The organism is Veillonella sp. (assembly GCF_015058545.1).
Classification (GTDB): domain Bacteria; phylum Bacillota; class Negativicutes; order Veillonellales; family Veillonellaceae; genus Veillonella_A.
The window spans coordinates 1-57,671 of record NZ_SVCB01000041.1 but is presented as its reverse complement, the minus strand read 5'-3'; the positions used below and the strand labels follow the sequence as shown (position 1 = coordinate 57,671).

Annotated in this window: 53 protein-coding genes, 2 tRNA genes and 2 pseudogenes (1 of these 57 running past the window's edge); 40 read left to right on the top strand and 17 right to left on the bottom strand. The window is 41.9% G+C overall.

Annotated elements, in window-relative coordinates; translation table 11 throughout:
* The 4 genes from E7204_RS02675 to E7204_RS02660 all read left to right on the top strand — a co-directional run.
* A protein-coding gene (locus tag E7204_RS02675; RefSeq protein WP_295181296.1) for a magnesium transporter CorA family protein crosses the window boundary here: on the top strand, positions 1 to 731 show its 3' portion. Its footprint begins 226 nt before the window's first position; 731 of the gene's 957 nt are visible here — the last part of the coding sequence; its start codon lies off the left edge, out of view; the stop codon is at positions 729 to 731.
* 71 nt (positions 732 to 802) lie between these two features.
* Entirely contained in the window at positions 803 to 1,357 is a 555-nt protein-coding gene (locus tag E7204_RS02670) for a LemA family protein (protein ID WP_295181294.1), read from the top strand.
* A gap of 80 nt (positions 1,358 to 1,437) precedes the next feature.
* Positions 1,438 to 2,238 (top strand): YgcG family protein, encoded by an 801-nt coding sequence (locus E7204_RS02665; protein ID WP_295181292.1) that lies wholly within the window; start codon positions 1,438 to 1,440, stop codon positions 2,236 to 2,238.
* 126 nt (positions 2,239 to 2,364) lie between these two features.
* Positions 2,365 to 2,517: a hypothetical protein gene (locus E7204_RS02660; RefSeq protein ID WP_295181290.1), complete on the top strand. Its 153-nt coding sequence runs from the start codon at positions 2,365 to 2,367 to the stop codon at positions 2,515 to 2,517.
* 181 nt (positions 2,518 to 2,698) lie between these two features.
* Here E7204_RS02660 and E7204_RS02655 read toward each other — a convergent pair.
* Positions 2,699 to 2,772: transfer RNA gene (locus E7204_RS02655), tRNA-Thr, on the bottom strand.
* Positions 2,773 to 2,904: 132 nt separating this feature from the next.
* On the opposite strand from E7204_RS02655, the gene E7204_RS02650 reads away from it, so the two are divergent.
* Both E7204_RS02650 and E7204_RS02645 read left to right on the top strand, forming a co-directional pair.
* Positions 2,905 to 3,243, top strand: coding sequence for a hypothetical protein (locus tag E7204_RS02650; protein WP_295181288.1), 339 nt, complete (start codon positions 2,905 to 2,907; stop codon positions 3,241 to 3,243).
* A gap of 1,762 nt (positions 3,244 to 5,005) precedes the next feature.
* On the top strand, positions 5,006 to 6,376 hold the full coding sequence (locus E7204_RS02645) for a site-specific integrase (protein ID WP_295181286.1): 1,371 nt from the start codon (positions 5,006 to 5,008) through the stop codon (positions 6,374 to 6,376).
* Between the two features lie 323 nt (positions 6,377 to 6,699).
* Here E7204_RS02645 and E7204_RS02640 read toward each other — a convergent pair.
* The 3 genes from E7204_RS02640 to E7204_RS02630 form a co-directional block, all read right to left on the bottom strand.
* Positions 6,700 to 6,775: transfer RNA gene (locus E7204_RS02640), tRNA-Thr, on the bottom strand.
* Positions 6,776 to 6,949: 174 nt separating this feature from the next.
* Entirely contained in the window at positions 6,950 to 8,074 is a 1,125-nt protein-coding gene (locus E7204_RS02635) for a metallophosphoesterase (protein ID WP_295181284.1), read from the bottom strand.
* A gap of 70 nt (positions 8,075 to 8,144) precedes the next feature.
* On the bottom strand, positions 8,145 to 8,591 hold the full coding sequence (locus E7204_RS02630) for a MarR family transcriptional regulator (protein ID WP_295181282.1): 447 nt from the start codon (positions 8,589 to 8,591) through the stop codon (positions 8,145 to 8,147).
* Positions 8,592 to 8,985: 394 nt separating this feature from the next.
* Here E7204_RS02630 and E7204_RS02625 point away from each other — a divergent pair, with 394 nt between their 5' ends.
* From E7204_RS02625 to E7204_RS02575, 11 genes and pseudogenes are all read left to right on the top strand, one after another.
* Positions 8,986 to 9,657, top strand: a complete 672-nt coding sequence (locus E7204_RS02625) for an NAD(P)H-binding protein (RefSeq protein WP_295181280.1) — start codon at positions 8,986 to 8,988, stop codon at positions 9,655 to 9,657.
* A gap of 197 nt (positions 9,658 to 9,854) precedes the next feature.
* Positions 9,855 to 11,333 (top strand): FAD-dependent oxidoreductase, encoded by a 1,479-nt coding sequence (locus tag E7204_RS02620; protein ID WP_295181278.1) that lies wholly within the window; start codon positions 9,855 to 9,857, stop codon positions 11,331 to 11,333.
* Positions 11,334 to 11,390: 57 nt separating this feature from the next.
* A complete protein-coding gene (locus E7204_RS02615; protein ID WP_021840286.1) occupies positions 11,391 to 11,528 on the top strand; it encodes a rubredoxin in 138 nt (45 codons plus the stop codon).
* A 378-nt stretch (positions 11,529 to 11,906) separates the two neighbouring features.
* The gene (locus E7204_RS02610; RefSeq protein WP_295181275.1) at positions 11,907 to 14,864 is read left to right on the top strand and encodes a DUF3427 domain-containing protein; all 2,958 of its coding nucleotides are present in this window, start codon (positions 11,907 to 11,909) and stop codon (positions 14,862 to 14,864) included.
* Between the two features lie 26 nt (positions 14,865 to 14,890).
* Complete coding sequence (locus E7204_RS02605; RefSeq protein WP_295181273.1) at positions 14,891 to 15,280, top strand: (deoxy)nucleoside triphosphate pyrophosphohydrolase; 390 nt, start codon at positions 14,891 to 14,893, stop codon at positions 15,278 to 15,280.
* 235 nt (positions 15,281 to 15,515) lie between these two features.
* Positions 15,516 to 16,421 carry a DNA adenine methylase gene (locus E7204_RS02600; protein WP_295181271.1) on the top strand — a complete coding sequence of 302 codons (906 nt, stop codon included), beginning with the start codon at positions 15,516 to 15,518 and terminating at the stop codon, positions 16,419 to 16,421.
* A 104-nt stretch (positions 16,422 to 16,525) separates the two neighbouring features.
* Positions 16,526 to 17,386 carry a type II restriction endonuclease gene (locus E7204_RS02595; RefSeq protein WP_295181269.1) on the top strand — a complete coding sequence of 287 codons (861 nt, stop codon included), beginning with the start codon at positions 16,526 to 16,528 and terminating at the stop codon, positions 17,384 to 17,386.
* A gap of 19 nt (positions 17,387 to 17,405) precedes the next feature.
* On the top strand, positions 17,406 to 18,155 hold the full coding sequence (locus tag E7204_RS02590; protein ID WP_295181267.1) for a DNA methyltransferase: 750 nt from the start codon (positions 17,406 to 17,408) through the stop codon (positions 18,153 to 18,155).
* A 149-nt stretch (positions 18,156 to 18,304) separates the two neighbouring features.
* Positions 18,305 to 18,490: a type II toxin-antitoxin system HicA family toxin gene (locus E7204_RS02585; RefSeq protein WP_295181265.1), complete on the top strand. Its 186-nt coding sequence runs from the start codon at positions 18,305 to 18,307 to the stop codon at positions 18,488 to 18,490.
* Between the two features lie 63 nt (positions 18,491 to 18,553).
* Positions 18,554 to 18,952: a type II toxin-antitoxin system HicB family antitoxin gene (locus tag E7204_RS02580; RefSeq protein WP_295181263.1), complete on the top strand. Its 399-nt coding sequence runs from the start codon at positions 18,554 to 18,556 to the stop codon at positions 18,950 to 18,952.
* 150 nt (positions 18,953 to 19,102) lie between these two features.
* Positions 19,103 to 20,344 (top strand): annotated as a pseudogene (locus E7204_RS02575) (PTS transporter subunit EIIC).
* Positions 20,345 to 20,579: 235 nt separating this feature from the next.
* Here E7204_RS02575 and E7204_RS02570 read toward each other — a convergent pair.
* Positions 20,580 to 21,947, bottom strand: coding sequence for an NCS2 family permease (locus E7204_RS02570; protein ID WP_006555944.1), 1,368 nt, complete (start codon positions 21,945 to 21,947; stop codon positions 20,580 to 20,582).
* 252 nt (positions 21,948 to 22,199) lie between these two features.
* Between E7204_RS02570 and E7204_RS02565 the strand changes: the two genes are divergently transcribed.
* The 5 genes from E7204_RS02565 (at position 22,200) to ygiD (ending at position 27,233) form a co-directional block, all read left to right on the top strand.
* On the top strand, positions 22,200 to 22,724 hold the full coding sequence (locus E7204_RS02565; RefSeq protein ID WP_295181260.1) for an Rrf2 family transcriptional regulator: 525 nt from the start codon (positions 22,200 to 22,202) through the stop codon (positions 22,722 to 22,724).
* A gap of 332 nt (positions 22,725 to 23,056) precedes the next feature.
* Complete coding sequence (locus E7204_RS02560) at positions 23,057 to 23,512, top strand: MarR family transcriptional regulator (protein WP_295181258.1); 456 nt, start codon at positions 23,057 to 23,059, stop codon at positions 23,510 to 23,512.
* Between the two features lie 162 nt (positions 23,513 to 23,674).
* Entirely contained in the window at positions 23,675 to 24,877 is a 1,203-nt protein-coding gene (locus E7204_RS02555; protein ID WP_021840367.1) for an MFS transporter, read from the top strand.
* Positions 24,878 to 25,101: 224 nt separating this feature from the next.
* Positions 25,102 to 26,076, top strand: a complete 975-nt coding sequence (gene msrA, locus E7204_RS02550; protein ID WP_295181255.1) for a peptide-methionine (S)-S-oxide reductase MsrA — start codon at positions 25,102 to 25,104, stop codon at positions 26,074 to 26,076.
* Positions 26,077 to 26,408: 332 nt separating this feature from the next.
* Entirely contained in the window at positions 26,409 to 27,233 is an 825-nt protein-coding gene (gene ygiD, locus E7204_RS02545; RefSeq protein WP_295181253.1) for a 4,5-DOPA dioxygenase extradiol, read from the top strand.
* On the opposite strand, the gene E7204_RS02540 is transcribed toward ygiD, so the two are convergent.
* The 7 genes from E7204_RS02540 to E7204_RS02510 form a co-directional block, all read right to left on the bottom strand.
* A complete protein-coding gene (locus tag E7204_RS02540; RefSeq protein ID WP_295181251.1) occupies positions 27,234 to 27,797 on the bottom strand; it encodes a biotin transporter BioY in 564 nt (187 codons plus the stop codon).
* Positions 27,798 to 27,989: 192 nt separating this feature from the next.
* On the bottom strand, positions 27,990 to 28,916 hold the full coding sequence (argF, locus tag E7204_RS02535; protein WP_295181249.1) for an ornithine carbamoyltransferase: 927 nt from the start codon (positions 28,914 to 28,916) through the stop codon (positions 27,990 to 27,992).
* A gap of 110 nt (positions 28,917 to 29,026) precedes the next feature.
* On the bottom strand, positions 29,027 to 30,223 hold the full coding sequence (locus E7204_RS02530) for an acetylornithine transaminase (protein ID WP_295181247.1): 1,197 nt from the start codon (positions 30,221 to 30,223) through the stop codon (positions 29,027 to 29,029).
* Between the two features lie 109 nt (positions 30,224 to 30,332).
* A complete protein-coding gene (argB, locus tag E7204_RS02525; protein ID WP_295181245.1) occupies positions 30,333 to 31,286 on the bottom strand; it encodes an acetylglutamate kinase in 954 nt (317 codons plus the stop codon).
* Between the two features lie 98 nt (positions 31,287 to 31,384).
* Positions 31,385 to 32,605, bottom strand: a complete 1,221-nt coding sequence (gene argJ / locus E7204_RS02520; protein WP_295181243.1) for a bifunctional glutamate N-acetyltransferase/amino-acid acetyltransferase ArgJ — start codon at positions 32,603 to 32,605, stop codon at positions 31,385 to 31,387.
* A 16-nt stretch (positions 32,606 to 32,621) separates the two neighbouring features.
* Entirely contained in the window at positions 32,622 to 33,659 is a 1,038-nt protein-coding gene (gene argC / locus E7204_RS02515) for an N-acetyl-gamma-glutamyl-phosphate reductase (RefSeq protein WP_295181241.1), read from the bottom strand.
* Between the two features lie 405 nt (positions 33,660 to 34,064).
* Positions 34,065 to 35,042, bottom strand: coding sequence for an AEC family transporter (locus E7204_RS02510; RefSeq protein WP_295181239.1), 978 nt, complete (start codon positions 35,040 to 35,042; stop codon positions 34,065 to 34,067).
* Between the two features lie 331 nt (positions 35,043 to 35,373).
* Between E7204_RS02510 and modA the strand changes: the two genes are divergently transcribed.
* The 3 genes from modA to E7204_RS02495 all read left to right on the top strand — a co-directional run bounded on the left by modA (position 35,374) and on the right by E7204_RS02495 (position 37,580).
* Entirely contained in the window at positions 35,374 to 36,177 is an 804-nt protein-coding gene (gene modA / locus E7204_RS02505) for a molybdate ABC transporter substrate-binding protein (protein WP_295181237.1), read from the top strand.
* A gap of 102 nt (positions 36,178 to 36,279) precedes the next feature.
* Positions 36,280 to 36,948 carry a molybdate ABC transporter permease subunit gene (gene modB, locus E7204_RS02500; RefSeq protein ID WP_295181235.1) on the top strand — a complete coding sequence of 223 codons (669 nt, stop codon included), beginning with the start codon at positions 36,280 to 36,282 and terminating at the stop codon, positions 36,946 to 36,948.
* Positions 36,949 to 36,956: 8 nt separating this feature from the next.
* Complete coding sequence (locus tag E7204_RS02495) at positions 36,957 to 37,580, top strand: ATP-binding cassette domain-containing protein (RefSeq protein ID WP_295181233.1); 624 nt, start codon at positions 36,957 to 36,959, stop codon at positions 37,578 to 37,580.
* 429 nt (positions 37,581 to 38,009) lie between these two features.
* On the opposite strand, the gene rbr is transcribed toward E7204_RS02495, so the two are convergent.
* Positions 38,010 to 38,558, bottom strand: a complete 549-nt coding sequence (gene rbr, locus E7204_RS02490; protein WP_295181231.1) for a rubrerythrin — start codon at positions 38,556 to 38,558, stop codon at positions 38,010 to 38,012.
* Between the two features lie 610 nt (positions 38,559 to 39,168).
* Here rbr and E7204_RS02485 point away from each other — a divergent pair.
* The 4 genes and pseudogenes from E7204_RS02485 to E7204_RS02470 all read left to right on the top strand — a co-directional run.
* Positions 39,169 to 39,348 (top strand): annotated as a pseudogene (locus tag E7204_RS02485) (DUF951 domain-containing protein); the annotation flags it as partial.
* Positions 39,349 to 39,472: 124 nt separating this feature from the next.
* Entirely contained in the window at positions 39,473 to 40,501 is a 1,029-nt protein-coding gene (gene selD, locus E7204_RS02480; protein WP_295181229.1) for a selenide, water dikinase SelD, read from the top strand.
* Positions 40,502 to 40,535: 34 nt separating this feature from the next.
* Complete coding sequence (gene yedF, locus E7204_RS02475; RefSeq protein WP_295181302.1) at positions 40,536 to 41,240, top strand: sulfurtransferase-like selenium metabolism protein YedF; 705 nt, start codon at positions 40,536 to 40,538, stop codon at positions 41,238 to 41,240.
* A gap of 33 nt (positions 41,241 to 41,273) precedes the next feature.
* Positions 41,274 to 41,534 carry a DUF3343 domain-containing protein gene (locus tag E7204_RS02470; protein ID WP_295181227.1) on the top strand — a complete coding sequence of 87 codons (261 nt, stop codon included), beginning with the start codon at positions 41,274 to 41,276 and terminating at the stop codon, positions 41,532 to 41,534.
* Positions 41,535 to 41,697: 163 nt separating this feature from the next.
* Here the strand turns inward: E7204_RS02470 and E7204_RS02465 are convergent, their stop codons facing one another.
* A complete protein-coding gene (locus E7204_RS02465; RefSeq protein WP_295181225.1) occupies positions 41,698 to 42,651 on the bottom strand; it encodes a biosynthetic peptidoglycan transglycosylase in 954 nt (317 codons plus the stop codon).
* A gap of 109 nt (positions 42,652 to 42,760) precedes the next feature.
* Between E7204_RS02465 and E7204_RS02460 the strand changes: the two genes are divergently transcribed.
* The 6 genes from E7204_RS02460 to E7204_RS02435 all read left to right on the top strand — a co-directional run bounded on the left by E7204_RS02460 (position 42,761) and on the right by E7204_RS02435 (position 50,383).
* Positions 42,761 to 43,570 (top strand): hypothetical protein, encoded by an 810-nt coding sequence (locus E7204_RS02460; RefSeq protein ID WP_295181223.1) that lies wholly within the window; start codon positions 42,761 to 42,763, stop codon positions 43,568 to 43,570.
* Positions 43,571 to 43,683: 113 nt separating this feature from the next.
* Positions 43,684 to 44,895, top strand: a complete 1,212-nt coding sequence (locus E7204_RS02455; RefSeq protein WP_295181221.1) for an argininosuccinate synthase — start codon at positions 43,684 to 43,686, stop codon at positions 44,893 to 44,895.
* The gene (gene argH / locus E7204_RS02450; protein ID WP_295181219.1) at positions 44,896 to 46,323 is read left to right on the top strand and encodes an argininosuccinate lyase; all 1,428 of its coding nucleotides are present in this window, start codon (positions 44,896 to 44,898) and stop codon (positions 46,321 to 46,323) included.
* Positions 46,324 to 46,633: 310 nt separating this feature from the next.
* Positions 46,634 to 47,230 (top strand): hydrolase, encoded by a 597-nt coding sequence (locus tag E7204_RS02445; protein ID WP_295181217.1) that lies wholly within the window; start codon positions 46,634 to 46,636, stop codon positions 47,228 to 47,230.
* 638 nt (positions 47,231 to 47,868) lie between these two features.
* Entirely contained in the window at positions 47,869 to 49,197 is a 1,329-nt protein-coding gene (potE, locus tag E7204_RS02440; RefSeq protein WP_295181215.1) for a putrescine-ornithine antiporter, read from the top strand.
* Between the two features lie 280 nt (positions 49,198 to 49,477).
* Positions 49,478 to 50,383, top strand: coding sequence for a LysR family transcriptional regulator (locus E7204_RS02435; protein WP_295181213.1), 906 nt, complete (start codon positions 49,478 to 49,480; stop codon positions 50,381 to 50,383).
* A 382-nt stretch (positions 50,384 to 50,765) separates the two neighbouring features.
* On the opposite strand, the gene E7204_RS02430 is transcribed toward E7204_RS02435, so the two are convergent.
* Positions 50,766 to 51,140 carry a helix-turn-helix domain-containing protein gene (locus E7204_RS02430; protein ID WP_295181211.1) on the bottom strand — a complete coding sequence of 125 codons (375 nt, stop codon included), beginning with the start codon at positions 51,138 to 51,140 and terminating at the stop codon, positions 50,766 to 50,768.
* Positions 51,141 to 51,280: 140 nt separating this feature from the next.
* Here E7204_RS02430 and E7204_RS02425 point away from each other — a divergent pair, with 140 nt between their 5' ends.
* Genes E7204_RS02425 through E7204_RS02410 form a run of 4 tightly spaced genes read left to right on the top strand, consistent with a single transcriptional unit; the run spans position 51,281 to position 54,202 of the window.
* Positions 51,281 to 52,312 (top strand): NADH:flavin oxidoreductase, encoded by a 1,032-nt coding sequence (locus E7204_RS02425; RefSeq protein ID WP_295181209.1) that lies wholly within the window; start codon positions 51,281 to 51,283, stop codon positions 52,310 to 52,312.
* Positions 52,309 to 53,178: an alpha/beta hydrolase gene (locus E7204_RS02420; RefSeq protein ID WP_295181207.1), complete on the top strand. Its 870-nt coding sequence runs from the start codon at positions 52,309 to 52,311 to the stop codon at positions 53,176 to 53,178. The genes E7204_RS02425 and E7204_RS02420 overlap by 4 nt, the downstream gene beginning before the upstream one ends.
* Positions 53,163 to 53,537, top strand: coding sequence for a hypothetical protein (locus E7204_RS02415; protein ID WP_295181205.1), 375 nt, complete (start codon positions 53,163 to 53,165; stop codon positions 53,535 to 53,537). Before E7204_RS02420 ends, E7204_RS02415 begins: the two co-directional genes overlap by 16 nt.
* Positions 53,538 to 53,545: 8 nt before the next feature.
* Positions 53,546 to 54,202 (top strand): DsbA family protein, encoded by a 657-nt coding sequence (locus E7204_RS02410; RefSeq protein WP_295181203.1) that lies wholly within the window; start codon positions 53,546 to 53,548, stop codon positions 54,200 to 54,202.
* 75 nt (positions 54,203 to 54,277) lie between these two features.
* Here the strand turns inward: E7204_RS02410 and E7204_RS02405 are convergent, their stop codons facing one another.
* Positions 54,278 to 54,844, bottom strand: a complete 567-nt coding sequence (locus E7204_RS02405; protein WP_295181201.1) for a sugar O-acetyltransferase — start codon at positions 54,842 to 54,844, stop codon at positions 54,278 to 54,280.
* A 34-nt stretch (positions 54,845 to 54,878) separates the two neighbouring features.
* Positions 54,879 to 56,042, bottom strand: coding sequence for an iron-containing alcohol dehydrogenase (locus tag E7204_RS02400; RefSeq protein WP_295181199.1), 1,164 nt, complete (start codon positions 56,040 to 56,042; stop codon positions 54,879 to 54,881).
* Between the two features lie 171 nt (positions 56,043 to 56,213).
* On the opposite strand from E7204_RS02400, the gene E7204_RS02395 reads away from it, so the two are divergent.
* On the top strand, positions 56,214 to 57,518 hold the full coding sequence (locus E7204_RS02395) for an AraC family transcriptional regulator (RefSeq protein ID WP_295181197.1): 1,305 nt from the start codon (positions 56,214 to 56,216) through the stop codon (positions 57,516 to 57,518).
* Positions 57,519 to 57,671 lie beyond the last annotated feature (153 nt).

The window sequence follows — 57,671 nt, the reverse complement described above, 5'->3', positions numbered from 1 at the left end:
TTCCGGCATTGCGCGGTAGCGACAGCTATGATACAGTGCCGCTCGGTATATTTTTAACACCGGATTTTTTCATCACCGTGTGTCTTGAAGAATCGGATGTGTTATATCCATTTATAAACAATCAAGTTGCAACGTTTTATACCTTTAAAAAAACACGTTTCTTGTTCCAAATCATGTATCGCACAGCGACTTTGTTCCTGCGTTACTTGCAACAAATCAACCGCCGTACTGACGATATTGAAATTCAATTGCGCCATACGACTAAAAATAAGGACTTTTTCCAACTGTTGGAATTACAGAAATCCATGACGTATTTTACGTCCGCTTTGAAAACAAACGGTACCGTAATGGAGCGTATCTTGCGCCTGCGTAGTCATGAAGATGTCCGTCATTTGCTTAAAATGTATGAAGAAGACGAAGATTTATTGGAAGACGTTATCATCGAAAATAAGCAGGCTATTGAAATGGTTGAGATGTATTCAAATATTCTCATGAATATGATGAACGCCTTTACCTCCATTATTTCCAATAACTTGAACTTAGTGATGAAACTCTTGGCCGGTGTAACGATTATCTTATCCGTACCGACCTTAATTTTCAGTTTGTGGGGCGTCAACGTACCGGTTCCATGGGCTGAATCGGGTGCCGAAGGATTCCCTTTCGTAATCGGCATTGCCGCGGTTGTTACTTTCATTGTAGGCATATTACTTTGGAAAAACGACTTTTTATAAGTTAAGGTATGTATGTCTGCGCGGCTCAACAATGGGTTCACGCAGACTTTTTTATTGTAAGGAGGATACTCATGAAAAAAACTTGGTTAATTTTAATTGCTGTTGTCATTGCTATCGGTGCTTGGGTAGTAAGCGGCTATAATGGCTTGGTAGGCATGGACGAAGGCATTAATAATAAATTGGCGCAGGTTCAAACGCAGTTACAACGTCGTAATGACTTGATTCCAAACTTGGTAAGCACTGTTAAAGGCTATGCATCTCACGAACAGGCCGCCATTCAAGCCGTTTCCGATGCGCGCGCTAAATTGGGTGGTGCTCGTACAGTTGAAGAAATGTCTCAGGCTGACGGTGAATTATCCAGTGCACTCAGCCGTTTACTCATGATTACGGAAAACTATCCCAACTTAAAAGCGGACCAGAACTTCCGTGCTTTGCAGGATGAGTTGGCCGGAACTGAAAACCGCATTGCCGTAGCGCGTAAAGATTATAATGATGTAGTTAATGCATATAATGCTAAAGTACGTACATTCCCTACATCCATCTATGCGGGTATGTTAGGCTTCCAACCAAAAGCGTATTTCCAGGCAGACCAAGCGGCTCAATCTGCTCCTAAAGTTGAGTTCTAGCCGTAAATCCACATACTTGTTTTCATAGGATTGTGGCAACGAACTTTGTTCTGTAAAAATCGATTGGTTAGGAGGGCTTGATGGCTTGGATAATGCGTAAAAACAGCCTTTGGAAAGTGGTCATGATGTTGCTGCTTACCGCCATCATCGCCTTACAAGCACTGGCGGTTCACGCAGCGGATATTCCGGCTAAACCACCGGCCGGTCAATATGTGGTCGATCAGGTAAACGTACTATCGAGCAAAGAAGTACAAACTATTAATGCTATCGGCACCATGCTTGATCGTTCCGGTAAAGGGCAACTGGCCGTTGTGGTAGTGCCTTCATTCGGTGATGCGGCGCCCGCTGATTATGCCTTGAATGTATTGCGCGCCTGGGGCGTCGGACACAGCGGCAAAGATGATGGTTTCGTGCTGGCCGTGGCGATGGAAGATAAGAAAATCTTTCTAACCGTAGGTTACGGTTTGGAAGGCGACTTGAATGATGCTAAAATCGGACAGCTATTGGATACCTATGCCATCCCGAGTTTTCGTCAAGGGCAATTTGGACCGGGCATTGTAAGGACGGTCTGGCAGACAGCTCAAATCGTAGATCCGGATATTAGTAAACAAGGCCAAAATTTGAATCAACAGGCACAGGCTGACAATACCATTGAACTGTCGTGGTGGCAGGTGTTGCTCATCGGCGGCGGGATTATTCTCTTCTTGATGGTTGATGCCATCTTCTTCCGAGGAGAACTCACGCGTATGCTGCTTACCATGTTTATCTTCCGCGGCGGTGGCGGCGGAGGCGGTCGTGGGGGCTTCGGCGGTGGCAGCGGTCGCGGCGGTGGTTTTGGCGGCGGCTCCGGTGGCGGCGGTGGTGCCGGTCGCGGCTGGTAAAAAATGTAAAGTAGTTTTGTGAAAATAAAAACTATCAAATAGAATACGAATAGAAAAGACGCCATATGCTTCCTTGCGATTGTTTTTGTAAGGAATATATGGCGTCCGTTAATTAGAAGGTAGATTATGAAGCAGATAGAATCAGAAGAATATAAAGAAATACAGAAAAAACGACTTATGAAACTAATCGAGATGGAAGACGGCTTGTTTGAAATCAATGGTTGGCTTTCTGTGGCCAATGTTAAGGAAAATTATAGAAAACGTAAATTTGAATCGTAAAGTTATTTTGCTCATTTTTTATTTATACTCAAGGGGACAAAAAAAGGGGACCAAAAAGGGGACTCAAATTTTACAAATAAGAAAAAAGAGGAACATTTCAAAGCGCTGAACAGAATCATAAATGCTTATGATTACTGTATTTATCAGCAATTTGAAATATTCCTCTAAATTTTAAAAATTATGGAGCCGACAATAGGACTTGAACCTACGACCTACTCATTACGAATGAGATAGTAAACCCTTATAAACATTGGCTTGATGCGGTGTCTAAAATAAAAAGTGTGGTAAAAATGTGGTAATTTTAATAAATTTTGAAAAGGCTACCTACAGAAATTTACCCTTATTACTCAATATGAAATCATTAAAGTATGAAGGGAAGTATTAATTATGAAAACTACTGCAAACACCACAAATAAAAAACTTGTCTTTATTTCATTATCCGACCTTGTGAAATATGAAAAGGCAATGCAGATTGACACAGATAAAGACACTTGTGACATTGCGGCCTTGCTACCGTGGGGTATTGCATTAAGTGATACAGAGATACAGCAATTTGAAAACGTATTAGAAATGACTTTAGACACCATAGAAGAAAGAGCCATAGCACCACTTCAAAAGGCTTTTAGAGATAGACCAATAGTATACCAAAGAGAAATCTTTCAGTACAATATAGACGAAACAACTATACAGGCGTTCTATGAATCTAAAGAACGTACAATAAGATAGACCCCTTTAATGGACACAAAGACACATTCATTTTACCCCTTTGAATAAAACTCTTTGTGTCCATTTTTTTAAATTAAATTGTACACAACTTATTTTTTAGAATGCTCACAGTGCGTTTTTAAGACTTTTATTTGTCTTTAGGTATAAAACCATTCGGAAACAATTAGACACTCTAAAAGTGGCTCCACGTTGCCAGTTTAGACCTTAAATTGAAAGTCTGAACATTAGACACAAATAAAGAGCCTTTTTACGATACTTATTTGTCTTTAGGTATAAACCATTCGGAAACTATTAGACGCTTTTAATATCGTAGCTAGCTTAGACTTTTTTGTCTTAAATCTACAGTACGATACTTATAGAATGCTCACAGTGCGTTTTTAAGACTTTTATTTGTCTTTAGGTATAAAACCATAGGGGAACACTTTAGACACTCTAAAAAGTCAATTAAACGTACCCTATAGCATCTTAAACTTGATATATGGAATAAAGACCGCATCATGGAAATACTTTGTGTCTTTTACTCTATATCTACAAAAATTCTATAGAATAATTCTTGCACGATAACTATTTGTGTCTGAACCCTTAGACACCCTTTGTTTATTGTCAGAAAGTCTGTAACCATGCAAGACCAATAGATACCCTTATAGGCGTACTTTATGTATTCTTTAATGAGTGCATAAGGTGCGCCTATTTTTTATATTTGTGTCTGTGATAAGGTTAAACACTTATAAACCCTTATAGACACTGAAAGAATAGATAATAATAGTACATAAAGAAAAACAAAAAGCGATAGAATGTTTTTGATAACGCTAATTGGAACACTTAATACCGCTTTTAATTGGTCCACTAGTTGGAGAGAAGGAAAAACAAAAGAAAAACTAAAGGTATATATACATGAGAGCTAAAGGTTAACTATAAGTTAACTAATAGATACTATAGGTATACTTAAGTATTCCTTATTTACCAACTGGTGAGATGTCCTTTAGCATACTAAAGTACCCTCATGTTCTCCCATCCATGAGTATTCCTTTAGACTGACAAAGGGAATACTACTGAATACTATAGGTGTCATAAGGTACAGACCAAAAGAGAAAAAGAACTAAAGAATACCTAATACTATAGGTGTCATAAGGTATAGACCAAAAGAGAAAGAACATAAATAGTCTTTGTCTTTTCTAACTGGTGGAGCATCCTTTAGCATACTAAAGTATTTATGTTGCAATTCAAAGAATAGACCAAAGGATAAAATTGGTAAAAAATTTGTGAACAGATATATATCATACTAAAATTTCTCATTCACCCCATAGGGGTACCAAAGTACACTATACATTACTACAGACACAATACAGAATCGTTTTATATAACGGTATGACGCTATAGGAAAGCCTTAGACAAGACTAATTATTGTCTTAACGTGTGCCGTTGGCAAGCCTAAAGCCGTTCTATGATACACAATCAGAGAGCCAAAGGAACGCCTTTAGTCTTGTTAAGGGGTACCTACAGTCCCCCTTGAAACCCCCTTGTAAACACATGATAACTCATAGACTACCTATACGAGTTTATAAGGGTACTCAATGAGTTATCATGTGTCACCAACAACTAAACATAAGACACCAACTGCAACTAAAAGCAGACACATAAATACAGTAGGGAAACCATTTGAACCCCTAAAGAAATATACTAATTTGTGTCTACTTGCAACGCCTTGCAGAAGGTGTCTTTTTTTTGTCTTGAAAAAGGGGTAACAATTATGTATTTTAAAGTGAAAGACATTGCGACAATGTGCAATAAGACACCGACAACAATCAATAATAAACTTCATGATGCGGTAAATAGGGGTATTCTTAAAAGTCATGTGTTAGACCAAACGCCGACTATACTAAATGTGCAAGACCTTCAAATATTCCTTTACAAATACTATCCATATGTGTATGATACAGTCAAGAGTAAATTTGATGTAGGTAGTCAAGAAGGGAGCTACCCACAAATGACTACACTATCAAATGGTTATACTTATAAGCCTAAAGGCAAAACTTATTTTCACATTCGAGATTTAGTATTGTTTATTGATGCAGAAGGGAACGAGGTAAAGTATAAGAACAAGATACATTTTAAGACAAAAGCACAAGCGGATAGAGAAAGACTAAAGGTTATCAAAGAGCGGAACAATGGCAAGTACTTGCAACTAGGAGCGGAAACAACTAGACACGGAAAAGGAAAGCCCAAAGAAACACCTTTATTCCTTTGTGATAGCATGAAAGAATATATTTTGTCTAAAGCCATTGAAGAAAAGACAAGAAAAGATTATTTGAGTATCTACAATACAAAGATAGTACCATTCTTCAAAAATACGCTAATTAAGGACTTAACGAAAGAGTTAGTACAGGACTTTGCAGACAGTCTAAAAGCGAACATTACAAAGTCAAGAGTGCTATTGAATATGTACTTAGATTATCTTAGGAAAAAAGGCTTTGTGTCTTTCAATGCAAGTCAAGATATAGACTATCCAAAAGACAAGGGTAGAGGGACTCAAAAGAAAGATGCTTTGACAATGGAAGAACTGCAACTCTTTTATGAGTACTACAAAGGACACCGCTTAGAACACGCAATACACCTATTCTTCCATACAGGAATGCGACCACAAGAAATGCAAGCCCTTACATGGGACGATATAGAGTACAAAGAGGATAACTCAATAGAAGTTTATATCACTAAAGCGTGGGGCGAAACTGAAATAGGTAAAGGCACCAAAGAAACAAAGAACCAAAATAGCAATAGACTTATTTATGTTCCACCAAATGAACAACTTGTAAAACTCTTAAAGCAAGCAAAAGAAAACTCTCATGGTTGTAAATATGTATTGTATAATGTAAAATATATGGCACCTATTGAAGAATGTAACTTTTCAAAACGGTATATGAGTGATGTAGCCAAAAAGCTAGGTATTAGAAAGCACATCACAGCTCACTCAATTAGACATACTTACATTTCTTTGTGTCTAAATCAAGGCATTCCTTTGCACACATTGCAAAAGCAAACAGGGCATACAGATGCTACAATGATATTAAAAACATACGGACATAATATTCAACGTATGGAAAAGGCTTTTCAGAATGTGTCTTTCGGCTACTAAAAGAGCAATACGAAAAGACAAAAAAGACATTTGTCAAAGAAATTGCATTTTACCACATTTTGAAATCGCTTGAAAGCCTTGTAAAACCTATGTTTATCCTAAATTGCACTATGTTTTTTACCACACTTTTTGCAGATGTGGTAATTTTACAACAGACAATTTATAACTTTTTGTCTTAGAAAACATGTTTTACCACATTTTTTATACCTTACAAACCCTTATAAAATCTACATTAATAGACAATGTACAAATGTTTTTAACCACACTTGCAAAAAAAAGAGAGCTTCTAAGAATCAAAAACTCTTAGAAACCCTTATAAACACTGGAGCCGACAATAAGACTTGAACTTACGACCTACTCATTACGAATGAGCCGCTCTACCAACTGAGCTATGCCGGCATGACTACTTAGTTATTTTAGCGGATTTTTGACAAAACGTCAAGAATGTTGAAGAAAAAGGTTGAAAAATTAAGCTCCATGAATTTCGGTTGTTAATAATAAATAGCTGTCATGAAGATGCGTATCCTGCATTTTCATGGCAGCTATTTTTAGTGTTTACTATATTTATATATTTTACTGCTCTTTCACATCCACGATTACAAACTCGGATTTAGTACCGGTTTTGAACTGGATAGCCCAGTCGGAAATACCGGAGGTTACGACAAAGTTGGTATTATCACGTTGTTCTAAGCCGTAAAGACGGTCGTTTTGCCCGATACTAAACCAATTGATTAATTGCTTGAGTGGAATCATCTGACCGCCGTGGGTGTGACCGGATAATACGAGATCGGCACCGGCTTTGGCTTCCGCCGCATAATCGCGCGGTTGATGGTCGAGCACGATGATATATTTACTGTGATCGAGCGGATTTATTAAATCGGCGATAGCTGCACGAGATCCGCCAAAATCGAATTCTTCGGACGCATCTTGGCGACCTACGATATAGAAACGGTCATCCAACAAGATGCTTTCATCTTGAAGTACGACAACACCGTTTTTTTCAAGCTCGGCGACTAAATCATCGCCCGTGAAGTCACGTGAACCCGGTCTGTAAAGGGCTTTGTCGTGGTTGCCGAACACATAGTATACGCCGTACTGCGTGTTAACATATTGGAGCGCTTGCGTGGCTTTAATCATTTCCGCTTTAGTTGTTCGTTCATCCACAAAGTCACCGGCAATGACGAGCAAATCAGGTTTAGCTTTTTCAATCGTTTTCAAATGCTTGGCAAAACCGTCAGCATCGAAGGTGGATCCTAAGTGGGAGTCGCCGATGAGGGCGATGCGAAGGTTGCCCACTTTTTTATCAGTCGTCACGGTGTAATCGGTTTGGGCTACATGGTGAGCCTGATACCAGCCGAGGCCGAGATATAAAACAGTAATCAGAATGCCCGCTGCCGCACTTACCGAACGGGAGACGGTAGCGATATCAAACTTCATGGCCAGGATGCGCAAGATTTCGGCAAGGCTCCAGAAGACGGTCAGGTGAAGCAAGACAATGATGGCATTGGTAATGGTATATGACATCCAGATTAAGGCCGTAGGCACGACAATAATAAGGGCGCTCAGAAGCCATGTCATGATCTTACTGCCGTTTGTCAAAACCTCTATAAACGGCAAGCGGCCTACACTATAAATCAGAAATAATAAACTGGCACCGCCCAAGGCAAAGAGGCTGCCAAAAAGTATTAACCACATCATATAAATTCCTCTCTTTTTTCAATAAGCTTAAGGTATAAAATAGTCAGCTTTGATACGCCTATGAATTTGTTTACTCGATATTTTCAGCCATGGCCTGACTACATTTATGAATATACGTCTTGGTGAGCGTCAACAATGTTTCACGTTCCGTTTCGCTTAATTGGCTCATGGCTGTCATTTCACAACTATGAACCTTAGTCATAATTTCCTTAGCTTTAGCCAGGCCTTCGTCAGTCAGATTCACTGTTTTGTTGCGTCGATCCGACGGCAATTCCTCAAGCTGTACCCAACCGTCTTTTAAAAAGGACGTAACAACGGCATTTACCGTTTGTTTTGGTAAAAAGCAACTTTCGGCAATGTCCTTTTGTGTGCAATTGGGATTTTCATAAATCGTCGTCAAAACATCGAGTGCCGTATTGGATAAGCCCATTGATTTGGCGTAGGCTTCATAGGCCACACTCCATTCATGCAGTAAATTGCAATACATGGTAATTTGGTCATTTATTGTTTGTTTCATTAAGCACTCCTAAATGCATTTAAATTTGTTAGATTGTTAAATTCTTAATTTAGTCCCATATGTTAATAGTCCATCAAGGGACTAATATATAATACATCGAACATATTAGAAGTGTCAATGTTTTTTGCATGAAAAAAGCCCACCGAAGTGGGCTTACCGGTTGTACCGGATAGAGTATTTAGTTATGTATAATTGCGAATTCTCCTTTTTTCTTTCGTTTATTCAAAATTTCAATGATTAATAAAATGTACTATTGAACATAAATACGGTATAATTATTATAGCATAATATCGATATAAATTGATATATAAAATGAGTATATATATCAAAATCGGTAAATGATACATGAAGTTGATATAAGATAGTTTCACTTTGAAGCTATGTGGGAGGTTTTATGAAGGCAATTATAGTGGGCGCGACTGGGGCTACGGGGCGCGATTTATTGGAGTTGGTATTGGCCAATCCTATGTTTGATTCCGTTGAGATTTTTGTACGGCGTAATCCGGAAATTATACACGAAAAGTTGATTACCCATATTATAGATTTTGACAATCCGGAATTATGGGCAAAATCCGTAACCGGCGATGTGTTGTTTGCGTGTCTCGGTACGACTCGCAAGGACGCAGGCAGTCAGGAACAGCAGTGGTTAGTAGATTTTTATTATCAGATGGAATTTGCTAAAGCTGCTAAAAAGAATGAAGTACCGCATTATGTGTTGCTCTCTACCGTGATGGCGTCACCGAATTCGCACTTTTTCTACACGCGTATGAAAGGCGAGTTGGAAGAAGCTGTGAAGGGACTTCATTTTTCAAAAACAACGATTATGCGACCACCTGCGTTGGATCGCAAACACACGGATCGGGTAACCGAAACAATCAGTGTAGGGCTTTTAAAATTCTTTAATGACAAGGGATTATTTGAAAACCAAAAGCCCATGCCTACCGATGTCTTGGCGAAAGCTATGATTATGGCCACGAAGATTCAGGACAGCGAATTTGAGATTTGGGAACCGCCGGTTATGTGGAATGCGGGCCTGGCCTATGATGCGGTGGAGCAGGAAGCGTAATAAATAAAGAGTAAAATTAACAGATAAATTAGCCGTGAAAATATCATTGGCATAGATTGTTGCCGGTCCATGTTAAAAAGAGAGTCCGTCTTGATTTGATATTTGTAAATATAAGGCGTACAATAGAGGTAAACGTAGAGATTGATTTGACGTTTGTTTTTGTGTTACATTTTTTCGATTGAAAAGAGGTAATGTGTATGAACGAACAGTTAGCTTTCTTTAAAAAGCCCGAGCCGATTACGGATATCAAGGACGTTAAGCAGTACGATATCGTCGTAGTGGGTGCAGGTTCGCCGGGCGTGCCTTGTGCGTTAAAGGCAGCTGAACTGGGGGCGAAGGTTGCCATTGTGCAAAAATTGAAATCCGCCATGGCAGGCGGTAACTTTGGGGCCGGTGTTTTACTGGACAAGAGTGATCCTTATGATGTGGCGCGCTTAGTAACGCTATTGGAAGCGTCCGCCGATCATCGGGCGAAACGTGGTCTCATTGAAATGTGGGCTAATCATTCAGGGGAAGCCGTAAGCTGGGTGATTGAACAGGCCAAGTTGGCCGGTGCTCAAGTTAAAGACATGGGGACGCCGGTACATGCGGTACTTTTGAAAAAACATGGCTTCAAGATTGAATTTACAACCTGCGTATTCGGGCCAAAACCGTATAATACGGGGCAAGGCATGAAGGCACTTTGTAAATTGGCCGAAGAACGAGGCATCGACATCTATTACGGCACACCGGGTGAACAGCTGGTGCAAGATGAAACGGGTCGTGTTATCGGCGTTATTGCTAAATCGCCGGATGGGTATATTCAGCTGAACGGCTCGAAAGGCGTTGTTTTGGCTACCGGTGACTACGCCAATAATGCTGAAATGATGCATTATTACATGCCGGATATGGATAATTTGAAACGTAAACGCTTTGGATATGACGGCGACGGCCATAAGATGATTGCCTGGGTAGGCGGCCGCATGGAAAATGTGGGCCATACTAAGATGGCTCATGATATGGATGCGGGACTGGCTTCTATGATGGATTCGCCATATTTGCGTGTTAAATTGAATGGTAAGCGCTTTTGCGACGAAGCGTTGGGTATGGACCTTATGAACTGCTACTTGACGAGCAAGGAAGATGAAGGCCATTATTGCCAGATTTTTGACAGTAATTACATTGAACAGGCCAAACGATTGGAGCTTGGCTACGAAGATTTCGAATCCATTAAAAAATGGATGCCGGAAGAAGATGTAGAGCATACCGGTGTTGTACCGGGGCTTATTGCTACTTTTAAAGCGGATACTTTGGAAGAGTTGGCCGCTAAGTTAAAAATTAAAGACGTACCGGCCTTTTTGGCGACCGTTAAACGATATAACGAAATGGCAGCGGACGGACGCGATGTGGAATTCGGCGTGGCCAAAGAAAACTTATGTCCGGTGCTCAAACCACCGTTCTACGGCATTCATCGCCACATTCGTTTCACTGTTTCTTGCTCCGGTATGGTAGTCAATGAACGTATGCAAGTCGTTGATGACGACGATAAACCGATTGAAGGTCTTTACGCGGCAGGCAATTTAGCCGGTCATTTCTATGGCAGCACGGATTATCCGCTGGATGTATTCGGCCTTAACTTGGGCCACAACTACACCCAAGGTTATGTGATTGCTAAAGAGATTATGGGTGAGTTGTAACGACCGAAAAATATAAGCCAAGTGGCTGTTGTTTTGATTCCTAAGGAGGAATGACGTATGAAAGACAAATATGTTTGCACGGTTTGCGGCTATGTGTATGATGAAGCGGCTGAAGGCGTAGCTTTTGCCGATTTGCCTGATGATTGGGAATGCCCTACTTGCGGCGTGCCAAAATCTCAGTTTGAAAAGATGTAAGTTTTAAAACTGTAATTGTTCTTGCCGGGTTAATTGGTAAGATGTCTCCGCTTAGGGCTATGTTAGGATAATTGCCTTGGGTGGTGTGGATTGAAGTTACTCTTATGATTAGTGTGGATTGAAGTATGGTAAAAACCATATTTTACCAGAGAATAGCCCTTGCTTATTTTGAGCGGGGGCTATTTTGCGTTTATAGGAAATAATTTGTATGAATTTGATTTAAAAGCTGCTACAATTATCTTAATAGGTATAATAGCTTTTCGGTCAATTTAACGTCGATTAGAACGTACGGTTTGTTAGACTTTATGGCTGTATCGGTGTCTCATTGAAGTTGAGCTATTGGTCAACTTAGAGGGAGTTTTTTTAAGGAGCTAAATCATGTTTGAAGAGCAAATTGAACGGATTCGTAAGGGGATTGAAACAGCTTTTATTAGTAAACATGAAGTGTCGGACATTATGTATCAACCTCAATTAGTACTTAATAATCCGACAGAGAAGTCGAAGGTAATAGCTACATTGCAATGTGAGTTATACCGTTGTGACAGCTTTAAGTTTAGCGTGGCTTTTATTACTGATAGTGGTATTGAAGGCTTGCTTGGTACTTTAAAAGATCTAGAACAAAAGGGTATTAAGGGACAAATTTTAACATCAGATTATTTATGTTTTATCGAGCCAAAGGCGTTGGCTAAGATTGCACAGCTATCGAATATCGAATTAAAAATTTATCGTACTCAAAGTGATGGTGCTGAAGGATTCCATACGAAGGGATACATTTTTTCTGATGAAGAAGTTTACCATATTATCATTGGCAGTGCTAATTTAACACAGTATGCTTTGTCCGTTAATAAAGAGTGGAATACGAAAGTAGTAACGACTAATCAAGGAGCCTATGCACAAACAATTGTTGGCGAATTCGAGGAAATGTGGAATAGTCCGGCCAGTCAATCGTATGATGATTGTATTGTTGAATATACTCAAGAATATGAGGCAAAAAAGAGGCAATTACAATTACAGAGACAACAGGCTTCTATACAAAGTACTTTATCATCATATGTACCTAAATTAAAACCAAATACAATGCAGGTAGCATTTATGGATTCGTTGGATAATTTAGTCAAAGATGGTAAGAAAAAGGCGTTGTTAATTTCTGCTACCGGTACGGGTAAAACCTATGCTTCGGCATTTGGCGTACAGAGATTACAGCCTAAACGAATTTTGTTTATTGTTCATCGCGAACAAATCCTCAAGCAAGCAATGGACACGTATGAAAAAGTTTTCGGTACTAAAGCTCATACTATGGGGATTTTATCGGGAAACACGACTGATGCATCCATAAAAGATTGCGACTTTATTTTCGCAACTATACAGACCATTTCTAGAGACCATACTCTGAATAGTTTTTCAAAAAATGCTTTTGATGTTGTCATTATCGACGAAGCCCATAGAACTGGTGGCGCGACGTATCAGAAGGTTATGAATTATTTTAAGCCTAAGTATTTATATTTAGGGATGACCGCTACACCGGAACGGTCGGATAACTTTAATGTTTATGAGTTATTTGATTATAATATTGCTTACGAAATACGCTTACAACATGCATTAGAGGATAGACTTTTATGCCCGTTTCATTATTTTGGTATTGCTGATTTAAAAGTTGATGATGAAAGTGTAAAGACGCAAGACTTTAGTCGGCTCATAAGCAACAATCGTGTAGAACACGTAATGGACTATGCCAAATATTATGGCCATAGTGGCGACAGAATTAAAGGCCTCATATTTTGCTCAACTGTAAAAGAGGCTGAGAAATTATCAGAGGCATTTAATAAAAAAGGTTGGCGTACATTGGCTTTGTCTGGGGCTAATACGCAGCAAGAACGAGAAGAAGCTATTAAACGTCTTTGTGATGATAATGTGCCGGAGTCTGAACGCCTCGATTATATTTTGACGGTTGATATTTTTAATGAAGGTGTTGATATTCCGGACATTAATCAAGTTATAATGCTTCGTCCAACGGAATCACCTATTATTTTCGTGCAGCAATTAGGTCGTGGTCTGCGTAAGGCTAATAATAAAGAGTATGTGGTAGTATTGGACTTTATTGGTAACTATAATAATAACTTTATGATTCCGGTAGCTCTGTCAGGAGATCGAACCTATAATAAGGACAACATGCGTCGTTATGTAAGCGAGGGTACGAGCGAGATTCCAGGGTGCTCTACTATTCACTTTGATGCGATTACGAAGGAAAGAATTTATAAGGCTGTTGATACGGCTCGACTTAGTGTAACGAAGTTCCTTAGAGACAAATATTTTGAGTTAAAAAATAAATTAGGCAAAATTCCGGCTCTCGATGATTTTGATAAATTCGGTGGTATTGATGTATCCATGATTATTAATAAATTTGGATCGTATCATGAATTTTTAAAGAAATATGATGATACCTATACAATTAATCTAACTGAGGATGAAGAAGCATTTTTGAAAATTTTGTCGCAAAAATATATGCCGGGAAAACGCATCCATGAATTGCTACTCTTGAACACAATTGTTAATAGTGATGCCATTAAATGGAGTGATTTTGTAAATACACTTGAGACAACGTATAACTTAGATAATTCCAAGTCTTTGCATGATAGCGTATTTAATGTGTTATCCGGTAATTTTTACACTGGTTTTGCGGCTAAGCTTTACAAAGACCATCCGTTTATTATCGAAAATAATGGCATGATTGAGAAGTCGCCAATATTTGCTAAAGCACTAGATAAAAAGGAATTTAAGGCAATTATAAAAGAACATATTGAGTATGGTATTTGTAATTATAAAAAAGTGTTTGGTCAATTATTTAAACATAGACCATTTCAGTTATATGCTAAATATACCTACGAAGACGTATGTCGTTTATTAGAATGGCCTGAAAATGTTGTAGCACAAAATATGGGTGGTTATAAATATGATGCTCATACGAATACGATGCCGGTTTTCATTAATTATGAAAAAGAAGAAGGTATTGCCGATACAATTAATTACGAGGACCGATTTGTACATCAACGACATCTAATTGGTTTATCTAAATCAAATAGAACAGTGGCTTCGCAAGATGTAATTCGGTTGTCGAATAGCAATAAAGATAATGTTGTAATTGATTTATTTGTGCGTAAAAATAAGGATGATGAAGGATCTAAAGAATTCTATTATTTAGGAACTATGCAATCTAATGGTGTTACAGAATCTGTTAAGATGAAATCTGATACAGGAAGTGATGTAAATGCTGTTGAAATCCACTATATTTTGGATCAGCCGGTTCGTGAAGATATTTATGATTACATTACAACGTGAGATGTTAATTGAGGATAGGAGAAGTAATGAAGCAAATTGAAGTAGTCGCAGCAATTATCCGACATGATGATACGTTTTTGGCGACTCAACGTGGATATGGCGAATTTAAAGATGGTTGGGAATTTCCCGGAGGTAAAATAGAACCCGGTGAAGAGCCTAAGGAAGCGTTGAAACGTGAGATTAAAGAGGAATTAGCTGTCGATATTGAAATTCAAGACTTTCTGTGTACGGTGAAATATCAGTACGATACATTCCATCTTACGATGCATTGCTATATCTGCGAGCTAGTGGACTCTAAAATTACGTTGTTGGAACATGAGGCGGCTAAGTGGTTAACAATTGATGCGTTAGATAGTGTTGATTGGCTACCGGCTGATGTTGAAGTTGTTGAAAAACTGAAAGTTTGGGCTAAATAATTAGTTGTGCTGTAACAAGAGGTGAGGATTTTTCTTTGCCTCTTTTTGCGTTGGTTTTATCTATATTCGTTTTACTTTTATAGCAGTTGACTCGCACCAATAGTGGATTCTTGACTATTGGTGTATTTTAATTTACTTATCGTAGTTAAACTTATATAATAAAGATCAAAACGCAATAGACGTTGCAATATTTTAGTAGATTTAATTTGTGATATATAAGGAGGCAATTGGAACGATGAAACCTTTTTTGAAATGGGTTGGCGGCAAAAATCAGTTGCTCCCTTACATAGAGGAATACTATCCATTTGAAGATAAAAATATAAATAAATATGCGGAACCTTTTATTGGTGGCGGCGCAGTGTTATTTGATATATTAAGTAAATATGACTTAGATGCTGTGTACATTAGCGACATCAACAAGAGTTTGATCAATACATATAAAAGCATTCAACAGCATGTTGATGATGTTATAGCACGACTAGTATCTTATCAAGAAAAGTTTTGGCCTATAGAACAAGAGGGCAGAAAAGAGATTTTTTATAAAAATCGAGACAGATATAATGAATTATTGGGTTTGGACTTTTTAGCTAATATTAATACTGAGCCTCTTACTGATAAGCATATAGAGTTAGCCTCGCTCTTTATTTTTTTGAACCGTACATGCTTTAATGGTTTGTATCGGGTTAATCGAAATGGTTTTTATAATGTACCAATGGGGGCTTATAAGAAACCTTTAATTTGTGATGCGGAGAATTTAGTTGAGGTAGCTAAAGCCTTAGCTAAAGTGCATATTGTTTGTGATAGTTATAAAGCTGTAGATGATTTTTCAGATAAGCAGACTTTTGTCTATATTGATCCGCCGTATCGGCCTCTTTCGGAAACAGCTAATTTTACGTCATACAGCGAATATGAATTTAATGATGATTCGCAACGAGAGTTGGGTGCATTTGCACATCACTTAGATGATAAGGGCGTTCGTGTGTTATTAAGTAACTCAGATCCCAAAAATACGAATCCGGACGATGAGTTTTTTGACGAAATTTATAAGGGTTTTAATATTGAAAGAATTTTTGCTAACCGAGCTATAAATAGCAAAGGCTCTAAACGTGGGAAGATTACGGAGTTGCTGATTAGTAATTAATAATTTTAAAAGAAAAGTTAAATTAGGGATATTCTTAATGGCTATTTGCTGTTAATTTTTTAGTGTTTATTGTATTAGGAATAGTGTATAGGGAGGAAAGTGTTATGAAACGTGATTTTACTAATTGGCTAGCAGAATTTAAGGACAGTATTGCTAATTATCAGTACTACATAAATTTTGAAAAAATTTATGGTAATATTGATAAAATTAAGGTTGAACTAAATATTTTAAACTCTCTAATTGGCTCAAAAAATATCGAGTCTGAGTTTGAAGGTCTAGTAGCTAAATACCCGGAAGTTCTAAAATGTATCCCGCTTCTATTGGCTGTTAGAGCAAACGAAATCTATGCAATAGATGATGATGGGGAATTTTTATTCAATTTTAAAAAAATGAACTACTCAGCTGATGCGTATAAAATGTTCATGAGAAAAACGGGCTTGTTTGATTTAATGGCTAATCATATTATCAGTAATCTCATTGATTATGCAACCGGCGTAGAAACCGGCTTAGACTCAAACGGGCGTAAAAATCGTGGTGGACATTTGATGGAGGATTTAGTAGAATCATATATTAAAAAAGCTGGTTTTGAGCGTAATATAAGCTACTTCAAGGAAATGTATATTCGTGATATCACTCGAAATTGGGGAATTGATTTATCTGCTATTTCTGATAGAGGGCGAAGTGAAAAGCGATTTGATTTTGTTATAAAGACCGAGGCTATGGTATATGGTATTGAAACTAATTTCTATGCCGGTGGTGGTAGTAAGTTGAATGAAACAGCTCGTAGCTATAAGACCTTGGCGATGGAGTCGAATACGATTGATGGATTTTCTTTTGTTTGGTTTACTGACGGTAAAGGCTGGAACAGTGCCAGACATAATTTAGAAGAAACTTTTGACATAATGGACCATATTTATAATATAAAAGATTTGGAAAATGATATTATTTCAAAAGTTATAAAATGAGGAAGTGTATTTGTAAGTTATGGCTGTAAAGAAAATTAAAAAATGGGAACCTGAAGATTTTGAATTGGAGATGACAACCCATTGGTCTTTTCCAAAAAGGGGGGATTGGGCTACCCACGATGCGAAGTGGCGTGGCAATTGGTCACCATATATTCCGAGAAATATTTTGTTGAGATACTCTCAACCCGGTGATTTAGTATTGGATCAATTTGCCGGTGGGGGCACAACTTTAGTTGAAGCTAAGTTATTAAATCGTAATATTATTGGGGTTGATTGTAATGATGTAGCGTTAGCACGTTGTGAAGAAAAAATAGATTTTGAACATGATGGCGCTGATGGTAAAGTTGTGGTGCGTAAAGGCGATGCCAGAAATCTTGATTTTGTTGCGGATGAAAGTATTGATTTGATTTGTACGCATCCTCCATACGCTAATATTATTAAGTATAGCGATGGTATTCCGGAAGATTTATCACAACTTAAAATTAAAGATTTTTTAGAAGCAATGAAACCGGTTGCCAATGAATGTTACCGCGTTTTAAAGAAAGATAAGTTTTGTGCAATCCTCATGGGAGATACGCGACAAAAAGGCTGTATGCAGCCTATGTCGTTTGACGTTATGAAAATATTCCAAGACGCTGGCTTTACTTTAAAAGAATTAATCATTAAAGAACAACATAATTGTAGGGCGACGGGGTATTGGAAAACAAATAGCGTAAAATATAATTTCTTATTGATTGCCCATGAATATTTGTTCGTATTTAGAAAATAATAGAAATTATATGTAAAAGAGTAATAAATGTGTAGCCTATTATCATGTATGAATTATGTGTTAATAGGCTACGTTCATTCTTGATATATGTGCTAATACGTATTATAATAAGTGTAAGGTAAAGGGGAATAAAAGGTTGGTGAGTGTGTTTGACTACACCAAAAGAGTTAATGCGGGTTTTAGTAAAAGATGGATGGTACATTGATCGAGTTAGGGGCTCTCATCATATATTAAAACATCCAACAAAAAATGGGCGTGTAACTGTAGCATTACATAAAGAAGATTTAAAACCTAAAACATTGCAAACAATATTAAAACAAGCAGGACTTAAGTGATAGATTGATATAAATTACTCGAGTTAAAATTATATTATTGTTTAAACATAAAGGAGGCGTAAGATGAGAAAAGAAATGTACCCAGCCATATTTAGCTCCGATGGCCAAGGTGGATATACAGTAATCTTCCCTGATTTATTAGGCTGTGTAACTGAAGGTAATACATTGACAGAAGCGGTTGAAATGGCTGAGGATGCATTAGGCCTTTACTTATATTCTTTGAGTGAGGATGGCGAAGCATTTCCTCAACCAACGAATCCTGTTGATATCGAGACTGAAAAAGGTGAGTTTATAGATTTAGTTAAATGGGATGAAGAAGAATATTTGAGGAAAACAGATAACAGGGCTGTTAAGAAAACTCTCACTATCCCGAGCTGGTTAAATCATAAAGCTGAAGAAAAGCAACTTAATTTCTCTCAAATATTACAGCGTGCACTAAAGCAAGAGTTGGATTTAATATAATGATTTAATATTTTAATAATCTAATCTTCGTTTATCTGAGAGCCCCCTCGAAATTGTCGAGCGGGCTCTCTTTTGTTATACTTATATTGGTTTAATTTGATATACATAATCAATAAATATATTCAAAGATTCATTTTAAAGGAGTATTTCATGTCTGCCACGACTACACTATATATGCGACTTAAAGGCTTTGCCAACGGGGCGATAGATCTTCTATCAGCCCTGTTTTTACCGATAATTGCCTTACTGGTTTCGACCGGTATTTTAAAAGGCATTTTTATTTTGCTCACGGTTAATCACCTGGTACCGGAAGGTTCGAGTACCTATGTGATTCTAAATGCCATGAGCGATGCGTTTTTCTATTTTATACCGGTGTTCTTGGCCTATACGGCGGCGAAGCGGTTTAAAACGGATCCATTTACGGCGATGCTACTGGCCTGTGTGTTGGTGTATCCGGAGGTAACGCAGCTCATGAAAGCGCCGGGCGCCGGCGGTATGGAGTCGGTAGAGGCGTTAGTGCAAAGTTTGGCAGCCACAATGGGGCAAGGCGGAGACGGCGGTGCGGTGGCAACGATGTTCGGCAATTCCGGTGGGGCCGGCAGTTGGCAAGGCCCAGATTTATTCGGTTGGCCCGTGGGGCAGGTTATGTATCCTTCGTCGGTTATTCCGATTTTGTTGGCCGTTTACTGCTTACAATATGTAGAGCGCTTGGGGTAAAAACTATTCCCTGAAGCGGTGCGTGGGCTGTTTACACCGCCCCTTTGCATTATTGTGATGACACCGTTCACCTTGGTGATTTTAGGACCGATTGGTACCTGGCTTGGTGCTTTGTTGGGTGTTGGTTATGAAGTGGTGTACGGGCTCAGTCCTTTAGTGGCGGGCCTTATTGTGGGTACGGTACAACCGTTTATTGGTATGTTGGGACTCCAATGGGGGTTTTTCCCCATTGCCATTAACAACGTGGCAGTCTACGGTTTTGATACCTTAATGCCGCTATTTGGTACGGCCATGTTTGCTCAGGCGGGGGCTGCCTTGGCGGTAGCGTTACGCAGTAAAAATAAAGTGTTTAAGACGGAAGCCTTTTCAGCCGGCGTAATTGCCTTATTAGGCGTAACAGAACCGGCTGTATTTGGTGTTACGTTGCGTTTGAAACGACCTATGGTTTGTGCTTGTATTGCCGGCGGTTTAGGCGGTGCCCTAGCGGGATTCTTTAAGGTAAGTGCAGCGGCTTTTGCCATTCCCGCAATTACAACGCTCCCGGTATTTATGGGACCGTCCTTTATGTGGTATTTGACGGCTTTGGGAATCGCCTTTGGCTTAAGTTTTGTACTGACGTTGGTAGTTGGTTTTCACGATATTGCGAGTACGGAAAGTTCAGAAGTTAATATATAAAGAGTAAAGAATAAATGATTTTAAAATTCAATGGGCGTAGGATTTAGCCGGGTTAGAAGGTGTTTTTACCCACACTTTTTGTCCACCTAAGAAATGAAATTTTAACTATATAAACCAAAAAAGACTTATCTCTGATACACCGTTTTATAATGATGCGGAATCAGAGATAAGTCTTTTTGTTAGCCCTTAAGAGCTGTTTTTAATATTAGTACAATGTTTTTTTCAAAAAATCGTATTAGTACCAGATGTAACGAATTAATACGATGATGGCCAACGGATACATAATCCAGTGTACTTCTTTAGTACGGCCGGCAACGATTTTAAGAAGTGGGTACATGATAAGGCCGGCGGATACGCCATTAGCGATGCTGTAAGTGAAAGGCATCAAAGCGATAACCATGAAAGCCGGGAAGGCTTCAGTCCAATCGGAGAAGTCGATGTCTCGAATCGGTTCCATCATCAAGGCACCAACCAAGATTAAGATTGGGGCTGTCGCACAGTTAGGTACGAGGGTGATTAGCGGCGCGAAGAGTAACGCCAAGAGGAACAAGATACCGCAAGTAACGGCGGTTAAACCGGTACGACCACCGGCACCGACACCGGCCGCACTTTCTACGAAAGCGGTAATGGTGCTGGCCCCTAAAAGGGCACCGAAGCTTACGCCGACGGCATCAACGGTCATGGCTTTACCAAGGCCAGGGAATTTACCTTCTTTAGGATTAGCGATACCTGCTTTGGTAGCTGTCCCGATTAAGGTACCCATGGAGTCGAATAATTCAACAAAGGTGAAGGAGAAGATAATGGTTACGAGGCCCATGCTCATGGCGCTGCCGATATCTAATTGGAAGAAAGCGGCTTTGCTAAAATCAGGCACGGCGATAATGGAGAAGTTTTCAGGGAGCTGAGCATTACCGGTAGCATATGCTAAGATACTGGTAACAACGGCGCCGATAATGAAGGAGCCTTGTACGTTGCGTGCCATCAAGAGGGCTGTGAAAACAAGTCCGAAGAGGGCTAAGGCTACTTGCGGATCCAAGAGGTTACCTAAGGTCAAGATGGTTTCGGAAGAGCCCGGTGTGGAATGACCTTTAGTGGCGATGACTTGGGCCAGGCTGTCCGGCGACAAGGATAAGGTAATGGCCATGAGACCGGATAATTTCAAACCGATAATGGTGATGAAAAGGCCGATACCGACGGTAATGGCGATTTTCATGGATGCCGGAATACCTTCAACGATGTGTTGACGTACCGTGGTGAGGGTTAAGATTAAGAAAACGATACCGGAAATAAATACGGCCCCCAATGCGGTTTGCCAAGCGACGCCCATACCGAGTACAACGGTAAAGGTATAGAAGGCGAGTAGGCCTACGCCCGGTGCCAAACAAATCGGATAGTTAACGATGAGCCCCATGGCAATTGTAATGATGCCGCCGCCTAAGGCTGTGGCGATGAGGACTGCGTCTTTATCCATGCCGGCGATGCTGAGTAGATTCGGCGCCAAGAAAAGAATATACGCCATGGTGATAAAGGTGGTTAAGCCGGCGATAATTTCACCTTTCACCGTTGTCTTACGCTCACTGAGCGCAAACAGTTTTTCTAACATATAATGACCTCCTATATATGTGAATTATAAATTCACCCCTATTGTATCATGGTAAATCAGAAAAGTAGAGAGGTAAATAGAGAAAATTAGAATGGTAAAGAGGCCAATAAAGAAATTTGGTAGGGTAAACCGGAAAAATAATAAGGGCGGGTGCGAAAAGTATCGATAATTTTAATTCCCCTCTTTGATAGGGGATAAATCTTGTGATATAATGAATTTAGTAATTCCTACTGTGAAAGAGGTATATGAACTATGAAAATTTCAACTAAGGGTCGTTATGCTTTACGCGTATTAGTTGACCTTGCAGAACATGGTACTAAGAAGAACGTGTCTATCCGCGAAATTGCGGAACGTCAGCGTATTTCCGATAAATATTTAGAAGGCATTGTAGCACGCTTGAGTGCGGCCGGTTATGTAAAAAGTGTACGTGGTAAATACGGCGGTTATCGCTTGTCGATGGAGCCGAAAGATTACACGGTTTATGATATTTTGCGTGCTGCGGAAGATTCGATTGCTCTTGTAGCTTGCTTGGAAGATGAAGTAAATCAGTGTCCACGCAGCAAAACTTGCATGACCTTGCCTTTATGGGAACATATGCAGGCTCAGTTTAAAGAGTATATGGAAAAATTAACCTTACAAGATGTGTTGGACAAAAAGTTTGACGTATCTGATGAGTCGGATGATGAAGAGGCTCACTCGGCCGAAGGCCAAACTGCTGATGCGGCAGCCACTGACGACACTTCCGCTGACGTAACCGGTAAGAGTACACCGGCTTAGTAAAAGCAGCCCACATAATGAGACTGTGGTAAAAACAGCCAAGATAATGAGACTGTAGTAAAAAGTAAATAGCGATAAAGTATACGAAGAATAACTGTTAAAGTTATAAAACACCTTTAAGTGGTACAATCTGCATTTACTTTTTAGGGGAAAAGTGTGGGCTGATGCCGGAAGGTGTTTTTCTTTTTGACGCGGGTCGTTACAATGGGGGGATGAGCCATTTAGATTTTGCGTAACGTTTATTTTTTAGACGAGGCACTCACCTTGACAGGGGTAGTCGCATTGTATAGAATTATATTGTGAACTAATTAATTGAGATAAGGAGAAAAACCTTGATAGATACAAATATAGAGGAACTGGCTCTAAAGAATCAGTTATGTTTTCCCTTGTACGCCTGTGCGAAGGAGATTGTCAGAGCTTATCAGCCGTTATTGGAACCTTTAAATTTAACATATACGCAATATATTGTGATGATGGTTTTGTGGGAACACAGCCATTTGAATGTAAAGTCCCTGGGCGAGTATTTATATCTCGATTCGGGAACACTTACGCCATTACTGCGTAAAATGGAAGCCAAAGGCTTTTTAACACGGACGCGCTCCAAAGAAGATGAACGAACCGTCATTATTTCCATTACGGATGAAGGCCGCGAATTGCAACAGCGGGTAGCCCATGTGCCGAAGGCGATGGCTGAGGTGGTAAACCTGACGGATGAAGAATTCACCACCATGTATAAACTGTTGTACAAATTGATTGCGCAGCTAACCGGACGGGAACAAAAAGTATAATTGTAGCTATTTAGTGTGAGCTCCTTTAGTATGATCAAGGAGCTTTGCTTTGTTTGAATAAAAGTATAAGTATATGACAACAAATGTTGCCTTAAAACTGTGAAATTTTAAAACTGTGAAATGAATTGCCGAAGGGCAATTTTTGAAGAAAGAAGGAATCATATGGCAGATGCGAGAGGCGGAATGCGCAACGTATGGCTGTTAACCGGTTGTATGACGGGTTTATCCATATGTTATACGATGTTGATACCGTTTTTGCCGGTATATTTGTTGGAATTGGGTGTGGGCCACGATAGCGTGGCTATTTGGTCCGGCGTTGTCTTTTCCATTACGTTTTTTGTAGCCGGCGTCATGGCTCCGATTTGGGGGCGCATGGCGGACACGAAGGGTAAGAAGCTCATGGCCATTCGTGCCGGTATTTTAATTGGTATTTCTTATATTTTAACGGGTTTTGTGCAAGATGCGTGGCAATTGTTTGCGACCCGTGCGTTGATGGGCTTTGCCAACGGCTTTATGCCGGCGGCCATGACCATGGTCTCCCTTAGTGTGCCGAAAGAAAAAACGGGCACGGCCTTGGGGATTTTTCAGACCGGTTTAATCGTAGGTAATGTTATCGGGCCGCTTCTCGGTGGTTTGATTGAAGCGGTTGTGGGCATGAGGCCCGTATTTTTCATTGCCGGTGGCGTTTTATTCGTGGCCAGTGCGGTGGTATTCTTCTTTGTAAAAGAACCGCATATGGGCGATGCGCAGCCGGTGGAAACGACTTCGTTCCGCGAAGATTGGAATTTTGTTAAGGGCCGTAAAGTATTGACGGATTTATTATGGTTGTATTTCATTATGCAGGCCGCTATCTTAATGTTGCAGCCTATTTTGGCGCTTTATGTAGGGCAGTTGCAAGGGACGATGGAAGGGGCCGCTCTCTTGGCCGGTACAATCTTGAGTGTCGGCGGTTTGGCCGGTGCGGTAACAACTAATATTTGGGCCGCTTTCGGGCAGCGTAAGGGTTATTTTAAAGCAGTATTTTACGCCCTTTGCGGTACCGGTATATTCTTGTTTTTACAAAGTATGCCATTCGGCATTACCTGGTTTGGCAGCTTGCAGATTTTAGTAGGATGTTTCATCGTAGGGGTTAACCCGTTGTTGAGTGCGGCGTTAGCTCATTATACAGAACCGGCGTTCCGCGGCCGCGTATTCGGTATGGCTACGACGGCGAACCAGTTCGGTTGTATGGTGGGACCACTCTTTGCGAGTGGTGTAACCACATTCTTTGGCATTCAGTATGTATTCTTGGTAACCGGCGTGCTCTTGATGTTCGTGGCGTACCAAGTGTATCAACGCCGTGTTAAAGCGGCCGATGCTTTCTAATATAGGCACGCACTGTATTTTGAGTTAGGCAGGACCAACTGAAATCGTTGCAATACGTTAAAGAGTTTAATGCATTTTATATATCGATTTATTTCGTTTTATGCTTTTACAGCGTATTGATTTAATGGTATAGTGTTATCAATATGATGTAATATGATGTTAAATCAGAGCATTATATGAGATGAGAGACAAAAGAGAGTTAAAAGAGAAAGTGAGGTCAATTTATGGCTATTCAAAGTGTTTATGCAGATAAACGAACAATTTATGTGGCAGGTGGCTGCTTCTGGGGTGTAGAAGCGTATTTTAAACGTGTAGCCGGCATTTTGGGGACTGCCGTAGGTTATGCGAACGGTAAAACGGAAAACCCGACGTATGAAGAGGTATGTCATAATGATACGGGCCATGCGGAAACGGTGCGCCTCGAGTATGATCGCCACATTATTTCCTTGGAAGAAATTTTACTACATTTGCTCAGAATTATAGATCCTTATTCTGTGAATAAGCAGGGCGGCGACGTAGGTACGCAGTATCGTACGGGCATTTATTACACCGATGAAGCAGATAAAGCTCGTGTGGAACGCCTGTTTAAAGCGGTGGATCCGGAAGGAAAATTTGCCGTTGAAGTGTTGCCGCTGGAACAATTCTTTGATGCGGAACTCTATCATCAGGATTATTTGGATAAAAAACCTAATGGCTATTGCCATGTGGCGTTATATAAAGCGGACGAACCATTGGTGGATTTGCCGGCTTATGTGAAGGAAGATAAGGACGCCTTAAGAAATCGTATCGGTGATGATGCGTACGCCATTACCCAGGAAAGTGCGACGGAACATCCGTTTACCGGTGAATATGACGACTTTTTTGAAAAAGGCATTTATGTAGATATTGTAACGGGGGAACCGCTCTTTATATCCTCCGCTAAATTTAACTCCGGTTGCGGTTGGCCGGCATTCTCGCGGCCTATTACGGCAAATTCGGTAGTATATAAAGAAGATCTTTCGATTCCGGGCCGTCCGCGCGTCGAAGTGCGCAGTGCTCATGGGGATTCCCACTTGGGCCATGTTTTCACAGATGGCAAAGAAGATTTGGGCGGTCTTCGTTACTGTATTAACAGTAAATCCTTGCGCTTTATTAAGGCCGAAGATATGGCCAAAGAAGGCTATGGTGCTTGGTTGCCATTGTTGGATGAAGAAGTATAAATTTTAATACGAAATAAGGTTTTGGTCGTAATTAGCGACATAATATAAAAGCTGGTACAGTCGGTATAGTCTGCTGTGCCGGCTTTTTGCATGTTGAAATTAAGTATTTTAAAATTTTACAAAGAAAATACTTGTAATTATTATAATTACATCTTATAATAGAGTCATACGATGAAAGTGAATGTAATTCCCATTCAGCTGGAAATTTTTGATGGCATAGATGTTTGGGAATAGTACTTCAGATATGATTAGTTTTCCGTTATCCCCTTAAGAACGCATTGACGGAACGTATCCGATTGTGAATTTGGGGCTGTAAGAAAGGGAGTTTTACTATGAGTGAAACAATTAATACGTCTAAAATGCCGGTGCTGTTTATCGGTCACGGTTCACCTATGAATTTAATTGAAGATAATCCTTGGACAAAGGAATGGGAAGCACTGGCGAATCTTACCCCGCGTCCAAAAGCTATTTTAATGATTTCGGCACATTGGTATACGGCCGGCAGTTTTGTACAAGTGGATGAAAAACCGGCTATGATTTATGATATGTATGGTTTCCCTGATCCGATTTATCAATTGCAGTATCCTGCAGAAACCTCCAAAGCTTTAATCGAACGTATACAGGAACGTTTGGGTGCTCAGGTGGCTATGAAAGAAGACCGCGGTTATGATCATGGGGCCTATGCACTGCTTTTGAAAATGTATCCTGATGCAAAGATTCCGGTAGTGCAGTTATCGGTTAACTATAAAGCTGATGCCCGTGAATGGTTTGCTATGGGGCAGGCGTTATCCGTTTTGCGCGATGAAGGTGTCTTGATTTTAGGCAGTGGCGACATTGCGCATAATTTGCGTTTAATCAACCCGAATATGGGTAATAAAGGCTTCCCCGAAGCGGAAGCGTTCGAGGAAGCCTTACTTGCTAAGATAAATCCTGAAAAGGAAAATGATTTAGTTGGCGCCTTAAAATGGGAAGCCCTTGAAGGGGCTCGCGTAGCCGCTGAATCACCGGATCACTTGGCGCCGTTCTACTACTGCCTTGGTGCTGTATTAGGTGAAGGCGATGTAAAAGAGCTTACCTTGCCGCCGGTTGATATTCATACCCATGATTATGTATGGGGCAGTTTAAGCATGACCAGCTTGGCTTGGGGGCTGAAGTAATTAATGCGCCGCAGTACGCTGATTTAAGGATTGCAATGCATTTACGATAGGAACTTCCGCTGCTGATAAGATGACAATCATAATGAAGTCGGCCGGAATGTCGAAGGCAAAGGCTACCCAGAAGATATCGCTCAATGGTACACTCTGGTTCAAATACCAGGCTAGAATGGCGATTTTGTAGGATAAGCCGAATATATAGGTTATAACGATGCCTATGGTGTTAAGTGCGAAATAGCCTTTGAGCGTGTGAATTTTATAACGCTGTTTTAATTCGGCCAAAACACCGGCGGTAATGATGAAGCCAATGAGATAGCCGAAGCTTGGGCGTACGATGTACCCGAGACCACCGCCGCCGGCGAAGATAGGAATGCCGATAAGACCCATTAGTACATAGGTGGCAACGGAGCCCCAAGCGTAACGGGGCGGCAAAATGACCGCGGCTAAGAGCACAAAGGTAAACTGCAACGTATAATAATCAAAATAAGGCAATGGAATCTGGATGCGTGCGCCTACCGTCAACAAGGCAATCATTAAAGCGGCGCGAAATAATAAACGTGTTTTCATTTGAAAAACCTCCTCTACTATACCTGTTCTAAGTATACTAGGGGAGGTTTATTTTATCAACCTATACTTTTGATAGGGTTTACAATACACGATCTTACATCATGGCATGTCTTGAATTATGATACATATTTCATCATAGATATGAAACGCAGGTTGTGGAGATGGTTACAGCCTGCGTTTCACGTCTTTTGTTTACATAATGGTTGCCATGATGGCTTTTTGCATGTGCAGACGATTTTCCGCTTCGTCAAAAATAACATTAGCCTGTGCTTCGAATACTTCGTCGGTGATTTCTTCTTCCCGATGAGCCGGCAAGCAGTGCATTACAATTGGATTTGAATTAGCTGTGCTAAGGACTTGGCTGTTAACTTGGAAGCCTTTAAAAATCTGCAGCCGTTCTTCGTATTCCGATTCCTGGCCCATGCTGGCATAGACGTCGGTGTAGAAAATATCGGCGTTTTTAGCAGCAGCCATCGGATCGTTTAAGATTTCGATAGAGCCGCCCGATTGTTTGGCATCCGCTTCGGCTTTGGCAATAATGTCTGGATTCGGTTCATACCCTTTAGGTCCGGCAAAGGCAAAGTTAAGGCCTAATTTAGCACAGGCGAACATGAGGGAGTGGGCCATATTGTTACCGTCACCGATAAAGGTGAGTTTTTTACCTTTTAAATCTTTCCCTTTGTATTCGATGGCCGTCATCATATCCGCCATGGCTTGGCATGGATGGAGTAAGTCGGTAAGGGCATTGATGACCGGCACACTGGCATATTCGGCCAGTTCGAGTACCGTATCATGAGCAAAGGTACGAATCATGATGCCATCCACATAGCGAGAGAGAACGCGAGCTGTATCTTTGATGGGTTCGCCGCGGCCGATTTGTAAATCGCGACCGGATAAGAAAAGTCCCTGTCCGCCCAGTTGGTAAATGCCGGTTTCAAAAGAAACACGGGTACGGGTGGAGGCTTTTTCAAAAATCATGCCCAAGGTTTTGCCTTGTAAATAGGGATGAGGAATGCCTGCTTTTTGTTTTTGTTTTAAATCGGCAGCCAAGTCGAGCAGCTGCCAAACTTCTTCCGTGGAGAGGTCGTGGATGGAAATAAAATCGTCACCTTTTTTCATAATAGGCTCCTTTCTATAATTAGGACGGCTTACGGCGATCGGAATGCTGCGATAGCATTATTCTATCGTGCAGGCATTTCAAATCATAAGTCGGATTATATAAGCTAGAACTAGTCGACGTAATCCGGTAATACTTCGTTTAATGTGGCTATTAAAGTATCTACGTCTTCTTTAGTAATAATGAGTGGCGGTACAAAGCGCAAGACATTGCCGGCGGTGCAATTGATGATGAGGCCTTTGGCAAGGCAATCGTTAACAATATCGCGGCCCGGTTTCGTGAGCTCCATGCCAACTAGGAGACCTTTGCCACGCACTTCCGTAATGAGTGTCGGAAATGCTTGTTGCAAAGTTTTTAGTTGAGCAATTAAATAGTCGCCGACGGTGGCTGCATTAGCCATTAGATTTTCCGCTTTTATGGCGGTAAGTACGGCATTGGCGGCCGCACAGGCTAAGGGATTGCCACCGAAGGTAGAGCCGTGATCGCCAGCATGAAAGGTATTGGCTAGCTTTTTGGTACTTAAAAAAGCGCCGATAGGCACCCCGCCGGCCAGGCCCTTGGCGAGTGTTACGATATCCGGCTGGATACCGAAGTGTTCGTAGCCGAAGAATTTACCTGTTCTGCCCATACCGGCTTGAATTTCATCGATAATGAGCAAGGCGTCATGTTGCTCACAAAGGGCTTTTACTTCTTTTAGATAGTTTGCATCGGGAACATGGACGCCCCCTTCGCCTTGAATGGCTTCCAGCATGACGGCACAGGTTTTGTCGTTAATTTTTGCCTTGATAGCGTCGATGTCGCCGAAGGGAACGTAGTCAAAACCACCCGGCAAGGGGCCAAAGCCTTGATGATATTTTTCTTGGCCCGTGGCGGTCAAGGTAGCCAAGGTACGACCGTGAAAACTGTGTAAGGCGGTGATGATTTGTACTTTTTCCGGGTCTTTGGCGGTGGCGTATTTACGGGCTAATTTAATAGCTCCTTCGTTAGCTTCCGCCCCGGAATTGGCAAAGAAGACTTTATCCATACCGCTTAAAGCTTTGAGTTTGGCCGCTGCTTCAGCTTGCACTTCCGTGTAGTATAAATTGGAGCAGTGAATCATTTTAGCGGCTTGTGTAGCGATAGCATCAACTAATGGTGGATAGTTATGACCGACTACGTTAACGGCGATGCCGGCGAGATAATCTAAATAGGCTTTACCGTTAGTGTCGTATAAATAAGCGCCGTCGCCGTGGTCGAGGACGATGTCGTACCGGGCAAAGACGGGAAAATAGTCTTGTTTATCGTGATTAATAATATCCGTTGTATTCATGGGGAACCTCCTTAGTCATGGATTAATTGCGGCACGCTCGGAAGCACTGCCAAAGGTGGGGGGGCTGCTAAAGGTGGGGTTCTGCCGAATGTGGGGTGATTCGGTTAATTTAAATGATCTCTGTGCCGATCCCTTTGTTGGTAAATAGTTCGAGCAATAAGGCATGCGGTTCGCGACCGTCGATGATGGTAACACGTTTGGTGCCGCATTCAAGGGCATGTAGAACGGCTTCCACTTTAGGAATCATACCACCTTGGATGGTGCCGTCTTCAATCATGGCGACAGCGTCAGCTTTAAAGATGCTGGATAAGAAGCTCTTCGGGTCATCAAGGGAGGTATAAATCCCTTTCGTATTGGTGAGCATGAGTAGTTTTTCCGCTTGTAAGGCACCGGCTACTTCAGCCGCCACATAATCGGCGTTAATGTTATAGGTCGTTTCGCCTTTACCCACCCCAATCGGGGAGATGACCGGTACATAGCCTTTATCTAAGAGGTCGTTAATAATCTCAGTGTTTACTTTCGTTACTTCACCGACAAAACCGATATCTACGTGATTGATTTGGCCACCCGCTTCGTGGACTTCGGCTAATTTTTTATGGGCCATCAGTAGGTTGGCATCTTTCCCGGAAAGGCCGATGGCGGGGATGCCTAAGGTGTTGAGACGGCTTACGATTTCAGCGTTAATTTTACCGCCTAATACCATTTCGGCAATAGTTACCGTTTCTGCGTCGGTGACGCGCAGACCGTTTACAAATTGGCTGGTTTTACCCACTTTTTCTAAAAATGCGGTTATATCCGGCCCGCCGCCGTGGACGATGACCGGTTTAATACCGATGCACTTCATAAGGGCGATGTCTTGCATTACTTTGTTCTTTAATTCTTCGCTAATCATGGCATTGCCACCGTATTTGATGACCATGGTTTTGCCGGCGAATTTTTGGATGTATGGCAGTGCTTCAATGAGTATGGATGCTTTGCCGGCAGCACTGATGGTGGTGTGCGCAGCTACTTCGTCAGGCGTGTTGACGGTAGCAATATTGAAGGCGTTTAATTCGTTAATCATAGGAGGCTCCTTTCCGATAGGTTCGATGGCTTGGTAGTTTGCGTTTGGTTGATACGTTACGCTGATGTGATTAGGTTGGTAACGCGGTTATAGTTGTATCAGGTGTGATATTCACCGTTGATTTTAACATAGTCATAGGTGAGGTCACAGGTCCAAACAGTGGCGTTCGCATCGCCTTCGTTGAGCTCAACGGTGACCGTAATATCGTGTTCGTTCATGATTTGTTTGAGCGTTGCTTCATTATACACAGCGCCCATGCCGTTTTTAAAAATGGTAACACCGCCGATTTTTAAAACTGTAGTGGCCGGATTCATTGGTACGCCTGCATAGCCGGCGGCACAGATGAGCCGACCCCAGTTAGGATCTTCGCCGAAGAAGGCGGTTTTTACGAGTGGCGAATTGGCAATGGACATGCCCACTGTTTTGGCACTTTCAAAATCGGTTGCCCCTTTAATATCAATGGTGATAAATTTGCTGGCCCCTTCGCCGTCAGCGGCGATTTGCTTAGCCAAGGATACGGTGATAGCCATGAGGGCTTCTTGGAAAAGTTCGAAATCTTCGTTTTCTTCGGTAATCGGTTTGTTGCCCGCAGCCCCATTGGCGAGGACGATGGCCATATCATTGGTGCTCATGTCGCCGTCCACGGAAATCATATTGAAGGATTTATCGACACAGGCGTGTAAGGCTTTTTGCAAAAGCGTCGGCGTAATGGCGATATCGGTGGTGATGTAGCAAAGCATGGTTGCCATGTTAGGCCGAATCATGCCGGAGCCTTTAGCGATGGCGCCCATGTGAATGGTTTGGCCGTCGATGGTGAAATGGGTTGAGGCCGTTTTGGAGTATGTGTCGGTTGTTAAAATGGCTTTGCCGGCCAGTTCACTGCCATCCTCGGATAAGGAGTCTACGAGGTTTGGAATGGCTTTTACGATGTCGTGGATAGGTAATTGTTGACCAATGATACCGGTAGAGCCCACGATGATGTCGGTAGGATCGCAAGCTAAGGCTTGGGCTGTGTGATACGCCATGGTATGCGCATCTTTTAAGCCTTGCGGACCGGTGCAGGCATTGGCGCAACCGGAGTTGGAAATGATGGCGTGCGCCGTGCCGGTAGCAACCGTTTCTTTTGATACATAGACCGGCGCGGCGGCCACTTTATTCTGGGTGAAAGTGCCGGCTACAGCCGCTTTTTGTTTAGTATAGATAAGGGCTAAATCGTGTTTGCCGCTTTTCTTGAGACCTGCTTGGATGCCGATGGCTTCAAAGCCTTTGGCGTAGGTAACGCCGTGAGATTGTGTATCTAAAGTTATTGTTTGTTTCATGGTAGAACCTCCTAATTTATGGGTACATGGGAACCAGCTTGAGCCCCGTTGTTTCTTCATAGCCGCAAGCGATGTTAAAGTTCTGAACGGCTTGACCGGCAGCGCCTTTTACGAGATTATCGATAGCGCTGAGGACGATGACGCGTCCGGTTCGTTCGTCAATATGCCAGGCAATGTCAATGAAGTTGGATCCTCGGACATATTTAGTATTTGGATAGGCATTGCGACCGAGTAATCGGACGAAGGGCTCCGTGGCGTAGGCTTTTTCAAAAGCTTGGCTTACGGCGTTCGGTGTGACGCCTTCGTTTAAGTTGGCATACGCCGTAGCTAAGATACCGCGGCTCATTGGCACTAAGTGAGGCGTAAAATTTAGCATTATCGGTGAACCGTTTAGCTTGCCGAGGGCTGCTTCAATTTCCGGTGTGTGGCGGTGGGTAGCTACGCCGTAGGCTTTAAAGGCGTCGTAGAACTCGGGATAATGGGTATCGAGTTTAGCACTTCGGCCCGCGCCGGAGGTGCCGGATTTAGCATCAATGATGATGGTATTAGTTTGAATCAGATGATTTTTTACTAAAGGAGCCAACGCCAGAATGGAAGCCGTTGTGTAGCAACCGGCATTACCGATGATTTTGGCGGATTTTATGGCTTCTCGGTTTAGTTCGGCTAAGCCATAGACGCTGGCCGCATCGGGATGAGTATGAGGTACATGGTACCACGCTTCATATACCTTGGTGTCACTGAAGCGGTAGTCGGCACCGAGATCGATAATTCGGACCTGTGTATCCGCTAAGGCTTTGCCGACGGCCATGGCATGTCCGTGAGGAAGTGCAATGAAAATAAAATCGCTGTCTTTGGCAATGGCTTCCAAATTATCCATACTTTCCAAAGTCAAATCGGTAATGCCTCGCATATGAGGATATACATCGGCCAAGGCTTGGCCGGTATGACTTTCCGAAGTAATATGGGTTAATGTGGCATTCGGATGCTGTAATATTAATTTTACGAGCTCGGCTCCGGCGTAACCGGTAGCACCGAGGATGCTGACTTTGGTCATATGAATCGCTCCTTTGTAGAATAGTTTTACACTTGCTGTAGGTATAATAATACGGTTTATGGTATTCGTTATGTATATTTACTTCTGAAAATTACGCAAAGATTAAAGAAATTCATTAATGGAAGATGAAGTAAATATACAGTTTGTTTGAATAAAAATTCTATGATTGGCATTATAGACCTAAATACATAAAAATGCAATAATTAATTATAAAAATTCCCGCAAAAATAGATAGAAGATTGACATGTTAAGTATGATGATATGTAATAAATCAGTAATTACAAAGAAAAACACCACCAGTTTACACTGATGGTGTTAAGAATTAATATGCAGTTTGAAGTTGATTTATTACAATCCCTAAGACATTGGTTTGAATATTATGGCTCAAAGAATGAGGTAATAATTTTAAACCGGGAACATGTAGTACGCAAATAGGATGGCCAGCGGCATGGTGACAGCGGATAAGAGGGTTGTAGACATAACAATCTGCGTGGCCAGTTCCGGGTTATTTTTCATTTCAAAGGCGATGAGCGCTGTATTTACCGCTGATGGCACGCTATAGGTAATAATAACGGCTTGGGCGGAAATCGGATTTACCGGTTCGTATAATACGATGTAAAGAAGCATAACAAAGGCTGCTAAGATTGGTCCACCGATAAGTCGCAAAGATGTAGTAACTAAAACGTCTTTTTTTAAGAAGTTATAAGGCGTACGACTCATTTGCACACCTAAGGTGATCATGGCCATGCCGACGAAGGCGTTGGCAAAAATATGAAGAGGCGACCATAATACCAAAGTTGTTAAATCGTACGGAATCAATCGCGCTAAGAGGGCAGCCGGAGCCGCGTAGAGTACGGGCATGTGGAATACTAATTTAAGGGCGTCGCGGCGCGTGAGCAAACCGGTGCCGGCTTGATAAAAGCCTAAGGTATTACAGAAGATTGTTTGAATAATAAAGGTGGCGATTACGCCTACGATGGCTGCATCCAAATAGGGCGTTTGGCCGTTTACGATATACGGCTCATTGGAAAATACGAAGGTGGCAATGGCGATGCCGATGTTACCGCCATTGTTGAACATGGTGGCGTTGCGGACGATTTGAGTTTTCTTGCGGTCATAACCAAGAAATTTGGATACCCCTAAAGCCATGAAACTGTTGGAAAACAGGATGATAAAGGCGCAGACGGATATACCGACACTTTCGAGGGTAAGATTAGCTGTATATAATGAGCGAAAAACGTAAGCCGGCAGTAAGATAAAGAAATTTAACTTACTTAATGAGCGTAAATCCAGATTGAATTTTTTATCTAATATAAAACCTACCGCTACTAAGGCTAAAATAGGTACAACACTTGTCCAAAAAATGTGAAAAAATAACCCCACGGTGATACCCTCCTTTGGTGTAAATCTATCTATACTATACCCAATTGAGTATAAAAAAACAACCTTTAAAAGGTCGCGGTTTTACTAGTAAATTGGTGAGTGAGCTTGATTTTTGTTAGCCATATAATAATGTGATTAAGTCCTTGGGTTAAATACCGCTAAAAAATAGGGAATTAAAACCTTTGATTTTATTTATATTTATGTCATAATAAGACTATAATAGGTTTACAAATAATCACTTATGTGATTATCCGGCGAATATATACTCTGTAATTTGAAGTGTAAACGCAGTATTAAGAGCCACATGATGGAGGCGAAGGAGGCAATGTACATGAAAGGGTACAAAAAGTTATTGTTGATTGCTATGAGTGCGATGGCATTGGTGGTAGCCGGTTGCGGTGGAACTGATACCGATAAAAAAGATGCGCAAGCTACTAAGTCTCAAACAATTACTGTATCGGCAGCGGCCAGTTTACAGGCTGCCGCTAATGAATTGAAAGATAATTTTGTGAAATCCCGTCATTTAGATCCTACTCAGATTACACTTAATTTCGGTGGTTCCGGAACATTGCGCCAACAGATTGAAAGTGGTGCGCCGGCCAGCATTTTTATTTCTGCTGACGAAAAAAATATGGCGCAGTTAAAAGAAAAGAATTTAGTGACGAAGGTAAAACCGTTGGTAGAAAACTCCTTGGTATTAATCGTACCTAAAGATAAACCAAAAATTACTATCGAACAATTACCTACCGTTAACCGTTTAGCTATCGGCACCGTTGAAACAGTGCCGGCCGGTAAATACGCTCAGCAGACTTTGACGAAATTAAACCTTTGGAATCAGGTAGAGAGCAAAATCGTTTACGCTAAGGATGTTAAGTCCGTGGGTGCTTATGTAGCGGAAGGTTCCGCTGATGCCGGTTTTGTATATAAAACCGATGCTATGGATTTGAAAAATCGTGTAGAAGTGGCAGCCGTAGCGCCAAGTGACAGTCATGATCCGATTCGTTACCCTATCGCTATTGTGACAAAATATGATAATGATTTGGCTCAGCAATTCTATGATTATTTAACGAGCAGTGAAGCACAGCAGATTTTACAAAAATACGGCTTCACCAGTGTAGCTAACAGTGCGAAATAAGATGACGCACGGTTATTGACAGAGTATATAAAGAGGCATAGGCGGTTCAGGTGCTGAACCGCCTATTGTAGATTATAGGGTTCGTTTGAAAGGTTGTGGCGTATGACTCCATTATGGTTGTCATTGGAAGTAGCTTGCATAGCACTGTTTAATATAATGGTAGTTGGCTTGTTGCTTTGTTATATATTAAAACGGTATTCGTTTCCCGGTAAGGCATTGATTGATTCCATCGTAACCTTGCCGCTTGTATTGCCGCCGGTAGTGGTTGGCTTTATGTTACTTGTTATATTTACACCGGGCAATAGTTTTGGGGCGTGGCTCGATGCTCATGGCTGGCAAGTCGTTTTTGCCAAAGCAGGGGCAGTCCTCGCATCTACCATTATCGGCTTCCCACTGTTTTATCAGACTGTACGTGCTGCTTTAAGTTCCATTGATCCGGCCGTTGAAGATGTGGCCCGAACCTTGGGCGCGTCGGAACTTCGTATTTTTTTTACTATTTCTATTCCGCTGGCTTGGAAAGGGATTCTAACGGGCAGTATCTTGGCCTTTAGTCGGGCATTGGGCGAATTTGGTGCGACCATTCTGATTGCCGGCAATATTCCGGGCGTAACGCGGACCATGCCTTTGGCGATTTATTCCTTGGTAGAGTTCGGCGATTATGAAGGGGCGTTCACTTTGGTTGTATATATTTGTGCGCTTACGCTCGGTTTATTGTGGACGGTTCACTTTATTACCAAAGGTTCCTTATTCCAGTTTCGGGATGAGCGGTAGGAGGCAGTATGATAGAATTTGATATTAAGGTACAGCGCCCTACTATTCTGGTGCAAGGTAAAGGCATATTGAGTGAAGGCATTACCGCGCTTACCGGGGCTTCGGGGAACGGGAAGTCCACGTTGATAAAAAGCTTGGCCGGACTGATTAAGCCGCAAGCGGGATTCATTAGTCATGACGGGACGTATTGGTTTCATAAGGAGAAGCATATATTTTTAAAACCACAGCGCCGAGAAGTGGGGTACATGCCGCAGGGAAACATCGTGTTTCCCCATATGAATGTGGTCCATAATATTACTTATAGTAAACGGGGGGATAAAGAACTGCTCAATCGTATTTTGGAGCGACTACATCTGGAACAATATACGAATACGAAGGCAGGTAATCTATCCGGCGGTGAACAGCAACGGGTAGCGCTGGGGCGGGCTTTATATGCCAAACCGTGTATTCTGCTCTTAGACGAGCCCTTATCGGCCTTAGATTGGACATTGCGTGAACAGGTACAGGATGATATTGTGAAAATCATCAAGGAATGGCGTATTCCTTGTTTATGGGTTACCCATAATGAAGCGGAAGCAAAAGCGGTCGGCGATAGTCGTTGGCAATTTAAGGACGGTCTATTGCATACATAACTATATATGATGTTAAGAGCGGCGCCGTATGACGCCGCTCTTTTGTGTGTGATTGTATCGGTCTTATTTCGTGATGTACCGGATGTTTGCCGTAAAAAAGAAAAGAGCCCCGAAAGGAGCCCTTTTCTTTTGGGTGAAACCACTTGGTTTCTATAGTATGTTACGCCACTTGGCGTTAACAACATGTGAACTTTTCATACATCGTGAGAGGAAATACTTATTTCCCTTATACTGCAACTAAATCATTAGTTAGCATACATAATTTTTTAGGAGTTCTATCTTCTATTTCGGTTCATCACTTGATGATTATAAGAGACAACACTTGTTGTATGCAATAAATGACACTCGTCGAAGGTTAAATAACACTTGTTTAATATAGGTTATAAGTTGCTCACTTGAGTATATACGAAAATTGTTACTTACTTTAAATTATAAAAGAGTTTCGTAGTGTTGGGAGAAGAAAGCCTGTGGATGAGCACATACAGGGCAAATCTGAGGAGCTTCAGTACCAACATGGATGTAACCGCAGTTAGCGCAAATCCAAGCAACCGGTTCTTCGCGTTTGAATACTTTACCGCCATTTACATAGCTTAAAAGATCAAGATAACGTTCTTCATGACGAGCTTCGATTTTACCAACTTGTTCGAAAAGGTATGCGATTTTAGCAAAGCCTTCTTCTTTTGCTACTTTAGCAAATTCAGGGTACATTTCAGTGTGTTCGTAGTTTTCACCGGCTGCAGCGTCTTTCAAGTTTACTGCAGTATCAGCGTTAACGTCGCCACCATGTAATAATTTGAACCAAACTTTAGCATGCGCACTTTCGTTTACAGCTGTTTCTTCGAAGAAGTCAGCAATTTTGTTCAAACCGGCTTTACGCGCTGCAGAAGCGTAATATGTATATTTACGGTTAGCTTGAGATTCACCGGCAAAAGCGGCCTGTAAGTTTTGTTCAGTTTTAGTACCTTTTAATTCTGACATATTAATCTCTCCTTTTTGTTGTGACAACTTTGACACAATTCATAATGTACTTACGAAATAAAGTAAAGAATTAAAATAGCTTAGAAATAAACTTTTATTTCACAACAATTCAAACTAATGAATAATCATTGTTGATTACATTATAGCCTATGAAATTGAGAAAATCAAGCCTAAAAGTTTGAAAAATTTAAAAAAGTTTTATTTGATAAGTCTTATCAATACGCGTGATTACTGACTTTTTGGAGCAGTAGCGCTTTAAAAACAGCATTATAGCCCTAAAAACTCAATTGAGAATGAATGTCAGTGATTCAAGTTGTTAAAATGAGAATACCTACATTTTAGTAGGAATTAAAAATTTTCGGCTCAATTGGGTAGGCAGCCGGATGGCTCTTTGAAATTGTAAATAAATGTAAAAAATTGCAAATATAACAGCGTTGTTACGTTTGATAATTTTTTAGCTAAATAATCCTTTATTTTGCATATAATGTATTCGGCAGGAAACTCTAAATGGTATATAATAAACATATTAGGATAGAATTAGTAAGCGTCCGTACTGTTATCAGACATATTTTGAATTGGTTGATTGTAAATCGAAGAAGGGAGACATGCAATGGCATTTGTACGATATTATGTTGGCGATGTGGTAAAAATGAAAAAATCCCATCCTTGTGGAAGCGCGGAGTGGGAAGTTAAGCGTATTGGTACAGATTTTACGATTGTTTGTCGCGGTTGCGGTCATCAAGTGATGTTATCGCGCCCTAAATTTGAAAAAGCGGTTAAAAAGATTGTGATTCGTTCAGCTGAAGCGGAGGCGGTCGAGGCAGCTAAAAAAGAAGCGGCTGCTAAGGCGAAAACGATGGCCCCAGCGGATGTGAATATAAGCTCGCCGATTAATGAGGCAGGAGGCGATACGGTTGATTAAGTTAACACCGTATGCCGCCAAGGGCGGTTGCGCTTGTAAAATAGGCCCCCATATATTAGACGCTGTACTCAAATCGGTTCAATTCCCTACGAATGACCATGTTTTGACGGCTATGGGCGGCGCCGAAGATGCGGGCGTATATGTGCTAAACGAAGAAGTCGGCTTAGTGCAGACGGTTGATTTTTTCACGCCCGTCGTAGACGATCCGTATACGTTTGGGCGCATTGCAGCGGCCAACAGCTTGAGTGATGTCTATGCCATGGGTGGACGTCCTTTGACGGCGCTGAATATTGTAGGCTTTCCGGTGCCCCTTGTGGAAGCAGGCGCTTTAACAGATGTGTTAAAGGGAGCCATGGCCACACTTGAAGAAGCGGGCGTAGTTGTATTGGGCGGTCACAGCATAGAAAATGAAACGCCCATCTTTGGCCTCGCCGTGACCGGCCAGGTGCAGCCAAATAAGGTTTGGCGTAATCGCGGTGCCCAAGTGGGCGATGCGCTGGTTTTAACAAAGGCCTTAGGTACGGGTATTATGAGTACGGCCTTAAAGGGAGACCTTTTTTCCGAGGGGACTGAAGCGGCTGTGGCGAGCATGAGTATGCTCAATAAAATGGCCTGTGAAGCGGCTAAAAACTTTACGGTTCATGCCTGCACGGATATTACAGGCTTTAGCTTGATGGGGCATGGCTCCGAAATGGCAAGTGGCAGCGATGTGTCGTTGGAAATTGAGACGGCAGCGTTGCCGCTATTTCCCCATGTAGTCGAAGCGGCCGAGATGGGCCTGGTGCCGGCGGCCACCTACGGAAATCGTAAAGCGATTACGGCTGTGTCCGGTTTAGTTGAATTGGAATCTGTGTGGAGTGATATTTGTTTTGATCCGCAAACGTCAGGGGGCTTGTTATTGGCTGTGCCCCTGTCAGAGACGGAAGAGTTGGTTAAATCCTTGCATCAAGCCGGTGTTCACGCGGCTAAGCAGATTGGCAAGGTGGTAGCGAGAGGAGATTTTGACGTTTATGTCCGATGAAGTTAAGGCGGTCTATGGAGCTGATTTACGCTCTATGACGGAAGTACCGAATGATGTGAAAAAAGAGTGGCTTGTAGAGGGCAGTATCGTCGTTGATATGCGCGGTTCTTTATGCCCCATGCCGGTGATTGCGACGAAGAAAGCTATGGAGGAGCATCCGGGAGCAGTTATTACAACTTTGGTAGATAATGAGGTCAGTCGTGATAATGTGACTAAGTTTGGCAAGTCCAGACAGTGTGAAGTGACCGTAGCGACTGATGGTAAAACACATTATTTAACTATGGTTCCGGCCGGTACACAGGCCAATGCCGTAGTTCCTGAAGCTGTAGTAGCTCAGGCTTCGGTCACAGAAGTCGTTGCGGAGGCTCCGAAGGATCCGGCAGCATCCGTTGCAGCGCAAAACTTCGGTGGCAAAGTCCTTTTAATGACTAAGGATTACCTAGGTGAAGGGAATGAAGAGTTAGGCCGCACTTTGATGAAAACCTTCATGTTCTGCCTGGCGGAATCTGATGTAAAACCGTTTAAAATCTATTTTATTAACAGCGGTGTAAAAATGGTGACGGAAGAATCACCCCATCTTGAAAACTTGAAGAACTTGGTTGAAGCGGGCGTCGACATAGCTGCTTGCGGTATTTGCCTTGATTTTTACGGCTTGAAAGAAAAAGTAGCGGTCGGCTCCATTACTAATCTTTATGCCATTACGGAAGCGATGCTCACAGAATCGATGGTAACCTTGTAATGTGGCATTGCCCGGATACGAGAAAGGCCGATTATGGAAAACTTAATAGTATTTACAAATTATTATTTTGCCTACAAGGCGGAAAAAATGTTGCAAGGTGAAGGTATTAAATTGCAACTCATTCCGACCCCGCCGGCATTGCATAATATGTGCGGTCTTTGTATTCTATGTGCCCAGGCTGACTTGGAACGAATTTTGGAACTATTACAAGCGGCACACATCACTCACTCGGGTTTGTATACATATGACCGAGCTTCTAAAAAATGTACTAAAGTGCAAATGCCTCAGGAATAATGGTTTGTATGGGTAAACAAATAACCGCCTGTTTGATACAGCTCTTTAAAAAGTGTATCCGACAGGCGGTTTTTAGTTGGTTTTGGCCTATAATGCTTGATTTTGGGGTTATATAATCTTTTGTTGGTGCCGATAAAGCGTATTCCGTAGAAGCAGACCGGCATTATTCATCAATAGAAAACTTTGTAGATGCAGAGGAATGATGGCTGCTTGCTTTGTTGGATTTAGAGCTGTGGGACGATGATGCTTCATCGGAAGTATTGTCGTCCTTGCTACCGGATTCAGTCGGTGGCGCCGCTTCCGTAATTTCCGCATCCGTTGCCGGTGTTTGCTGTAAATTTAAATTGGAATAATACGCCTTATCCGCTTCGCGGTTAGTGATTAAGCCCTGCTGTGTCATCAAAGTAAGAACCGTGCGTTGCCGCTCTTTAGCGCCTTTATAATTCGTTACCGGATTATAATAGGATGGCGCTTGCGGCATGCCGGCCAGTAATGCCGATTGGCCTAAAGTGAGTTTAGCCGGGGTGGTGTCAAAATAGCCCTTCGCAGCTTGCTCGATGCCGTAATAATTATTGCCGTAATAAATAGTATTAAGATACATCGTTAAGATTTCGTCTTTGGTGTAATACAATTCCATGAGGTAGGCCAAAATCACTTCTTCCACTTTACGCGACATGATGCGCTTGGAGGATAAAAAGAGGTTTTTTACCAGCTGTTGCGTGATTGTACTGCCACCTTCAACGGTGCGACCGGCCGTTACATTCGTGTAAAAGGCGCGACCGATGCCGAAAAGATCAATGGCTCCGTGTTCGTAGTATCGCTTATCTTCCGTGGCTACCAACGCATCCTTTAAGTTCTGGCTGATTTCGTTTCCTTTCACGCGTTGATTGTCAGGCACTCGCTGATCAAGAGCCGTTTCAACGGCTTCTTTGAAGTGGAACAAACGATTGATACGAGCGGTACGGCTCAATTGGTCCTCGGTGGACTCTAAGGTCTGCTCTTTCATCGTATAAGGGCTGCGTTGCTGGCCGGTTTCGTTTGGCGTATAGCCGGCAAACCAGTATAAACCAAGCCCCAATACGATGATAGTGATTAATAATTTAAATAATAGTTTCATGGCTCTATCATACCATATGTAAAAAAATAAGCTAGTGATTTTTACACTTATTCATAGTAAAATATAATAAATAAAATAAATACTATTATAGTTTTATAAGGAGGTTTCGATGAAGGGACGTATTGTTAGTGTTTCCTATTGGCCGGCGCCTCTTCGATATTATGAAGCGGTAGCGACTGATCGCAGTGCTTATAATGAAGTGATTGGCGCTATGGAGCAAGCGGCAGCAGCCATAAAAGCCAGCAAGCCGCAAACAATTTTAATATTGAGTCGCTATCATTTGACTTTAAATGATGCTATCGGCTACAGCTCGCAAGCCCGTTTGCGCGGTGCTATTTCCTTGGCCAATGGTACTACCTTTACGGTTGGTATGGAGACGGATAGTACATTTAACGCGGCTTTGCGCAAATCAAGCGAACGAATGGGGATTCCGTTGACCAGTATTTTGGACAGTTTGCCGATTATTTCCACCGATGATTATTTTTTGCATCATACAGCTACCATTCCACTTCATTTTCTGGCAGAACAGGGATTGGGGAATAAGCAGATTGTGCGCCTTACCATGGGCCGCTTAAGTTATGAGGAATTATACACGTTCGGTAAAGTCGTTCAATTGGCGGCCGAAGCGTCGGGGCGACAGGTAGCCGTTATCGGCAGTGCCAATTTATTGCCGAACCATTGGGTTAACGGTCGTGATAAAAACCTCGATACCAATATTAATGTTATGTATGCGTTGGGCGACCAACAACCGCGTGTTTTGCAGACTTTGGGCTACCCACCGGGCGAGGAATATTCTTTGCGTACCGCCTCATTTGTACTGGGCGCCGTGAGCGGTCTTAAAGCAACGGTAGGGACGCATCACTTCTCATCGGTGGCCGGTGAAACCTATGGCTTAATACAATATGATGTAAAAAAATAAAAAAGTTCTGTATTTTTTTACAAAAATACTTGCATTAATATTCACAACTATGTATAATGTTACACATGAAAGACAAGAACGTAAGTAACTGATTATTCAAAGAGGTGTTTATAATGAGTGATATTAAAAAAGTAGTATTAGCCTATTCCGGCGGTCTTGATACATCCGTAATTATTCCGTGGTTAAAAGAAAACTACGGCTGTGAAGTAATCGCTGTATGCTGTAACTTGGGACAACCTGAAGATTATGATGCGGTTGAAAAGAAAGCCATCAAATCCGGTGCTTCCAAAGCGTATATTCTTGATGTTCAAGAAGAATTCGTAGCCGATTACATTTGGCCAACTGTTAAAGCCGGTGCTGTATACGAAGGTAAATATTTATTAGGTACTTCCTTCGCTCGCCCTTTGATTGCCAAGAAATTGGTTGAAGTAGCTAAAGCCGAAGGGGCCGACGCTATTGCGCACGGTGCAACCGGTAAAGGTAATGACCAAGTTCGTTTTGAATTGACCATTAAAGCCTTGGCGCCTAATACTAAAATTATCGCTCCATGGCGTGAATGGGAGCTCAAATCTCGTGAAGATTGCATGGAATTCGCGGCTAAACACGATATTCCGGTAGTAGCCACTAAATCTCATCCATACAGCATGGACCAGAACGTATGGCATTTATCCCACGAAGGGGGCGATCTTGAAGATCCGGCTAATGCACCTAAAAACGATGTGCATTTAGTATGTAAATCTCCGGAAGAAGCACCTGATACACCAACCATGGTATCTATCGATTTTAAAGAAGGCGTGCCGGTAGCTGTAAATGGCAAAACAGGCACTCCACTTGAATTGTTACAGACTTTGAACGAATTGGGGGCCGCTAACGGTGTGGGTATCGTTGATATCGTTGAAAACCGTCTCGTAGGCATGAAATCTCGTGGTGTATATGAAAATCCGGGCGGCGCTATCATCATGTATGCGCATCGTGAATTGGAATACCTTTGCCTCGACCGTGCTACTTACCATTACAAAGAATTAGTGGCTAATAAATATGCAGAGCTTGTATATGACGGTATGTGGTTTGCACCATTGATGGCGGCTTTACAGGCGTTCGTAGATGAAACGCAGAAAACGGTAACCGGTACGATTAACTTGAAATTATACAAAGGCAACATCATCAGCGCCGGTGCGACATCACCTTATTCCTTATACAATCAGGAATTCGTAACATTTGAAGAAGATGATGTATATAATCAGGCAGACGCAGAAGGATTTATTAATCTCTTCGGCTTGCCACTTAAAATTAATGCTTTAATGAAAGAAAAGGCAGGTAAATAAATGGCTAAACTTTGGGGTGGCCGTTTTACAAAGGGAACTGACAAAGCGGTAGAGGACTTCACGTCCTCTATCGCTTTTGATGCCCGGATGTATGCGGAAGATATTGTCGGCAGTAAAGCACATGCGACAATGCTGGCGAAACAGGGAATTATTTCTCAGGCTGATTGCGATGCCATCGTAGCCGGTTTGAACGATATTTTGAAACAAATTGAAGCGGGCACGTTTGACTTCTCCGTAGCTCTTGAAGATATTCACATGAATATTGAAAAACGCCTTACCGATGCTATCGGTGAAGCGGGCGGTCGTCTCCATACGGGCCGTAGCCGTAATGACCAAGTGGCTGTTGATTTGCACATGTATGTGCGTAAAACGGTAGTTCACATGGGTGAACTGTTGGTCAATTTGCAAAAAGCACTCCTTGAAGTGGCTGAAAAGCACCAAGACGTGATTATGCCGGGCTACACCCATTTGCAACGGGCGCAGCCGGTACTTTTTGCCCATCATATGATGGCCTATTTCTCCATGTTCGGCCGTGATTTCGATCATTTGCCGCTTATCTATAAGCATGCTGATGTAATGCCTTTGGGCGCCGGTGCGTTGGCGGGTACAACGTATCCAATCGACCAAAGCTACACACAGGAACTCTTGGCGTTTAGCAAGATTTACGAAAACAGTATGGATGCGGTGAGTGACCGCGATTATGTGCTGGAATTTTTACATTTTGCCGCTACGACTATGATGCATTTGAGTCGTCTCAGCGAAGAGATGATTATGTGGTCCAGCACGGAATTCGGTTTTATTGAGCTCGATGATGCGCATTGCACCGGTTCCAGCATTATGCCGCAGAAAAAGAATCCTGATGTATGTGAACTTGTACGCGGTAAAACGGGCCGTATTTACGGCCATTTATTGGGCCTTTTGACAACCATGAAAGGCTTGCCGCTTACCTATAATAAGGATATGCAGGAAGATAAGGAAGGTATTTTTGATGCTATCGATACCTTGCAATTTGCCTTGTCGATTATGGCGGATATGCTTCGTCAGATGACCGTTAACGGTGAACGCACCTATTCCGTCTTAGCTAACGATTTCTCTAATGCTACGGATATGGCCGATTACTTGGCCAAAAAAGGTGTACCGTTCCGCGAAGCCCATGCTATCGTCGGTGAAGCGGTGCAGCATTGCATTCAGAATCATTGTGTTTTATTGGATTTGACCGTGGAAGATTTCAAAAAAATCTCCCCTGTATTCGAAGCCGATATTCTTGATGCAATTACCATTGAAGCCTGTGTGGCCGGTCGTAAAAATTACAGCGGCACAGCGCCTGAATGTGTGGCTCGTCAACGCAAAAACGGCGCGGCTCAAGTGGCCGAAGAAGAAGAGCAATTGGCTAAATGGGCAGCACAGCTTGAAACTGTAAATGTTTAATTTGAAGGCCGGTAGCCGCCTTAGAATGAGCTTTTGACGCCGGCTTACGTGGTACTTTTATGCCGGCTTACGAGCGACGTTTAATGCCGGCTTACGCTGTGCTTTTAATGCGGCATTTTTTACAGAGCCGTTCAATCATGTTATACTATATAGTGCATACCAAAAAGATGTTTAGATTTTTGGTGTGCACTATATTTTTACACCCTCTCGGTGAGGTATGGTGGGTTGGCCCAAAAATAAACAACAGGCTACGTTGTTCGGAACAATAATCACAGGCCTTGGCGAGATAAAAATTGAGGGAGGGATTACTATGCATACACCGTCGTTAACAAGAGAAGCCGCGTTGGCTTTGCTCAAGACATATAATAAAGAGCCGTTTCATATTCAACATGCCTTAACCGTAGAAGCGGTAATGCGCTGGTACGCCAATGAGCTTGGTTTTGGTGAAGAAGCAGATTATTGGGCTCAAGTAGGCCTTTTGCATGATGTGGATTTTGAAATGTATCCGGAAGAACATTGTGTTAAGGCGCAGGAGCTTTTAAAAGAAGCGGGCGTAGCTGACGATGAAATTTACTCTATCTGTTGTCACGGTTATGGCATCTGCATCGATTGGGAACCAAAAGAATTAATGGAAAACGTGCTCTACGCAGCCGATGAATTAACCGGCTTGATTGGGGCCGCTGCATTGATGCGTCCTTCCAAATCAACGCAGGATATGGAACTGAAGAGCTTAAAGAAGAAGTTCAAAGATAAGAAATTTGCCGCCGGTTGCTCGCGCGATGTTATCAAAAACGGCGCCGACCGCCTCGGTTGGGAGTTGGATGAGCTCTTAAGTAAAACCTTGGCAGCTATGCAGGCGTCGGAAGAGGCTATTGCCAAAGAATATGCCGCGCAGGTTACCGAATAACAGCTTGTGGTGCTAATTGGCAGCTAAAGTTTAATTTGATTGTTGATTCACTTAACAAATTGTGTAATCATTAGCCCTGTGAGGTGTTCACTGTCAATTGACAGCGGGTCAAACTTGAAATTTTTAGGCGGGGTGATTTTACATGTCTTTGTATAGTGGACACGCCCTGCTCTAGTTCGAAAAAAGTCATAATTATTTCGGAATAGGCCCCTAAAATTCCTAATTGGCATAGGAAAAAATAGACTAAAATTGAGACTTAATATGGTCAAAATAAATTCTCCTCGTTTAAAATATGAGATTTATATAGATTTCTTCAATTCGTGTAATATTTTTTGTCCGCCAATGGGGTAAATTTTGAGTAAAATTTTTAAAAAGTTAGGTATAATGCCCACTTTGAGAATTGCACCATGAAAAACACGGGCCGCCATTGATGGCGACTAGCTTTCGTGGACCTTTTTTATTGAAAAAAAGACTTTCATTAATTGTCAATAGATGTTAGAATAAGTCGTCAAATAAAATAAAGAGAAATACGTTTCATACGATACCACATCCACGCACAACCGCAAGGACTGGTATCGATAGCGGTCACTGATTATTAAGTTGTAGATGTTGAGCTACATTAGAAAGGGGATTGATACATGAAAACCACCGCTAAAAAAATGTCTGTATTCCAGCTTACGACCCTCGTTGCAGCAAATATGATGGGTGCTGGGATTATTATGTTGCCTACTAAACTTGCAGAAGTAGGAACCATTTCCGTTTTGTCTTGGCTGATTACAGCCGTAGGGTCCTTAGTATTGGCCCACATTTTCGCACAGTGCGGCATGTTCACAACTAAAACCGGTGGACTTGGCGGCTATGCAGAGTATTCTTTCGGCAAAACCGGACATTTTATGGCAAACTATGCTTATGCCATTTCACTTGTAATTGCAAACGTAGCGATTGCGATTTCCGCAGTAGGCTACGCAGCTGTTTTGTTTAATCTAACTTTAACGCCGGCGCAGATGAGTTTAGCAACTATCGTGCTTCTTTGGTTGGCTGCCGTTCTTAACTTCGGTGGTAATGCCAAAACCGGTCGTATAAGTAATATTACTGTTTGGGGAGCTATCATCCCGGTATTATTTATCAGCGTATTCGGCTGGTTCTGGTTTGACCCAAGTATGTATTCAGCTGTATGGAATCCGAACCAACTGCCTTTCTTTGATGCAGTTAGCGAATCCATCGCATTAACTCTTTGGGGTTTCTTGGGCTTTGAGTCCGCAGCAGCTAACATGGATGCTGTAGAAAATCCGAAGAAAAACGTACCAATTGCAACGTTCTTTGGCACATTAGCAGTAGCGGTGATTTATGTATTGTCTACTAATATTATGGCAGGGATTGTACCAAATGTTGATTTATTGAACTCCACTGCACCATTCGGTATGGTGTTCGCGCAGATGTTCAATGAAACTGTAGGCCAGATCGTTATGGCTTCCATGGTTATCTCTTGCTGCGGTGCTATCCTTTGCTGGCAGTTCACTTTATCTCGTGTGTTCAAAAGCTCTGCCGACGCAGGCTTGTTCCCTAAAGTGTTCAGCCGTGTAAACAAAGCTGATGCACCTGTACGTGGTTTATTGATTCTCTTAACGATTCAGTCCCTTTTGGCCTTCATGACCATGAACGAATCCTTAAGCCGTCAGTTTGAAAACCTCGTTAACTTGGCAGTAGTTACGAATGTATTCCCTTACATTCTCTGCTGTATTTCTGTTAATAAATTGTTAAAAGTTGAAGGCGCTTCCAAATTCACTCGTCGCAGCATCTATGGTTTGAGCGTAGTAGCATTAGCTTACTCCGTATACGCCATCTATGCATCCGGTGAAGGACCTATGATCGGTGGTACGATTGCTATTATCGTTGGCTATATTGTTTACCAATTAGCTTTCAATATTATTCCTCGTGCTGTTCGTTCTAAACGTAGTGTGGCTTAATCAGCCCGGACGTAGCGTGGCTTAATCAACCGAAATGTAGCGTAATCAACTGACCTATACGGACTGCAAACACTTCCGAGTGCTTGCAGTCCTTTTTGTTTTGCTTTATAGTAAAGATAGAGAGTTTTGAAAGTAGCTATTTTAAAAGTAGTTATTCTAAAAGTAGTTATTCTAAAAGCGGTATTTTGGCGTTTTACTTTGAAAAGTTATTTTTGAAGTGGAAAATTTTTAAGTTAAAAGAGATTCAATATAAAGAGAGTTTGTAGAGGTAAGAGGATATATGACTTTATTGCAGTTAAAATACATCGTAACCGTGGCCAAGCAAGGGTCTATTAATAAGGCGGCGAAAGAATTATTTATCGCTCAGCCCAGTTTAACAGCGGCCATCAAGGAATTGGAGCAGGAATTGGGAATTACCATTTTCTCCCGTACCAATAAGGGTGTCATCGTTTCGACGGCAGGGGAAGAGTTCCTCGGTTATGCCCGTCAGGTAATTGAGCAGACAAATCTGATTGAAGGAAAATATTTCGGTCAAGCTCCGGTTAAGCATCAATTTTGCGTATCCACCCAGCACTATTCGTTTGCTGTAGAAGCCTTCGTAGATGTTTTAAAAGCCTATGGCGGTGATGAATATGATTTCCGTATTCGTGAAACACAGACCTATGAAATTATTGAAGACGTAGCGCGCCTTCGCAGTGAAATCGGTATTTTGTACCTTAATGAGTTCAATGAAACGGTTTTACGCAAAGAGTTTAAGCGACATGATTTAACCTTCCATCCATTGTTTACCGCAAGACCTCATGTATTTATAAGCTCTTTTAGCCCTTTAGCATCTAAAGAGAAGGTTACCTTGGAGGATTTGGCACCGTTTCCACGACTTTCCTACGAACAGGGGGAGCATAATTCCTTCTATTTTTCAGAAGAAATTTTGAGCACCTGTGACAGTGCCAAAGATATTGTGGTGTGCGATAGAGCGACATTGTTTAACCTCTTAATCGGTCTCGACGGTTATACGATTTGTTCCGGTATTATCAGTGAAAAACTGAACGGTCCGAATATTTTGGCCATTCCGCTTGATGTGGATGAAAAAATTGAAATCGGCTATATCTTGCATAATAAGGTGGCAGCCGGTAAATATTGTCGTAATTATATTGAAGCACTTAAAAAGAATACGCAAAGTGTTTGATTAGGACACAAACCATAACGGTTAGCTATAGGTTTAAACTATATCTAACCGTTTTCTGTATATATTAGCCACAGAAGACAAAAGAACGTATAATAAATCCAGTCAGGGAAGTAAGCAGTGATTATAACGCTGCATAAGAGAGAGAGTTACGTGGGGGTTTTGAGTGAGCAGAGAGCGTAACTGAAAGAGAGTGCCTCGCGGGGTGAGAGCCGCAGGCAATACAATCTGTTTGATGGGGTGAGAGCCATCAGCAGATGGGGATATGATAATTTAATAAGATTCATGTAGTTTTGCATGAATAAGGGGAATCATACAAAAGACGGTTATGTCGGCAAATTTTACCGATATAACCGTCTTTTGTGTTTTTGTTTGCACTACATTATTATTTTGAGTTTTTGTCTTTCATTATTTCATCCATCTGGGATTCGCCCCAATCATATATGGATTGGAGGGCGGGCAGCAATAGTTTGCCTCGTTCCGCAATTGAATACTCAACGGTTGGCGGAATGGTATTGTACTGTTTTCTTGATATCAGCTTATCTTGTTCCAATTCCCGCAAGCACTTGGTGAGCATTGTGGCGGTAATGCCGACAACTTTTCGTTCTAGTTCCTTATAACGAAGTGTTTGGTTTTCGGCGTCGCATATATACCAGAGAATGGGAAGTTTCCATTTTTGGCCGATGACTTCCATGGCGTACAGGATGGGACAATCGGTGTCGTAAATATTTTTATCTTTAGGTAATGGTTTTTGTGTCATAGAGCCTCCTTAGTATACTTTTTATATTGACAAAGAAAAAACACCCTTCTTGTTTTTCTGTTGTAAATAATTATAATGTAGACATAGATAAAAATCAATGTGATTTAATATAATTCATAATACTAAGGAGTGTGAAATTAATGAAAAGTCTTTTTAATACAATTGAATTAAAAAATTTGAAAGCAAAAAATCGTTTGGTTCGTTCCGCTACTTGGGAAGGTTTAGCTAATCGCGACGGCAGTGTGACGGAAAAAGCGTATGAGATTTATGATGAGTTGGCCAAAGGTGGTGTTGGTATCATTATTACCGGGTTTACCAGCGTGGCCGCCAATGATTACTATTTTGACGGCATGATGCGACTTTCGGATGATGCGCTGATTCCGCAATATAAGAAACTTACCGATGTAATTCATGCCCAAGACGTGCCGGTGATTACCCAGTTAGCGCTTGGTGCCTATTACCGTGAAACGAACGGTCGTTTTGAACAGGTTGAGCCGGATAATATGACGCTAGAAGAGATTCATATGGTGCGCGACCAATTTATTGAAGCCGGTGTCCGTGCGGCTAAAGCCGGCTTTGACGGGGTGCAAATTCACGTAGCTCATTTCTTCTTTTTAAGTCGTTTTGTATCGCCCGCAGTCAATCATAGAACCGATGAATACGGTGGCAGTGTAGCTAACCGTACCCGCTTGGTGGTGGAAATTTTAAACGGTATTCGTGAAAAAGCCCCACAATTGCATATTACGGCAAAAATTAACAGCAGTGATTTTACCTATGGTGGTTTAGACGAAGCTGAAAGCTTGGTTATGTGCCGCTTACTGGCCGAAGCCGGTATTGACTCCATTGAGGTGAGCGGTAACGGTACGTCCGTGGCCGGTATTCGCCCACATAAAAACGAAGCCTATTTCTTGAAATTTGCCGATAAATTGGCTAAATCTGTGGATACGCCGATTATTTTGGTCGGTGGTTTACGCAGTCTCGATACGATGGAAGAAGTCTTAAATAAAACTAAAATTGAAATGATTTCTTTGTCTCGCCCCCTTTTGCGAGAACCGGATTTACCCAATAAAATGAAAAGCGGTGAAGCCTTAGAGGCAAAGTGCATATCTTGTAATGCTTGCTACGCCTCATCGTTCCATCAGTGTATTTTTAGAAAGAGTGATAATGTATGAAGTTTCGTTTGGATGTGCCGACGAAGTGCGGTGTGGTTCTAAACGGCGTTCTTTTTCGTCAGGAAGAGAAGCGGACGTCAGATACTGTGATGATTGCCATCACGGGCATTCACGGTAATTTTTATTCCAATCCGTTTTATTATAATATCGGGGATACCCTTAATAGTGGAAACATTGATTTTATCTATGCCCAGACAAATGATGCGTTTGGTGAGATTCCTACCGTGAATGTGCATACAGGCAAAGAGGAACTTATCGGATCGTGGAATGAGCGCTTTGCCTATACGGATGAAGATATTGATGCTTATCTGACCTTTGCGGAGAACGCCGGTTATAAGCATATTATTCTGGCCGGTCATTCCTTGGGGGCCAATAAGGTTATCTATTATCTGTCGCGTCATCATGACGAACGGGTGGAGCGCTTCTTTTTACTGTCTCCTGCTAACCTGACCTATATGATGTCGGGTGTTACAGCCTATGAAAAACAACTGATTAAAGATCAAGTTGAGCGCGGTGATGGGGATAAACGATTGCTGTTTCCTTTTATGGGCTGGGTGGATTGCATAGCTCATACGGCATGGGATTGGCAATTTTCAGGGTTGCTCAATAATGTGCATACCTCGCCGAAGGGCGACTTTTCACAAGCTGCCAACATCTCCCATACAGGGGCGTTATTGGTGGGAACGTACGATAATTTTACGGATGGCGATCCGTCGGAGTTTTTACGCAATTTGAATAATCATATGCCCACGGCTGCCAAGAATTCCTTGATTTTTATTGAAAAAACCGGTCATACCTATCAGATGAAACATCAGGAAGTTGCCGACCGCATTCTGGAGCAGTTACAAGAATGGAGGGAGCAGTAATGCCGTTTGTAATGGCGAAAGTTAATACACCTGTTAGTCATGAACAGGAGACAGTTATTAAATCGCGCATGGGCAAAGCTATTGAGCGTGTGCCGGGTCTGAGTGAAAATTATTTATTGTTTGGGCTCGAAGCTGAAAACCATCTCTACCTTCGCGGTGACGGACAGCAGAAAATTGCCTATATAGAAGCGAGCCTTTTCGGTAATGAAGCCCATGTCGGGTTTAGTGACTTCGGCGCTGAGATGACAGCTGCCTTTCAGGATGTTTTAGGTATTCCGGCACAAAATATTTATATTAAGTTTGATGATATTAAGGCGTGGTCGGTGGGCGGACAGTTTATTGACCGCAACGGCTACTGATGAATGTTATGAAAAAGATTATCCTTATAACGTTTACAGATTCCATGATGGGTCTTTCCTATGAGCAAGAACCGGTTTATGAAAAACTGGCGAATCATTATGGTGATGAGCTTGTATTTAAGTATGTAATGAGTGGGCTTGTGCGTGATGTGGCGGATTTTATGCTGCCCCAAGAATTGGCGTTGCCGCCGGAAGAAGGTATTCGTGTATATAATAAGCGCTTGGCGCAGATTTATAAAGGCGAGGAATATATCGGCGGGCTACCTATTAATATGGAGGGGTTTCACCTCTTTGATGTGGAACACAGATCATCGTATCCGCTGTGCATTGCTTACAAGGCGGCTCAGCTTTGTGACCCCGTGAAGGCTGATGAGTTTTTGCTTCGCTTGAGACGGGCGACGATTGTAGAGACGCGGCAGACTACGCGAACCGACGAGTTAGTAGCGGTAGCTAAGGCTTCCGGTTTAGATAGCGATGAATTTCTTCGCTATTTTGAAAACGGCAGTGCCGCCAAGGCTTTTGAAGAAGATCTTCGCTTGCGACATGCTTTGGACATTCGCAGTTTGCCGACCTGTCTTATTGAGTACGGTGAAAAAGCAGCCCTTGTGAATGGGCTGGCAAGCTATGAAGAATTTGTAAATATCATAGAAGGTATGAAAGCATGAGTGCCATATAAAATAAAAATGCCGCATCGGGTTTGATGCGGCATTTTTGATGCATAAAATTAAATTTTTAGGTGTCTATTCGTCTTCTTCCGGCAATTCTTTAATTACACGGGCCGGTACACCGCCGACTACAGTATTAGACGGCACGTCTTTGGTTACAACTGCTCCGGCGGCGATGACAACGTTATCGCCGATAGTTACACCGGGAAGAATTGTTACATTACCACCAATCCATACATCATTACCGATGGTTACCGGTGTAGCTATGGCCATGTGATTGCGGCGTTCGCTGGCTTTTAGGGGATGATTGACTGTTATAATGAGCGTATTCGGGCCAATCATAACATTATCGCCAATGGTTACCGGTGCAATGTCCAGAATAACACCGTTGAAATTAATTAGAAAATTGTCACCTACGAAAATGTTTTTGCCATTATCACAGACAAAGCGAGGCAATATGACCGGATTTTTGCCGACTTTACCAAATAAATTGCGGATTACGGTCTCGCGAGCTTCATAGTCGGCGGCGCTGATGGAGTTTAACTTCTCACAACCTTTTACGGCATTTAGTTTAAGAGCGTCTACTTCGGGATCCATAAAATTATAAGGCAAACCGGCGTTTAATTTTTCAAGTTCAGTCATATGTCCTCCTTTTGTTGTGCGTTAGCATTGAAAATTAGCGATAGGATTTTTCAAAAATAGTTAAATAATCTTCGGCCGAGAGAGGTAACGGATCGGCTGTAATATCGCCGCCTAATACATCGGCAATACGCTGCGGATATGTTTTTAGTTCTTCTTTAGTAATTCCGTAGTCACTCATTTTGAGTGTATCACAATTAATAGAGGCCAGTAAATTGTCTAAGGCGGCTATAAAATCTTTGCCTGAAGCAGCGTCTTTTACCCCCATGGCATTGGCCATCTTAATCATAGGTTCTTCGGCGGCCTGACGTTCGGCGAAGAAATCGTAATATTCGTGAGCAATCATAATGAGGCCGGCACCGTGCACGAGATCCTCATGATAACTACCCATAATATGTTCCATAGTATGTGGTGAAGTGCAGAGCATATAGTAGCCTGCTAAGGTATTGGCAATTGCCATGTGATAACGAGCTTCTTTATTGCTGCCGTCTTTATAAGCCTGTGGCAAGTATTTGGCGATTAATTCAATCGCTTTTAAGGCAAACATTTCGCCCATTACATGCTCGTTTTTATTAATCACACTTTCGGCAGCGTGAAAAAAGGCATCCATACCTTGGAAGGCTGTAAATTTAGGCGGTACACTCATCATCAAATCAGGATCAACGATACTTAAGGTTGGGAACATGGATGGGAAGAAAATGCCTGTTTTTTCTTTTAATTCATCATCGGAGATAACGGCGGCAATATCTACTTCACTGCCTGTGCCGGCCGATGTGGTGATGGCTACAATCGGTGCTGCATCATAGGGCGCCGTTTGCTTACCGCCGGCTTGGCTGAGTGAATAGTCCCAAATTTCGCCGGGATTTGTCATCATGAGGGCGATACATTTGGTAGCATCCATGACAGAACCGCCACCTAAGGCAATAACGAAGTCACAACCTTCTTGTTTGGCCATAGCGGCACCATCTGTTACGTTTTGACGCGTTGGATTTGGTCGAATTTGATCAAATACGGCATAATCCACACCGGCTGTTTTAAGTTCATCAATTACACGGTCTAAATATCCGTATTTTTTAGTAGATGAACCGTTTGAGGTAATGATTAATGCTTTTTTACCGGGCAAATTTTGTTCGTGCAAATGATTTAACTGACCAAAACCGAATAATACTTTAGTAGGCATGTTAAAAATAAACTGTTTCATAATAGGACCCTCCTTGTAATAGGAATCTTCTTGTTAACGTGTACCCACAGTATAATCGTCTTTTGGGATACTGACGACGGTAAAACGTAAGATATATAGTGGCAAATCTTAAGATAGATGATATACTGTAAAGAAGATTACGTAGAACTAGAAAGGTATTAGGCATCTAATATGGCAAAAAAACGTAAGGATAAAGAGAAATTGAAGAAGGCGATGAAGAAGCTTTCTAAAAAGGCAGAAAAGAAAAAGAAGAAGCTTAAGAAAAAAAAGCAAAATAAAAAGAAAAATAAAAAACTACATAACAAGAAGCTAAAAAAGAATAAGACAACGGATATAGCCATAAAAGGGGAGACAGCTATGGCGGAATCAGTGAAAGAGGAAGCAAGAAATAGCAAGGTGTTGTCAGCAGCCGTAACAAAAGAGGCGGCGGCAGTAGCCATTAAACAGGGTGAAACCAAAAGTGAAGAGAGTAAACCTGAAAATGACAAAGCTGCCATTGTAGAGGAAACGCCTATTTCACAGGAGCAACAAGCCTTGGAAGCGGCCTTCACCAAACTGGGTAATGCCTTTATTACTGAACACTGGCCGAAGTTAAGAGCCTTCGGCGACACTCATCCGCAACGGGCCTATCAGTGGCCGGGCAAAGAGGACGAAACTATCATGATTTGCGTTTTTAAAGGGCAACATATTGAAGAGGCTTTTCATCGTCACGATTTCTTCTTCTTAAATTTTGCCTATCAGGGGGATTATGGGGCACTGAGCTATACGCAGGATAACTATATTAAAGTCAAAGAAAATGAATGTTATATCGGGCAGCCCTATACGGGCTATGCCCTTCAAGGTGACAGTAAGGAAGAAATTATAATCATCGGCGTTTTAATTCAAAAAGAAGCCTTTTTTAAAACATTCTTCCCTATCCTGGCGGCTGATCAAAAAGTGTTTAATTTTTTCTTGGAGCCGCAGAATAATGAATTTTCTGAAAACTTCATTCATCTGCACTTTCAAAAGCCTCACTATGTGCGTCGTTTGTTGGAATTAATGGTGCTTGAATTTGCTGAATCGGCCGAGGATACACAAGCTATTTTGCAATCACTGGTGGCGGCCTTGCTGTTGGGCGTGGCACGTGAACAAAAGGCACAGCAACAGGCGGCCGATAATGGCAATTCAAGCAGTCTCATCGATCAGATTATGCAATATATCAGCACCCATGTAGATTCGGTTTCGTTGAAACAAATGGCCGCCGATTTGGCGTATCATCCGAATTATATTTCTAATTTGATTCGCCAGGAAACGGGGCAGTCCTTTAGTGAAATTGTGACGGCCCATCGCATGGATAGAGCCGCGTCACTGCTTCGCGGTACTGATTTGTCGGTTGAAATGATTGCCGGTATGCTAGGATACAGTAACACCAGTAATTTTTATAAGGCATTTAAAAAACACTTTAATACTTCGCCTAGAAGCTATGTTGAACAATAAATTATGACATGAAAAAGCCCCGCTTACAGTTAGTTTTGTAGTGACCCCAAAAAGTTAGACTTTTATTTCCGAGAAGCCTGAATAGGTTTCTCGGAATTTTTTATGCTACTGTATTCTTTAAGCGATACTTTACCGGACTTAGCCAATTCAACT

Excerpts from the sequence above, each read along its gene's own strand:
- E7204_RS02670 (WP_295181294.1), top strand. The coding sequence starts at position 803 with ATGAAAAAAACTTGGTTAATTTTAATTGCTGTTGTCATTGCTATCGGT.
- E7204_RS02665 (WP_295181292.1), top strand. The coding sequence starts at position 1,438 with ATGGCTTGGATAATGCGTAAAAACAGCCTTTGGAAAGTGGTCATGATG.
- E7204_RS02660 (WP_295181290.1), top strand. The coding sequence starts at position 2,365 with ATGAAGCAGATAGAATCAGAAGAATATAAAGAAATACAGAAAAAACGA.
- E7204_RS02650 (WP_295181288.1), top strand. The coding sequence starts at position 2,905 with ATGAAAACTACTGCAAACACCACAAATAAAAAACTTGTCTTTATTTCA.
- E7204_RS02635 (WP_295181284.1), bottom strand. The coding sequence starts at position 8,074 with ATGATGTGGTTAATACTTTTTGGCAGCCTCTTTGCCTTGGGCGGTGCC.
- E7204_RS02630 (WP_295181282.1), bottom strand. The coding sequence starts at position 8,591 with ATGAAACAAACAATAAATGACCAAATTACCATGTATTGCAATTTACTG.
- E7204_RS02625 (WP_295181280.1), top strand. The coding sequence starts at position 8,986 with ATGAAGGCAATTATAGTGGGCGCGACTGGGGCTACGGGGCGCGATTTA.
- E7204_RS02620 (WP_295181278.1), top strand. The coding sequence starts at position 9,855 with ATGAACGAACAGTTAGCTTTCTTTAAAAAGCCCGAGCCGATTACGGAT.
- E7204_RS02615 (WP_021840286.1), top strand. The coding sequence starts at position 11,391 with ATGAAAGACAAATATGTTTGCACGGTTTGCGGCTATGTGTATGATGAA.
- E7204_RS02610 (WP_295181275.1), top strand. The coding sequence starts at position 11,907 with ATGTTTGAAGAGCAAATTGAACGGATTCGTAAGGGGATTGAAACAGCT.
- E7204_RS02605 (WP_295181273.1), top strand. The coding sequence starts at position 14,891 with ATGAAGCAAATTGAAGTAGTCGCAGCAATTATCCGACATGATGATACG.
- E7204_RS02600 (WP_295181271.1), top strand. The coding sequence starts at position 15,516 with ATGAAACCTTTTTTGAAATGGGTTGGCGGCAAAAATCAGTTGCTCCCT.
- E7204_RS02595 (WP_295181269.1), top strand. The coding sequence starts at position 16,526 with ATGAAACGTGATTTTACTAATTGGCTAGCAGAATTTAAGGACAGTATT.
- E7204_RS02590 (WP_295181267.1), top strand. The coding sequence starts at position 17,406 with ATGGCTGTAAAGAAAATTAAAAAATGGGAACCTGAAGATTTTGAATTG.
- E7204_RS02580 (WP_295181263.1), top strand. The coding sequence starts at position 18,554 with ATGAGAAAAGAAATGTACCCAGCCATATTTAGCTCCGATGGCCAAGGT.
- E7204_RS02570 (WP_006555944.1), bottom strand. The coding sequence starts at position 21,947 with ATGTTAGAAAAACTGTTTGCGCTCAGTGAGCGTAAGACAACGGTGAAA.
- E7204_RS02565 (WP_295181260.1), top strand. The coding sequence starts at position 22,200 with ATGAAAATTTCAACTAAGGGTCGTTATGCTTTACGCGTATTAGTTGAC.
- E7204_RS02555 (WP_021840367.1), top strand. The coding sequence starts at position 23,675 with ATGGCAGATGCGAGAGGCGGAATGCGCAACGTATGGCTGTTAACCGGT.
- msrA (WP_295181255.1), top strand. The coding sequence starts at position 25,102 with ATGGCTATTCAAAGTGTTTATGCAGATAAACGAACAATTTATGTGGCA.
- ygiD (WP_295181253.1), top strand. The coding sequence starts at position 26,409 with ATGAGTGAAACAATTAATACGTCTAAAATGCCGGTGCTGTTTATCGGT.
- E7204_RS02540 (WP_295181251.1), bottom strand. The coding sequence starts at position 27,797 with ATGAAAACACGTTTATTATTTCGCGCCGCTTTAATGATTGCCTTGTTG.
- argF (WP_295181249.1), bottom strand. The coding sequence starts at position 28,916 with ATGAAAAAAGGTGACGATTTTATTTCCATCCACGACCTCTCCACGGAA.
- E7204_RS02530 (WP_295181247.1), bottom strand. The coding sequence starts at position 30,223 with ATGAATACAACGGATATTATTAATCACGATAAACAAGACTATTTTCCC.
- argB (WP_295181245.1), bottom strand. The coding sequence starts at position 31,286 with ATGATTAACGAATTAAACGCCTTCAATATTGCTACCGTCAACACGCCT.
- argJ (WP_295181243.1), bottom strand. The coding sequence starts at position 32,605 with ATGAAACAAACAATAACTTTAGATACACAATCTCACGGCGTTACCTAC.
- argC (WP_295181241.1), bottom strand. The coding sequence starts at position 33,659 with ATGACCAAAGTCAGCATCCTCGGTGCTACCGGTTACGCCGGAGCCGAG.
- modA (WP_295181237.1), top strand. The coding sequence starts at position 35,374 with ATGAAAGGGTACAAAAAGTTATTGTTGATTGCTATGAGTGCGATGGCA.
- modB (WP_295181235.1), top strand. The coding sequence starts at position 36,280 with ATGACTCCATTATGGTTGTCATTGGAAGTAGCTTGCATAGCACTGTTT.
- E7204_RS02495 (WP_295181233.1), top strand. The coding sequence starts at position 36,957 with ATGATAGAATTTGATATTAAGGTACAGCGCCCTACTATTCTGGTGCAA.
- rbr (WP_295181231.1), bottom strand. The coding sequence starts at position 38,558 with ATGTCAGAATTAAAAGGTACTAAAACTGAACAAAACTTACAGGCCGCT.
- yedF (WP_295181302.1), top strand. The coding sequence starts at position 40,536 with ATGACGGAAGTACCGAATGATGTGAAAAAAGAGTGGCTTGTAGAGGGC.
- E7204_RS02470 (WP_295181227.1), top strand. The coding sequence starts at position 41,274 with ATGGAAAACTTAATAGTATTTACAAATTATTATTTTGCCTACAAGGCG.
- E7204_RS02465 (WP_295181225.1), bottom strand. The coding sequence starts at position 42,651 with ATGAAACTATTATTTAAATTATTAATCACTATCATCGTATTGGGGCTT.
- E7204_RS02460 (WP_295181223.1), top strand. The coding sequence starts at position 42,761 with ATGAAGGGACGTATTGTTAGTGTTTCCTATTGGCCGGCGCCTCTTCGA.
- E7204_RS02455 (WP_295181221.1), top strand. The coding sequence starts at position 43,684 with ATGAGTGATATTAAAAAAGTAGTATTAGCCTATTCCGGCGGTCTTGAT.
- argH (WP_295181219.1), top strand. The coding sequence starts at position 44,896 with ATGGCTAAACTTTGGGGTGGCCGTTTTACAAAGGGAACTGACAAAGCG.
- E7204_RS02445 (WP_295181217.1), top strand. The coding sequence starts at position 46,634 with ATGCATACACCGTCGTTAACAAGAGAAGCCGCGTTGGCTTTGCTCAAG.
- potE (WP_295181215.1), top strand. The coding sequence starts at position 47,869 with ATGAAAACCACCGCTAAAAAAATGTCTGTATTCCAGCTTACGACCCTC.
- E7204_RS02435 (WP_295181213.1), top strand. The coding sequence starts at position 49,478 with ATGACTTTATTGCAGTTAAAATACATCGTAACCGTGGCCAAGCAAGGG.
- E7204_RS02430 (WP_295181211.1), bottom strand. The coding sequence starts at position 51,140 with ATGACACAAAAACCATTACCTAAAGATAAAAATATTTACGACACCGAT.
- E7204_RS02425 (WP_295181209.1), top strand. The coding sequence starts at position 51,281 with ATGAAAAGTCTTTTTAATACAATTGAATTAAAAAATTTGAAAGCAAAA.
- E7204_RS02420 (WP_295181207.1), top strand. The coding sequence starts at position 52,309 with ATGAAGTTTCGTTTGGATGTGCCGACGAAGTGCGGTGTGGTTCTAAAC.
- E7204_RS02415 (WP_295181205.1), top strand. The coding sequence starts at position 53,163 with ATGGAGGGAGCAGTAATGCCGTTTGTAATGGCGAAAGTTAATACACCT.
- E7204_RS02410 (WP_295181203.1), top strand. The coding sequence starts at position 53,546 with ATGAAAAAGATTATCCTTATAACGTTTACAGATTCCATGATGGGTCTT.
- E7204_RS02405 (WP_295181201.1), bottom strand. The coding sequence starts at position 54,844 with ATGACTGAACTTGAAAAATTAAACGCCGGTTTGCCTTATAATTTTATG.
- E7204_RS02400 (WP_295181199.1), bottom strand. The coding sequence starts at position 56,042 with ATGAAACAGTTTATTTTTAACATGCCTACTAAAGTATTATTCGGTTTT.
- E7204_RS02395 (WP_295181197.1), top strand. The coding sequence starts at position 56,214 with ATGGCAAAAAAACGTAAGGATAAAGAGAAATTGAAGAAGGCGATGAAG.